Here is a 43,206-nt window from a genome sequence, read left to right as displayed (position 1 = left end):
CAAGCCGAATTTCGAACGAGCAGCAAGACGACTGGAGATTGCCCTGAAGGATCACGCGCTGGGCTTCCCAGAACGCATGGTGATCCTGGCACTCGGTACGCCCACCGTTATGCAGGTCCTCATCGAAAGAACAGATGCCGTCGCCGAGTTTCGTCGTGCCAAGGACGTGCCGACCTTCTTTCTTGGGATGGAAGCGCGCAAGGCCGCGGACTGGGTCGATGATCTGGAAGGGCGGATGCAAACCGCGCCAGAAGAAGCCACTGCAGTTTGCATTCTGGACAGCGGCGCAACGCGTGGGCACCCGCTTCTCAGAGCGAGCTTGGCCGCCGCGGATCAGCATGTCTACGATCCGACCTGGTCCTCTGCCGAGCACCGGAGGTGGAATGGGCATGGGACCGGCATGGCTGGCATTGCCTTACTTGGCGACATTGAGGAGGCCCTCGCCCGAACCGGGCCGGTAGTGATCGGCCATCGACTGGAGACCGTAAAAATCCTGCCGGATCGGGGGGCAACGGACCCGAAGCTATACGGTGCCGTTACAGCGGTCAGCATTGAGCACGCGGAGCAGCAGGCTCCCAACCGGCGACGCGTCATTTGCATGGCCGTCAGCAGCCAGATCGGCGTTTCGCGTGGTCGACCATCCTCTTGGTCAGCTGCGGTTGATCAGCTCTGCTACAACATCGGCGCTCCGCGCCTGATGATCCTCTCGACCGGCAATCTGAGTGGGGACGTCCTTCACACAACCTATCCCGACGCCAACGACCTACAAGAGGTCGAAAACCCAGGGCAGGCTTGGAACCCCTTGGTCGTGGGGGCCTACACCGACAAGATCACAATCACCGATCCCACTCTGGCAGGTTGGTCTGCGTTGGCTCCAGCCGGCGAGCTCGCACCAGTCAGCCGGACATCCACGATCTGGGATCGTCAGTGGCCGATCCGGCCGGACGTCGTGTTCGAGGGCGGAAACCTCGCGCACGATGGCACTAATCCTGGTAATCCAGTCGACGACCTGCAGCTCATAACGACCCACTATCAGCCGCAGAACAGACTGTTCCAGTCCTTCGGCGATACTAGCGGAGCGTCCGCGCTTGCAGCCAACATGGCTGCGCGCATCATGACCTCCGAGCCGGCCCTGTGGCCTGAGACAGTGCGTGCCCTAATGGTTCATTCGGCGGAGTGGACGCCGCCTATGCGCCAGCGCTTCGACACAGCTTCGTCGCGCGCCGAGAAGTTCTCTTTGCTGCGTAGGTATGGGTGGGGTGTGCCCAGCCTTGACCGAGCTCTCGCGAGTGCGGCCAACGATGCGACGCTCCTCGTACAGGATGCCCTCCTGCCGTTCTTTAGGGAGCAGTCCCGCATCAAGACTCGGCACATGAACATGCACCGGCTTCCGTGGCCGCGGGCCGAATTACGGGCGCTCGGCGAACTGGAGGTCGAGCTGCGGGTCACGCTGTCCTATTTCATCGAGCCGAACCCCGGCGAGCGAGGGTGGACCCGACGTCACCGCTACGCGTCCCATGGGTTACGGTTTGCGGTGAAGCGCGCACTCGAAACCCGACGTCAGTTCGAAGGCCGGATTAATAAGGCGGCGGAAATCGAGGAGCAGGGAGAGGCCCATGTTTCCGACACAGGCGGTGACAACTGGTTCCTAGGCTTCCCCCGCGACAGGGGATCGGTTCACTCCGACATCTGGCGTGGCACCGCGGCGGAACTGGCGGCTCGCGATGCTATCGCGGTGTACCCGGTGAGTGGCTGGTGGAAGGAGAAGCCCAACCTCCAACGCTGGGAGCGATCCGTTCGATACGCCCTACTGGTCTCAATCCGTGCGCCGGAGGCGGACGTCGACATCTATACGCCGATCGTCACCCAAATCGGCGTGCCGATCCCAGCGGCCTAAGACCGGATTTCGCGACAAGAAGGACCTCGATCATTCAGCCTACCGGCTTACCGCGATAGTGAACCGGCAGGCTCAGCCTTCGTCCTTGACCCGACGGCCGAAACGCATCAAACGGCCAGCGTCGCGAGGCGTGCGGGCAAGTAGCCGCCGTCCAGACACATGCTGAAAGCCTGAGACTGCCAGCCTGCAACCGCAGGCCGAGCCTGTGCGCCTTCATCACCTTGCTGGCGCGCTCGGCGCTGGCATCACGGCCTGATTGACCCGTCCTCCCCCGGAGCGCGGGTTTTTTCATGCCCGGAGACAATCCATGCCCTCGTTCGAAGACACGATCATCGCCGTGGTCGGCGGTGCGGCCCGCGGCCTCGTCCAAGCTGTCGCTGGCAAGACTCTCGATTGGCTGCGCGAGCGACGCGCCGGTCGCAAGCCCAACCTCCTGCCGCCGCCACAGCGCAACGCGCCTCGCGTGCGTCGTACCCGCGCCCGGCCGCAGGTTCGGTCCGCCCTCATCCTGCGAAGCCGCGACCGGACACCACCCCGCAACTGAATGCCGACGAGGCGCATGCCGGGCGGCCGCATCATCGCAGCTCGCCCGGCCCCACATCCGAACGGCATCTAAGGAAGGTCCATCGGAAATCCCTGAGATATCCTGCGGGCATCGAAAGATGGTCTACCCGGCATCTCGTGCGCCCTGCCTCCATCTCCGGCTGGTGTGGCCCATGCGCTCTCGTGGTGTCCTGTTCCGTCCGGTTAAACGAGCGTTTCAGCGCACGTCACAGCTCGGATCGTATGACCGCCTTCGTCTCCTACCTGCGCGTCTCGACCGAGCGACAGGGCCGATCCGGGCTCGGACTGGAAGCGCAGCGCCGGGCGGTGGCCGACTTTCTCGCCGGCGGCTCCTGGCGGCATGTGGCCGAGTTGGTCGAGGTTGAGAGCGGTTCCCGAGACAATCGCCCTCGCCTCTCAGAGGCCATGGCGCTGTGTCGGCTGCACGGGGCGACGCTGGTGATCGCGAAGCTGGATCGCCTGTCCCGCGACGCCGCCTTCCTGCTGAACCTGCAGAAGGCCGGTGTGCGCTTCGTAGCGGCCGACATGCCCGAGGCCAACGAACTCGTGGTTGGGATCATGGCCGTGGTCGCCCAGGCCGAGCGCAAGATGATCAGCGCCCGGACCAAGGCGGCCTTGGCGGCGGCGAAGGCCCGAGGCGCACGACTCGGCAACCCGGGCAATCTCTCGAACTGTGAGGCTGGGCAGGTGCGCGGTAGGGCCCGACAGACACAGAGGGCGCAGGAGAGGGCGCAGGATCTCGCTCCGGTGATCGCAGCGGTGCGGGCGAGCGGAGCCACCTCGCTACGTCAGATCGCGACGGCGCTCGACGCTCGCGGTATCCCAGCGGCCCGCGGCGGTGCGTGGTCGGCTGGCCAGGTTCGACGCGTGCTCCAGTCCACCGAGGAGATACTCGATCGATCCAAACCACATCCTCCGGGTATGAGTCCAATACCCAAAGGATATCCTCGATATCTCCCATAGAGTTTCACAGGAGATGGCGAGCAGCTACGACGCCTAAATCGGCGACAGGATCGCAAACGGGTTGGCGTACAGGAACACGCCCCAAGCTGCGACGACGCCAGCAGCCATGAAGCATTCCATCACGCTTGAACGGAATGGGCGAGGCGGCCTAACACCATGATAGTTCTCGAATTGCTGCTTCCTGATATTGTACCAAGCGGTTAGATTTCCAAATATCCGACACAACGTTATGATTGTTAAAAGAGTTACTATTGCGTCTGACAGCAAAATAAATTCACGAGTATGCGCGGTATCGATCTTTTTTTCGAGAACCAGATAAAAGCACCCGCCAATGATAACCGTTATTGTTTGTATAAAAAAGGTAAATGCTTCTGTTAATTTGTCGTTATAGTGCCTCGCGAGTTCGAATAAGCTTTTGAAATGTTCAAGCTTAAAATCTTCCGCTAGAGGGCTCGCATCGGTCTCGGTCAATTGTCAGTCCCCCGGAAACGGCCGCCCGTACCATCGTCGGGCCGATCTAAGCGCCAGCAAGGAGAAATGCGCCACCGGCAAGCGTGCGCTTAGTCGCCGTCGCGCACCAGCTTCTCGGCGATGGCCTGGAGGATCCAGGTGTTACGCGGCAGACGGACGACGCTGCCCTTCCGCGCCCGCTCCAGCCGCTCGAACAGGTCGCTGTCGGCCGGGAACTTGAGGGGATGCTGCGCCCCCTTCGCCGCGGGCTCGACCGCGGCGACAGCCGGCGTCTCGGCCTGCTGAGGCACACTCCCGCCCTTGGCGATGAACGCCTCGATCGGATCGGCAGCCTCCGCGGCCTTTGGGGCAGGGCGGGCTGGTTTCGCGCTCAGAGCCATCTATCAGATCTCCTCAGGATTGCCACTGGATATCTTCAAGGTATCGAACAGATGGCTGAACAGGGCGCTGATCTCCTCGCTCGCCTTTGGGTCCTGAGGCCGTAGCTCGGTCACGGACATGCCTGCGGCTGCCGCGTGAGCGAATGCCTTCCGAGCGCCGAGCGCCGTCGGCAGGAACTCCAGTCCGGGCTTCGAGCGGATCAGCTCGGACGCCTCGGCGTTCTCGGACCCGCGCGCCTCGGCGCGGTTGATGAAGGCGAGCGCCCGCAGATTTGGGTTCACCGCGCGCGTCTCCTCGATAAGCTCGGCCACCTTGTCGAGGGTCCACACATCGAAGGACCGGGGCGCGAACGGCACGAGGTACGTGTGGCAGATCGAGAGTGCCGCGCGTTGGCTGACCGTGTCGCGCCCACCGGTGTCGATGATGACGTGAGCGTGCTTCGGGGCCAGGCGCTGGACGCCGGAACGCACCGCCGCGCCGGTGAGGGCGACGCAGGTGTACCCCGCGCCGTCAGGTCGGCTTGCCTCGCGGAGGTTCGTGAAGTCGGTGGCGGTCTCCTGATCGTCCGCGTCGACCAGAAGCACGTCGGCACCGCCGGCCGCCAGCATGATCGCGAGGTTCGTGGCGACGGTCGACTTCCCCGACCCGCCCTTGGTGCCTCCGACGACAGTGATCATGCCAAGCGCTCCGGTATCTTCATCATACGGGCTGGATATCCTCTGGATCTTAATGCGCCATCCTCCAGAGGCCCAACGGCGATCCGGAACAGATGAATTCAATGCCGGTGTGGCGGAGGCGTCGCAGCGGGATACCGGGGTTCAACCCGCGCTCGCGCCGTTGCCAGGAGGCGCAGCTTCACCCAGGATCTAAGCCGTAAGTTGCAGAGCAGGGGGTGTCGTGGCGCGTGATATGGACTTCATCCGCGAGCTGCTTCTGAAGGTCGATCGCGGCGAACGGACCTTCGAAACGGCTTCCGACGATGTAGCGAGCGCACTCGGCATCTCATCGGAGGGCCTCCCGAGCCACGAGGAGGCTGAGAAGCTGCAGCAGCACATCCACCTGCTTGAGCGCGCCGGCTTCCTGGAGGTTGAGTTCCGGTCGGCCGGCGGCTACGTGCAGATCCGCGACCTGACGTATGAGGGCTACGATCTCCTCGACAGCATCCGCGACCCGGACGTGTGGAAGGAGACCAAGAGCCGGGCGTCCCAGATCGGCGGCTGGACCGTCGACATCATCAAGGAGCTCGCCAAGAGCTACCTGAAGCAAAAGGCGCAGCAGCTCGGGTTCGGCTGATGGGTGACGACGCACAGCCCCGGGCGGAGCGGCCGCCGCACGAGATGGCCGTCGGTTACATCCGCGACGCGGACGCCTACCGGCGTGCAGCGCTGCTCGTGCATCCGCGGGAGGAGCCCGGGAGCGATCCCAACATGCTGTCCCCGGCGCTGTTCCTGCTGTCCCACGCAGTCGAGTTGGCATTGAAGGCGTACTTGCTCAGCCAAGGCGTGCCGGATGGCTGGGGCGAGGGGGAGCTGAAGCACCCGGCGGTCCGCCACGACCTCGTGCGCCTCCACGACCTGGCGCTCGCCCATGGGTTCGTGGCGAACGGCCCGCATTTCGATGGGGTCGTGGACTGGCTCGGCCTGTTCCATCGCGGGCACGCCTTTCGGTACCGGCAGACGGGCATGGTGGAGCTGCCGACGCCTTCGCGGGTCGCCGCCCTGCTGGCTCCAGTGATCGCCGGCATCAGCCGGTCTGTCGCGTCGAGGGCCATCGCCCTCGGTCAGGAGCGGAGGCAGCAGGCGCTGGCCAACACTGGCATCACGCTCGCAGTCCCTGAATAGGATGGGCCGGAGCCCGTGACGACGTTGTTCGGCCCTGTGCCGTTCGGCCCGCGGCCGGAGCGACAGATGCGATGTAGCGCAAGCCTGCGACGATGCTGATGCGATGAGTGCTGAGGCGCTCTCTACCCCGACACGGTCAAGGGTCATTCCGGGGGTGATGTCCTATTTCAGGCCCATCTCCGACGACCACGGACCAATGCTATGCCGATGTACTACTACGCGCTGGATAGCCTGATCGCCGACATCCGGCGGCTGACACCAGGCCGTTCCACAGGACTATCCTACGACGAAGTGCGGCGCTGCGTCGGCGGCGCGGGCTGGGCAGATCCCCACATCCGGAACGAGTTCCGCCGCCTCGCGCGGATCCACGACTGCCGCCTACGCGATAGCCCGGCGAGGCAGCTGATCCGTTTTCGAAGTATACTCCCCACGGCCGGCAACCGGTGGGCTCAGACCGGCGCTTCGTTTCGTCGCCGCCGTGGCCGGGTCGCAAAATAGCAACCCATCATCTGAGCATCCACCTTGACCGGACTTAGACGGATGGGGGCGAGTAGAGGCGCTCCCGTGCCGCTCCGTCGAAGCAAAGCACGCGATCATGGTTGGCCAGCCGGCTTTGCGTTGCCCACCGTCCATGGCTTAGCCTTCGATCGTTCAGATGCAATCGACTGCCGACAGTGCGGTTCTCCGCCTCGGGCACCTGTGAAGCAGTCTCAAATAGAAACCACTGGGCTTATATTAACTATAACTTCCATCACTGTATCACTTCCGGTATCGGATTGATCTAATATGGGATTGCCTGCATCACGAGATCGTCCGTCAAAAACAACGAGGTATCCAGTATGGATGCCTCTATTTTGCATATAGTGACGAACCTGACCTTCGCCACTCCTAGCGTATGTAGTTGTATAGCCAGCTCCGCACATTTTTAGCTCAACAATGACGGATAAACCGCCCTCAAATCGTAGAAGGACATCTAGACGGCCGGCACCGGCGTCAATTTCTTCAAAGACCTCAGTCCTCGTTCCGAATTTTGCTTGCATATAAGTGTGGAACAAAGTTTGTCCGCGTGACTCAGGTCTCGTTATCCATTCATGTTTATTAGTTTCCTTTGATTTTTGCCAGAATTCCATTCGCTTGGCCGAAGATACGAAGGCAGAGAACTCTTGTATAGCCGATGTAACTTCTGATAATCCTACCGGACCAGTCTTCGGCGGAAGAGGAGCCGCGGGCGCAACCGTACCGCCAAGATCATAAGCCTTGTCGCGCATATCTCGTGCAAGTGTCTTGACCCCGTCCTCTGCTTCTGGGGACGCTATGCATTTTGTCAGCGCTCCAATTGCGCCATTCATATTTCCCGCTTCGAAAAGCGAACGGCCATAAGCATACAATCGGTTGGGAGCTGCCCCAAATTTATTGATACTATCGTGCAAATGATTAGCCGCCAAACCCCATTCGTCGCATTTCCAGAGCGTATCAATCAACGTATCAAAAGCTAGCATATCGAGTGGATTTGCCTCCACCAGCTGTTCGTACCAAGGATAGGCACGACGATACTCTCCGAGATCACGCAGGCACTGTCCGATGGCGAGCTTGACGGGAAACATCACCTCCTCTTTAGCGTCAACTTTTCTGAGTTTTTGAAGAACTGCCTCAAAGCCACGCAGCTTAGCCTTCGGGGGTAGATCCGGATTGGAGATAATTGCGGTAGCACCCGCCCATACGATCCATTCGGGATCACCGGATCTATCTGCTTCAGCTACCAAAGCTGCGGCATCTGCAGCATTGAAATTTCTCATCAAAGCCGAGACACGTTCGGCAAAATCAAAATGAACAGATTTTATACTTTTTGCTAGGTCCGCCGCCTCATTCCGTAATTCTATTGCAAGATCTTCTTCGTCAAAGTTCGTTGCTGCTATAGATGCAAGGTGCAAGGATGCTATCATATGCTCCTCTGCTCCAGCTATGCCTCTTCGCAGTTCAACCGCCTCTTGCGCGATCGGCAGAGCTTCGCGCGACATCGTCATATCAATAAGCTTTCGAGCTTTCCTATGCAGAACGTTTGCTTTAATTTCGTCGACAAACGCTCCTCTCTGCGAAATAATCTCCATCATTCTATCGTACTGGTTGATCGCATCCCGGGGAGAACTGCGTTCCTGTAAATCTGATAATCTTGCAATGCTCTGCAAGGCGTCATTCTTGTGGCCGGCTTCAAGGAAAGCATCGATTGAATTCTCGGCAGCTTGTATAGCGAAAACGCTTCCTTCGTCATGCGCCATAGATAAATTTCGCCATATCCAGCCACGCTCGCCCGCTTCCAAACCTGTTGGATCGGCAAGCAGCTCTTTCCAGACTGAAATCGCATATTCTTTTTCACCCTTATGCAGGGCAGCTACCGCAGCACCGTTTTTGAGGCTTTTCCGAATTTCTGGTTCCAGCTCAAAATCGCCGTCTAACAAATCTTCTGAAACGGGGCCGGCAATATCATAACGGCTTTCTTTAGATGCCAAAGCTGCTAAGAAAAGAAGTAGATCCTTTTTAAGCGCTGGATCTACAGCTTCAACATCAATGGCTACTAAAGCGTCAAGAATATCCTTTGAATGCCCAAACATGATTGCGTGATGAGCCTCATTGCTCAAGCCGAGGCGAGCTGCTTCTGTATGGTTACCTGCCGCCGCCTGCTCCGTTATGGTGTCCTTGATCTTGCCGTGCTTTGAAAGCACCTCAAGGAAATTCGTTCGGAAATTAGAAGCCAAGTTGATGGCTTCAGGAGGCGGTTTTGTAAAACTGTGTAATTCTTTGTGCCTTGCGAATATCTGTCCCGTCGAAAAATCGATAGTTGCTTCAATAGTAAAATCTGCGTTGGCGATCTGCTCTGCTACCAAGCCCCGTTGCTGAAGTGCTACGATCATCCGGTCTGAGAGTAATTTCAGCCTCTCGTCGATGGGTGAAGCGTTGTCGGCTGGTGCCGATTTGGCTGCTTCTGCGGCGCTTTGCTCGATTGCATCACCAATCGAAAGATCCGGTGGAAACTCGACTACGACGCCGGTTTGATCCGAGTTTGCCTTAATCCGCACGAAAACCGGCGCATCGTCCTTTTCGTCCCGGCGAACCACTATCCGAACGGACAGTTCTTCCTCGTTGGCGTCGCCGTCGACCGTTTGCTCGTCGCGATCCTCGGTCTTCGCCATCGTGGAGGCCTCACTGCTGCAGATAGATCCGTTGCCGGCTAGGGCGCACTATGTCTCGCAAGCTTCTACTACGCCCTGTGCAGGCCACGCTGAAGCCGAGTCTTACAATGCTGATCTGACTTCAACGCTTCGCCAGATATGTTTTGGCCTCTCACGTTCGGCCCTTGCCCGCGACACGATACTCAGCAGGTCGTGGCTGACGGTAGCGTCGTCCTCCAGGGCACAGGCGCACATCGTTTGGCACTCATCGGCGTCCACACCTTCTCGGTTGTCACTCCCACGGCGCTGGAGCACCCTTCAGCATCGCGTCGTAGTCCGCGGCGATCTGATGAGGCGTCACCGTCGCCCAGTACGCTGCGGCCCGAGGATCTGGATCCATCGGCTCAGATAAGTACGCCTCGTATTGGTGGGCGGCCTCCGCCGTCTCCTCGGGCGTGAGCCGAACTGGAGCGGCGGTGCGGGTCGCCTCCAAGGCGGCGAGGCGCTTGCTCAGGGTCGGGGTCATAGGCTCACCCACTCGGTTGCGAGGCGAATAGCTCGGTCGACGTCAGCGATGCCGAGGCGCGTCAGGAAGTCCGCTGGCATCTCCGACACCAGAGAACGAATGGCCGCCTCGTTGCTGTCCATACCCGCCGCCGCCCCACCGCCCCGTTCAACGAGGAGCAGCGTGATCGCGACGCTGTGCCGGGCATTCCAGTCGGCGTGGGCGCTCCCGTCGGCCTGCATCGCGGATCGCATCTCACCGGCACGTTCGTAGCCCAGCGCCCGCGCCGTACCCTCGGCGATGGCCTCGTGGGGCTGGAGGTCGCCGGCGTGCACGGCCAGGAGCAGCCACAGCAGCCGGATGCCCGGGGTGAACTCACTCGCCAGAGCGGCCGGCGGTGGCTGCTGCCCTTCGAGCCGCGCGAGGCGGGCGATCAGGTTCGGGGTCATGCCGACGTTCTCTCCGCGTTCGCGTCCGACATCCCGAAGAAGGTGAGGGCCCGGCGGATGCTGGCGTCGGCCCAGTCGAACTTCGGGCACTCGGACGGCCAGTGGTGAGGCGTGCCCGGTGACCGTGCCGCTTTGGCGTGCCTGATCTCGTCCAGGGTGCCGACCATCATTTGAAACATGGGATCTCTGCCAAGCCCCAGCGCCGATGGGTTCTGGACGTACCTCTCGATCAGGGCCGCGTGGGCTGCCTCGATCCGCGCCTGCCAATCGTCAGGATCGATGGCGCAGCGGGCCTCCATGTCATCGCGGTCGATGTAGCCGAGGCCGCGGGCGAACCCGTCGCTGATGCTGTCTTGCCGGCAGGAGGACGCGGGCTCCGGGGCGCGAGGGTAGCCGCCAAGCGCGATGGCGACCGCGTACAGGTTCGTCTCCACCAACTCAGGCGGCATAGACACTGAAGCGATGGCCATCGCCCGCGCGGCTTCCAGCCGGGCGAGGCGTTCTGAAAGCTTCGGGGTCATTGCAGCGCCCTGGGGTTGTCGAGCTTGAAGGTGAAGGACGAACCCGGCGGCATCGGCCACTCCCCGCCCGCCGGAGCTGCCGCCCGCGCCTGCTCCGTCAGCAGCTCGGGTGACAGGTCGCGGATCGGCTCGCTCGTGGCCAGCGCGTAGGCCCCGACATTCATCACGAAGACCTCGTCCTCGTCGCGGATGGCATGGCCGCGCTCCCTCAGGAATGCGACGATCGCAGCGGCCGGCGTCCCGTGCGGAGCCTCGATCCGGAACACGAGGTGCTTGCCCGCGGCGGGCGGGGCAGCCTGCATCTCCAGCCTGGAGAGCCTGTCTGTCAGCCTGTTCATCATCGCCTCCCTCCTGCGCCCTGCTCCAGCGCGGCCAGTCGGCCGGCGAAGTCCACCGCCTCGATCGCCCTGACGTGTGCATCGACGAGCTTCGACAGCTCGGCCGCCTCGCTCGGGGTGATCTCGCCGTCGGCCACACCCTGGAGCAGGGCCTGCGTCGCCTTGGTGAGGTCCGCCGTAGTCTCGATCTTGGGCAGGGTGAACGTGATCGGCCTGTCCTTCCGGACGGGCATCAGGCGATCCAGACACATGCGCAGGGCCACCGTGTCACCGTTCTGAGCAAGTTCAATCGCCTTGCGGGTGATGGTCTCCGCCTCGCCCTGCAGGATCTCCTCAAGGGCGATGGTGGTACGGTTGCGGGTGCCTTTGGCCTTGCCCGCGGGGTTGCCGGACCGGCCCGGCTTGAACTGGCCTCCGTCGCTCATGGCCTATCCTACCACATCTCGCCCATAGATCGCGCCTATGGTCTCGTCGGTGCCGTGTGACCCTGCAAATGCAGGGGGGATACAGGGGAGGGCTGCCATCACTGGTCCCCGCCTGGCCCTTGAGACCGCAGACGCATCGCCATGCGCTCGATGTCGGCACGGAGCGTGACGAGCCGCACGCGCTGCTCGCGCTGGCTGGTGGCATCGATCTCGTTCAACTCGTCGAGCCACGACAGGCGGGCGCGCAGATCCGCGAGTGACCGGGCCGGGTAGGTGTCCAGCACCTCCTCGACCAGGCCGCGCCTGGCCTCCGTGAAGGCGTGCGGTGACCAGTCGGGGAACAGCGCGTAGCGTTCGCCCTCGCGCCGGTCGCGAGCCTGATACTCGGCCCAGGCCGCGGCGACGGTCTCCGGCATCCGCCATGCCTCGGCCGCAGCGGCGCGCAAGGCGGCCGGCATCCTGTCGCGGCCTTGCAGCCAGCTCCAGCCGGCGAGTTCGTAGACGCCGTCCCAGGTATGACCGGGACCGAGCAGCGGCTCGCACGCCGTGCGCAGCGCCGCCTCAATCGGCGTGTCGGCGAACACCGCCTCCTCACTGCCGTGCTCGGCCACCGCCGCAGCCGCGCGTTCGGCACGCTCGCGCTCGCTCTCGGCACGCGCGGCCACAATCTCGGGCCGGGCCATGTATTCGGCGAAGGACCCGGCGAGCGTCACAGCCGCGCCCTCGTCAGACCGCGCCACGCGACGTCGAGGATCGCGGCATGCACCTGGGCGCGGCCAGGCGCGCCGCCGGCGAGGCGATCCACGAGGTAGTCCAGGGTCTCGCGGCCGCCAATGGCCAGCGCCTCTCGTCCACGGGCCCGCATCTCCTCGCGGTAGGCCACCGCCGGTTCGGCATCGGGCTCGTAGGGCTCGGATGCTGTCAGCAGCGACGACAGGCTGCGCTCGATCCGGGCAAGGGCCCCGCCGGGGCTCGGCGGGAAGGTCTGACGCTCCATCCGGGCGGCGTCGCTGAGCTGCGCGAAGATCGGCCCAAGCTCCGCGTCAGTGTCGTCGAGCGCGGCATAGGCGGGCAGGGTGTAGCGCCGGATCGCGCCGTCGGACCGGCGGGTGATGATCCAGCCGTACCGGTTCGGAGCCGGCGGCTTGCGCCAGAATGCGGCTTCAGCGCGCGGCACGGCGCGGTTCCGGTAGGCCCGGTTGGGATGGTCGTCGAACCACAAGCGGTCGTCGGTGGTGAGCATCGGGCCTCCTGTCAGTGGGTACGACGACGGGGACCGGATCGAACCGATAGCCCAGGGCGGTGGACCTGGGCGTAGCTCGCGAGCACGCGCCGGTAGTCGAGCGGTTCGAGCCGGGCGAGCGCCGCGGCGGCGGCCTCTAGGGTGTCGGGATCGGTCTCGGCCAGACGGAGCAGGGCGCAGAGCGTATCGCTTCGAGGACCACAGGATAGGCGTGCGATCGCCTGCATGGCGCGCAGTCGGGCGGTGCGCTCACTCGGCGTGATGTTGGCGGCCCACGGGCCGAAGGCGTCGGCCGGGCGGATCATCGGCCGGCTCCGTGAGGGGTAGGGGCTACGGCCCGCTTTGAGGCCGAACCTTGCTGCCGGGCCGATGGTGCTTGACGCATCGTCGGTTCAACCATCGGTGGCCGATCATCGAAATCCTCACCTCGAATGGCTGGCCGCAGCGCGCACAGCCGGACCGGTAGACGCGAAGCATGGTCTCGGTACCATCTTGGCGGCGGTGCGGCTCGGTCCAGACGAACGAGTAAATCTGGCCGCCCTGACTGAATTCGGGCTCTGGTTGGCTCGTTAAGCTTGTCACGCTCGAATCCTCCTCTCTCGAAAATCAGCCCCGCGTGACAGGCGTGACATCGGGGGGACCCCCTAAAGGGGTCTCCCCCTGTGTCACGGCCCCTGTCACGGCCTCGGGGGGCGTGACATCCGTGACATTTGCCGTTTGTCACGCCTGTCACAGGTGTCACGCTCAGGCTCGCCACAGCCACTCCTCCCCATTCCATGCCGCGGTCCGGAACCCATGCTTGGGGCAGGCATCGAGGGCTCGCTTCAGCGCCTGTCGCACCCTGGCCCTGACCTTCTCGTCCTCCTCCTCGCCGGTCGCGTACCGGCGTCTGAACTCGTCGCGGATCTCGTCCACGGTGACCGCCCGCACGGTCTCGCCGTCGCCGCGGACCTTCACCTCCCGGCCGTGGGTGACCAGCACCTCGTCGAATGCGCCCCGCAGGGCGACGATCGGCAGGGAGTCTTTGGGCGGCTGGCGGATCAGTGACGGCGGCGGCTGATCCAGGGCCGCATCGATCACGCAGGCCCCGAACGGCTCGCCATCCTCGTCGACGCCGAGCTGGATGAACCTGAGCGAGAACCCGGCGATGGGCCCCTCCTCGCCGTGGCGGGTCTTGGCGAGGTTCAGCGATCGCGCTCCTACCTCGCCGGTGACCTGCTTCCGGTCGGCCAGAACGCTCAACACCGCGTCCGCGCCGCCGCGGTAGGCCGAGGAGCCGCGCAGGCCGGTATCCTCGGTCTTCCCGTAGTGGTGGACCGGCAGCACCAAGGCACCCAGCGGCTCGCCCAGCATGCGCATGTGCCGGAGCGCCTGCTGCGCCTCCGCGGCGTCGTTCTCGTCCTTCAGGGCGAAGGCTGCCGCCAGCGTATCGATCACGATCAGCCCGAGCCGGACACCGAAGGACTCGCGCATCTGGGCATCGACGGCGCGGATCTTCGGGAGGAGCGTCTTCACCTCCTCTACGTCGGCGAGGTTCGGGACCGCGCCCATCCAGGCGATCGGCAACGGCTTGCCCTCGGCCTTGGTCTTCCGAGCCGCCTCGATCCGGCCGGCCAGCGTCCCGGCGCCTTCCGCCGCCAGGATCAGCGTCCCGACTCGCTCGACGACGCGGCGCCCGAAGAACGGCTCGCCGGTCCCGAGGCAGGCGGCGAGGTCCACGGCGGTGAACGTCTTCCCGGCCCCGGACTGACCGCCCAGGATCGCGACACCCTCCGCTGGCAGCAGATGCTTCACGAGGTACCGGGGCGGCTCCGGTGGCGCGTCGCCGTCGAAGCTGAAGCCCAGCAGTAACGCGTCGTTGCTGGGTTCGGCATCCACGGGACGAGGACCGCGGAAGTGCTGCCGGTCGTAGATCGTCGACTCGGGCTGATCCGGCCTCACGCGCATGCGCCGACCTCCGCCATCAGGGCATCGTTCATGTCCTTGCCGGCCCGGGGCATGACGATGTCGACCGCGTGCCCGGCGGCATCCCACCGGAGCGCGACCCGCTCGAAGGCTGTCGCGCTGGGCCGGTTCGGGGCCGTGTCGACCTCACCGAGCACGGTCAGCGCCTCGATGCCGGGCAGCACGGGTAGCGCACCGATATTGCCGGCCGAGATGAGCGACCACACTGGCTTGAGGCCGATCTGGCGGGCGGCGAGGCAGGTCTCGATGCCCTCGCCAACGGTGAGGCCAGTGCTGACTTCGGCCTGGTCGTCCAGCATGATAGCGGCAGCCGTGGCCGAACCGAACACCTTGCGACCGAGCTTCCTGGCGTCAGCGTCGAGGGCTGTCCGGTGGACGCCGACGAGTTCGCCCGTGTTCAGGGACCGGATTGCCGAGACCATGGCGGGAGCCGTGCCCTCGCCCCAGGGGCACGCCGGGTGAAACCGCAGGACCGCCCCGGCGATCTCGTCCGGTAGGTCGAGGCAGCGCGAGCGCAGGTAGGCCTCGACAACGGTCCCAGAGGGATGCTGGGCCTCCTGCCACATCGCGACGGCACGCCGGAGCCGCCACGCCGCGTCCGCGCGCTCCTGGGCCTCAGCCCGGCGGCGGAGTGCCGCCCGTCGCTCGGCTTCAGCTGGATCCTGCTCGCGGGTCTCGCGCCAGCGATCCAGCGGCAGGCCAAGCGCGGCGGCGACATGGTCGCGGCAGAGCCGGAAGTCGTCGCCCGCATGGCTGTGAACGATGAACCCGTCCGGCGAGGCATCGGACAGGCGCACGGACAGCGATCGATCGCGGTGGCTATGGCCTGGGCCCGGAGCGAGAACCTGTCGTCCGGCAACTTGGCCACGCAGGGCCGATGCGATCTGGGCAAGGCTCGGTGTCATGCCCGGCGCGGCTCCCACTCCAGCCGGTCGGTCAGCGCAGCGAGGCGGTCGCCTTGGCGGATCGACAGGTTGCCGTGCAGCCTCGCGATGCTGCCGATGAAGCCGCGTTCCCAGGGCGTGAGCCGCCATAGGCAACTCTGGCAGAACGCTATGCGAGCGCGATGCTGCGCCTCCTGGCGGGGCGTGTAGGCCCGACGCCACCGGTACAGGCAAAACTCGGGTACGAGTGGCGTCGGGGCCATCATCGCGCGGCCCTCCAGGTGTCGGGGACGCCGTAGGCCAGTGCAGCGGTAGCGGCGGCTACGGCAGGGGATAAGCCGAAGCGCCTCGCGAGTGCAGCGGCTTGAAAATCCGGGGTGGCTGGGGCAGATACTTCGGTGCGTGCTGCCAAGAACGCATTTCCGAGACCCGCCGATGTTGCCACCCGCGACGTCGCGCGGGTCTTTCGCATTTCAGGGTTCCTGCTGCTGATTGCGCCGGCCGGCTCGGCGCGGGTGGATCCGGCCAGCGGGGGAGCGCCCCGCCGAAGCGGGCTCAGGCGGCGCAGGCCGCGTCGGACGACTGGTCAGCAGCCTTGCGACGCGAGCGGCGTGAATTGGGAGGCATCTCGGTTCGGCGGCTCTGGACGAGCCACGCCAGCAGATCCCAGACGAGGTACTTAGCCCCCCACGCCTCGTCCTCACGGCGCACGAATACGGGTCCGGTCCCGTTGAGCCGACGCTTGCGTAGGCGGTCCACCGGCTCACGAAGGAACCGGGCGGCTTCGTCCTCATTGAGGACTATATTCTCCGGCATCCGCATGCCGGCCGGCAGTCCGTAGTTTGGGATCTCGGGCGGCAGAAGCTCGAACAGCTGCATCGCGGCGGTCTCTCGGTGTCCGATGGCCACCATGACGACCGCCCTCCGGACATTCGACCGGACCAAAAAAGAGAGTTGCCGACAGTTGGGTGGGGCAATTGTCCGAGACTGTCTTTTTTGCCCCGGTCGAATGTCGGAAATCCTGCATCTAGCGTCGGCGGCGCGGGGACTTGGGCTCGCGCAGAGGGACGGTTCTGATGCACTCCACCAGCGGCCAGGCGCTATCTGCCGACGATGCGGCCTGGTTCGCCGAGCGACCGCACCGTGAATTTCGCTGCCGGCACCTCACGGATGCCGAGCGCGCGGCTGATGCCGACCCCTACGCCCATCGGGGCCGGCCCGGTCTCACCCGCCTCTGCTACGTGCGGCGCTCCGATGGAGCGACCGTGAACCTTTGGACCCCGATGCCCGACTTCCTGATCAAGGAGGAAGACGAGGGTCGTGCCCGGTTCGCCGCGCAGTGCCTTCCGGAGCCGCCGCCACTCGACGTGCCGGTGAAGCACATCGACCTCGATGCACTTGCGGCTCCGGCTAGAGCCAGCGTTCAGGCGCTCGCTGATGATGCGTTGGCTCAGCGCGTCATCACGGCCGAGCGCCACGCCGAGATCGTGTCTGATCTCAGCCAGCACGTCCGCCCCAGCCTCGTGCTTCAGACGGCCGACAGCGGCGCGCAGCTCTGCGCCACGGTCCCGATTGATCCCGCCCTGCTGGCTGAGCTCCGGCTGACGGGCGAACAGTAGTCCTCTGGCGGTACGAAAGGACACGGCGGATGATCGCCAGCGAACAGGCCCAGGTCGACCAAAACGGATCCCGTGCTCGGCGGGCCGTGCGGGTGGTCCCCATCACCGTCCTGAACCGGACCTACACCCTTGGGCGCGTCCCGCCGCTGGAGGTGATCGGCATCGGCCGCCGCCTCGCCCCGTTCATGCGACCGCTCATCGCCTTCGGCTTGTCCATCGAGAAGCTGCGCAAGCCCGAGGGCGAGGACGCCCCTGCAGTCGAGGGGATGTCACGACTGGAGATGTATAACCATCTCGCGGATGCCGGCGGTCCCATCCTCGACGCCCTCGCTCAGATGTCGGAGCCAGACCAAAACTACGTCATCGCGGCGTGCCTGCGGGTCACCTACGACCCGACGAACAAGATCAGCCCCGAGATGTGGGACGCGACCACCGACAGGCCGGTCAGCCAAGCGACCGCGGGCGAGGTTCTGGCCCTTACCGTCGAACAGCTCAAACTGATCCTGCCGGAGCTCTGGAGCGAACTCGGTGAGGTGCGCAACTCGTTCGCGGGGATGCTCACTGCGGCGACCGGCGGGGCGCGAGCAGCCTGATGCCCGGTCGAGCCCCCCGCCCCTTCGTGTTCGCCGGCGCGACCTACCGCGCGCCGCGGCTGTGCGCGTGGGACCAATTCGCGGCGCTCGGGCTCGTCGACATCTCGCTTGAGGATCTGCGGGAATACGCGTCTCGCGGTCGCCGCCGGGGCGCGATGCCGCCGGATGTGCCGAGTCTGCTGCGGAGCGCGATCGACGCGCTCGGGCCGGACAAGCTCGCCGAGCTGTTCGACCTGATGCTGGCGGGTGCGGAGCGCCTGGACGACGGGGCCTGGGTTCCGGTGTGGGACCCCGAGGCCGCCGACACGACCTTCCCGGATCTCGGGGCCGCGCGGACCGCCGCGCTCGTCATGCAGATGCTGATCGCGAGCCTCGGCCGCTACTTCAGCCACCGCCCATTCCGCTTCGAGCCATCGACCGATGGCATCACCTACGAAGCCCTGCAGCTCCCCAACGGCTACTCGTGGCTCCTGCGGCCCGTCGAGCGCAACATGTGCTTGTTCGAGAGCCTGCTGAATGGCGCGATCGATCTCGCAGACATCGCGCTGATGAACGACGCGATCTCGGTGGCGGCCGAGAACCAGAGCCGGGCCCAGGCGGCGCTCGACGCACATCTCAAGATGAACGCGGGGGTCTGAGCGATGGCAGCCGGCACCCTGACCAACGTGCTGATCCAGTACGCGAGCCGCCGGATCGGGCCGATCATCCCCGACGTGGTGATTGAGGAGGCGCACCAGGATCGTCTCGTCGTCACGCCCCATCCGGTCGAGGGCGGCGGGTTCGTCAGCGACCACGCCTACAAATTAAACCCGGTCGTCGAGCTGCGGGTCGGTTTCTCGGACTCGACGTTCGGGATCCCGGGGTATGGCCGGGCGCGGTACGACGCCCTGCAAAAGCTGCAGAACGACAAGCAGCCGATCACGATCTTCACCGGCAAGCGCATGTACAACAACATGCTGCCGGTTGGCCTGTCCGTCGTCACAGATGCCCGATCCGAGAACGCCCTGATCGCCATCCTGGCGCTCGAACAGATCACCATCGTCTCGACTCAGACGAGCAACGATCAGACGACGGCGAAGGTCGGCGACACCGCCCCGCCCGGCAATCAGCCGGTCGTGAACGGGGGCAACGTCGAGACGCGGGATGTCACCGCTCAGAACTTCGCTGGGGCCTACAACCCCGGAAGCGGGACGCCGGTCGGCCCCGGCGCGTACAACCTCGACGGGACGCCGGCGACCGGTCAGGGCTTCGGCCTCAACACGCCCGGGGCGGACATCCCGCTGTCCCAGAACCCCAACCTGAGCGGCCTCAGCCCGCCGACCGAGATCACGCTGCCTCAGCTCAGCGTCACCTCGCCCGAGCCGATCGGTGGTCTACAGGGCGCGGGCCCCGATCAATACAACATGTTCGGAGGCGGCCCGTGAGCGGTACACCCCAGGAAATCCCGATGCAGCCGGGCAACCGGACGTTCGGCGTCACGCTCGCCGGCAAGCCGTACCTCATGCGGCAGCTGTGGAATGATGTCGCCGATCCGCCCTTCTACGCGATCGACATCACCCCTGCGAACGGCGACACCTTCGCCGACGGCTCGACGCTGCTGGCCGGACTGCCGCTCCTGACCGGCGTCGATCTGTTCGGTCAGTTTGGATACCTCGGCATCGGCGGCAAGCTGGTCGTGACAAGCGACCGGGACACCGGCGAGGACCCGACGCAGGACGGTCTCGGTGTGACCTCCCGCCTCTACTTCATCCCGGACTGAGCCGATGGATCAGAGGACACGCTCCGACGATCTGACCGAGCTGATGGCGACCTGGGCCGACAATGTGCTCTCGCGCGTCCGGATCGCTGTGCCGGTGAAGCTCGTGAAGGACAGCGACGGGCAAACCGTCGAGGCTCAGCCGCAGATCCAGGGCCTCGCCCTCCAGCCGGACGGGACGACGAAGTTCATCGACCTGCCGTCCTTCGCGGACATGCCAATCAACAGCCACGGCGGTGGCGGCATCACCACGACCCACGCCCACAAGGAGGGGGACGAGGGTCTCGCGCTGATGACGCAGCAGGCCTTCGAGGTGTGGTTCCAGCGCGGCGGCATCCAGCAGCCGGGCGATGTCCGGATGCACGCCCTCTCCGACGCCTTCTACGTCCCGGGCGTCCGAAACCAGACACGGGCGCTGAAGGGGGTCTCCACCACCTCGACGCAGACCCGGACCGACGACAAGCAGACCGTCCTCGACGTGTCGCACATGGCGCTGACCTCCGTCCGGAAAGACACCGCGCACCAGGTCAACGACAACGCGGTGCAGTCGCAGAAGGGCAGCTCCAGCCACGTGGTCGACGCGCAGGGCATCCAGTCCACCGGCGGCAAGTTTTTCTGGAATTGCTGATGGCTGGCGGCATCTCCCTTCCCGCGGCCCTGCAACTCCTCGATGGGCAACCGCACCGCAAGGTGGTCAGCGCGTTCTTCGAGCGCCTGCCGCTCGCCAAGGTGCTGTCCGGCGGCGACGTCTCCGGCCTCTTGAAGAAGGTGATGGCGGACGGCAACCTGTCGAGCGTCCTGTCGAACCCAATGGGCGTGCTCACGGGGGCCCTACAGGCCCAGGTCGGTCAGGCGGCTGCCCAGCTTCAGGCTGCTGGCTTCTCGGCCGCCAGCGGGCTGATTTCGAGCCTGACGAGTGCATCCGGCCTGGCCGGCGCCGTCGCGGCATTTCAGGCGGCCGGCGACAACCTCTCCGGATTGACGAACGGGCAGGCCGGCCTGTTCGCCTTGGCCGGGCACGATAGCCTCCTCGGGATGCTCGGGGATGCCGCGCCGGCCGTGCTGGCCGCAGCGCGCGTCTTGGGGCCGACCGCCTCGCCCGATCTCTTGAATGCCATCACGGGTGGCATTCCCGGCATGGTCTCGGCGGTGATCGGCGGCACCATGACGGCCGACGCCGCAACCGCGTGGGTGCAGCAGCAGACGATCGCGCTCCAGGGCGTGGTGATGGCCTCAGCTGATGCGCTTGCGCAGGGGCAGGCGATGCAGATGCTTGCCTCGACTGTCGCCACGGTCTCGGGCCTCATGGCGCTGCCACCGGGTGCGACGGCCTCACCGATCCAGGCCGCGATCGCGGGGTTCGTCCTCCCCGCGGCCCGCGCCGCGATGGATGTCGCGAACGCCGCCCAGCGGCCGGAGCAAACCCACGACCCCGTGGACACCGCCGGCATGACTTCGCTCGGAGGCTAAGCGGCCATGGCGCAGCAGTACCTCAGGCAGGTGAAGGCCGAGATCAGCGGGGGACCGACGTTCCAATACGACGGCACCGTGCCCGAGCCCAGCAATGGCGAGGGTGGGCCCGGCCTGCGCATCCGGTTCGAGGTGACCCAGAAGGATCTGAGCACGCCGAACGTCCTGAACCTGTTCATCACCAACCCCGCGCCGAGCCGGGTGCAGCCGGCCCTGTACGAGAACAAGAGCGTCACGCTGAACGCGGGCTTCGCCGGCAACTTTGGTCTGCTGTTCAAGGGCCAGATCCGGCAGGCCCGGGTCATCATGGAGAACGTGACGGATCGGGTCCTGCACATCCTCGCCACCGACATGGGCCGGCCGCGGAACTATGCGGTGCTGTCCAGTTCACTCTCGTCCGGGCACACCCTGCGTGACCGCGCCAACCTCGCCATCAAGGCCTTTGAGGCGATGGGGGTGAAGACCGGCTACATCTGCCCACTGGCACCGGACGTGAAATTCTCTCGGAGCTTCGCCTTCTCAGGGCCGGCGCACGAGCTGATGCGCCAGGTGTGTCAGGCAGCCAAGGCGAGCTGGTCCATCCAGAACGGCACCCAGCAGATCGTCCCGAACGACACGCCGCATCCGGGCAAGGGCATTATCACCTTGAACCGCAACACCGGCCTGATCGGGCTGGCCGAGCAGACCATCCAGGGCATCGAGGGACGCGCCCTGCTCAACCCGCAGATCGTGCCGACGAGCGTGGTCAAGATCGACGATGCCGCTATTCAGCGAGCTGCGATCAGCCCTGGATACACGGCCGCCCCAGCAAACGCGCAGATCCAGAAGCTCGACGCCGACGGTAACTACAAAATTTACTATGTCGGGCACAGCGGCGACACGCGTGGGGGCGACTTCCTCACGTCGTTCATCGGCACTCGACTGAGCCAGAACCGCATCTCCGCGGCGATGGCTGCCCGGGGCATCACGCCCAACTACCCCAATGCTCCGGCGAACTAGGATCGGCCATGGCTGACGATATCCTCAAATCGCTCTTCGTGTCCCTCGGCTGGAAGAACGACGAGGCAGGACAAAAGAAGGTCGAGCGGAGCGTTGCGGACTACGAGAAGACGGTCCGCGAGGCGGAGAAGCGCGTCGAGGCGGCCCGGCGCGCCGCGGCGGCGACCACGCAGCAGACCGACGAGCAGATGGCTCGGGACGATCTGCGGGCGGCGCGCGAGGCCCTCAGGGCGGCCAAGGAGACCGAGGAAGCGGCCCGGAAGGTCGCTGCGGCCAAGCAGAAGGAGGCTAAGGAGAGCGCCGAGGCCATCGCCCTTGCGATCACGAAACTCAACCTGTTCGTGGATGCGACCATCGCGGCCGGTCAGAAGATCGGTAGCGCCATCGGTGGTGCGATCACGGGACTGGCGCAGCTCAACTACGTCGCGGGCCGCACCGGCGCGTCGGTCCAGAGCATCAAGGGCTTGGGCTACGCCTTCTCGCAGGTCGGCGGCAGCGTCGGCCAAGCCATGTCGGCACTCGAGAGCTTCGCCCGCAGCACGCGGACTAACGAGGGCTTGGCTGGCTTCGTGAAGGACCTCGGCGTCGACACCACCAAGGACAAGGCGCTACAGCTCCTCGATGTCATCGATACCCTGAAGAAGGAGGGGTATCAGGTCGGCTCGCAGCAGGCCGAGATGCTCGGCATCCCCGAGGAGACGTTCAATCTCCTCGCGCGGTACGGGGATCAGGTCCGGCACTTCTACGCGGAGCGCGCCAAGGCGGCGAAGGACTTCCACCTTGACGAGGAGGAGGCAGCCAAGGCCAGCGCCCGCCTGATGCAGGGCCTTGGGTCCTTGTCGGCCACGGTCGAGGTGGCGTTCACGAAGCTCCTGACCTCGGCAGCGCCGCGCCTGTCAAAGTGGATCGACGACCTGCGGGACTGGATCCAATCGCATCAGAAGGAAATCGGCGAGTTCCTGGAATGGATCGCTCAGAAGGTCGAGTGGGTCGGTCAGAAGATCACCGAGTTCGTGGAGGGCATGGCTGGGACCCTTCAGGACAAGGAGAAGCAGAAGGCCTTCGACGAGTGGAAGCAGGGCTTCACCGACATCGGCAACGCTGCCCAACGTCTGCTGGATCTGTCCGAGAAGCTGGCAAACTCGAACCTATGGAAGGTGCTCAAGCTCCTGACGATCGACAATCCGCTCGCGAACTGGCCCCTGCGCCTGCTCTCTTCGGCGGTCGGCACGGCAGAGGCCAGCACGGGGGGCGGTGGGCTCAATGCGCAGGCATCGTCTGTCGGAGCTGTGCCGCCGGATGAGCGCTCCATGTTGCAGAAGATCTTGCCGAAGGCTTTGGGAGGGAGGGATGCGCCGGCGGCCGGTGACGGCTCACGGTCGTGGCGCAACAACAATCCCGGCAACTTGAAAGACGGACCCTTCGCCCGCGCACACGGCGCGGTAGGTGTCGATGACAAGGGGTTTGCGCGCTTCCCGTCTTACGATGCTGGACGCAAGGCGCAGGAGAGCCTGTTGTTCGATGACCCACGGTATAAGCGCCTGTCGATCAAGGATGCGATCGCCAAGTATGCGCCGGCCGGTGATGGGAACGACCCCACGGGATATGCTGCGCAGGTTGCGCGAGCCGCTGGCGTCGGCGTGGATGCGCCACTGTCGAGCCTAACTCCGGAGCAGCGCGGGCGCTTCCTCGACGCACAGCAGCGCAAGGAGGGCTGGATCCCCGGCTTCAGCGCCACGTCGAGCGACGCGCCCGCGCCGGCCGGCACACCGCGGCTGCGGACCGGCCTCGCGACCGTGCGCGCCAGCAGCGGGCGGACGTTCCAAGTCGCCGCAGAGTTCGCGGCGAACTTCCAGGGCTTTATTGACGACTACGAGAAGGCCGGCGGCGTCATCGGGCCGCACAGCGGCGGCAACAACGAGCGGCCCGGCAACGCGAGCTACCACCCGGTCGGGCGGGCGATCGACGTGAACCAAGTCGGCCGTGGTGTCCGAGCGGGCGGCCGCACCCTCCCGCTCGACGTGGAGGATGCGCTTGCGGCGAAGTGGGGCCTGCGCTCCGGCAACAGCTTCCGCAGCAACGACAACGGTCATTTCGAGGTGCATCGTGCCGAGATGGCGCGCGCTGCCATAGAGCGAATGAAAGCCCAGACCGACTCTGATAGGACGATCACTAGGGCGCTAACGGCACCGACCCCGCGGCCGGTGCTCCGGATGGATCCCGGCGGCTTCGACGTAAACGCATTGACGCGTCCGGCTTCGCCTTTAGCGACTGGATCAGTCACGAATAGCTCTAGCAGCACCTCGAAAGTGCTCAATCAAACAAACAACTATAACGTTGATATTAAAGACAGCCGAGGCCCGGAGGCTCACGCTAAAGCCTTCAAGGATACTGGAACGCAAATGGGTCAGTTGCACCTTGAGAATGCGCAGAGGGCATTCGCGTGATCATTATCAATCGGGCGCGCTATCGATGAAACTTTGGAGGCGGGAGCGTGGCCCCTTCATCCTGTAACTGCAATTGAAGCTGCGAGGTCACAAATTTAGCGAGATAGCTGTAATATGCGTGATCTTCTGACCCCTGATTTCTGGCAAACTCAACGCAATCTTTCTGCCGCAACGCCGAAAGCCGACCCCAAACTATCTTGATATAATCATACCGATGTTGCTCGTCGCGCACGCAAGCTGCGGCGAGCGCTCGGTCTCCGAGACCTGCACAGGCACGATCAACATCATGCGACGGGATCGGCACATCGTCAGCCGCCTGAGCTGTCCCTATCGCGGTAACGACAATCACGGCGGCGAGGGCGGAGCGCATGGCGACCAGAATAGGCGAACACGCGCCAGTCGGCGAGAGCGAGCGACAGCGTCAGTTCGGTTTGTTGGCCGTGCGCGTGTCTGCCGGTGCTGCCAGCGTCTCCGAGAACGACTGCACGATCAGCCGTGCAAGGTCGTCCCCGAAGCGCAAACGAAGGGGTCGCAAGTTTCCGAACTCAGCCTCAATCAGGTTGTTACCGTCTCCATCTACGCCGGTCGCCAATGTCTCAACCATATAGTCAAGCAACATTTCTGGGCGACCTGACTGCTCAGGATGAGGCGAGCCGTGTTTCTCCAGTAGTGAGATACAGGCAACGCAGAACCGTTCGACAGACGGCTGGTCAAGCCGTAGGCGAGCTTGTGCGCCCTGAGGGCCTTGGATCAGCAGGACGAAATGCCCGTCCTCAAACCGAAGATCGAGCATCGCCCTACACTGCCTCCGATCCAGCACTACCGGTCGCCGTAATCATCACGGGGCGCATTCGATGTGATCAGGCAGCCACCGGCTCGGCTGCTCTTCGAAGTACCTCCTCGCCCCACTGATTGAGGCTCTTCCCCGACAGTTCCGCCGCGATGGCCACGTTGGCGTGCAGTTCCGGAGTGACCCGAAATTGCAAGCTCCCAGAAAACGGACGCTGCGGATCTTTGCCGACCTTGGCGCAGGTATCGACATAATCGTCCACGGCCTCTCTGAACGCAGCTTCCAGATCGCTCACCGTGTCAGCGTGGAACCCGACCTTGTCCCCAATGCCGGCGATTGAGCCGAAGAAGATGTGATCCTCGGCATCGAACTCGACGCGCGCGGCGTACCCTCTGTGCCTCAATACGTTGCTCATCGAACCGTCTCCTCGCTCGTGCCTGCTTCCTTGTCGGTGTCGTCCTCTGCCTCATCGGAAGCCTCAGCAGGGGCCAATCCGATCTGCGTCAGAAAATCTCGCGCATCCTTGATCTGATACCGCTTTGCCTCCTTTGCCGGATGCGGGCGGTGAAACGTGGCGATGCGGTCTTCCTCTCCTTCCGCGACATAGGAAAACCGCACCCGCGACCCTTCGCCTTCAATTACTACGCAGCCCGCAGCGACCAGCATCGCCTCGACGGCCGCCCATTCGATCGTTCCCGACACCGGATCGGTGAACACCTTCTTCAGCGTCTTACGGTGTCGGTTGTTCATGCAAGCATAATGCGCTTGCTCCGAAATAGTTGCAAGCAAAAATTGCTTGCGGCAGTGTGCTGAGGGTCACTCATGTCCGCCAATCTCAACGCCCTCCTCGAACGCCTGAAGGCGCACCAGCGCGATCTGATCCTCGCGATGGCCGAGCACGACGGAATGCCGGCTAGCAGCGCCCTCCGTCAGGTCGCGGAGCTGGAGAACGTGATTGCCGCCGTCGAGGCCGTGGCGGGGGAAGAGGTCAACCGGGCACGGAAAGCTCGCTGAGGAACTACGATGGCGGATGGCACCTGGACCGAGGCGGTCAAGTTCTGGGGCGGCCTCGCCGGAATTGGCACCGCCGCGTTCACCCTATGGGATCGCGCCGTCCGCTCGCGCCCGTGGGTCGAGCCGCACATCACCCTGAGCGCTGGCTTCCCGCTCGGTATGGCGGAGATCGATACGCCTCCGCATCTGCGCGTTCACAACCCCAGCAGGCGCACGATCGGGATCCGAACTGTCGTGTTCCACGGCCGTGGCATCCCCCGGCTCGCGCTCACCGAGGATGTCGGCCGGGACGTTCATCCCAAACGGTTGTTGCCGATCGGGGCCGGAAAGAGCCGGTTGTTCGAGGTTATGTGGGTGGTCGAGCCCGGCCAAGACGCCGAGGCGACGGTCTGGATCGTGATCTGGTGGCGTCCGCTGGCGGCGGTACTTCCGCGGGTGCCGATCCTCCTGCGAACCTCGGTCGGAACCTTGATCCGCCTCCAGGACGCCGAGGCCCAGCGGGCGCGGGACGAAGAGGAGGCACGTCGGCTCGGCACGGCACCTGTGCTCATGGAAGCGGGGCAGGGGTAAGTGCGGCATCCGCAATTGGCCAGCCGCTACGCCTCGGCGGCCTTCTCCGGAGGATCGGTCAGCTCATGGAATGTGGCCTCCAGCACGCCCATCGTGTGTTCAATGGCGTTCCTCAGATTGATGGCGCTGAACTGGTCCCAGAGGACCGTGACACCGCCGACCTCGTCGCCGAGGTAGCTCGCATCGCATTCCAGTTCGCCGACGAAGCCCGGCGCAACGATCTCATAATCCTTCGATCCGAAGCCGGGGTTGAGCTTCGCCCGTGTCAGCCGCGCGTGCTTGGAGGCATTGGCGAAGGCTTGAACGGTGGCATAGCCAAATGTGCCTGTACCGGGAACGCCACCCTGCCCGAGGTGGCTCTTGGTGTCGTTGAACCGGGTGATCTCCCGCTCGGCCTTCTTTCCGTCCGCGATCCGGTTCTGAAACACGTGATCGACTGTGTGCAGCAGTGCCATGCAGGCCAACATGCCGCGACGCGGGTCATCGTGCTGGGCGAAAAATTCCTCAACCGTCGGGCGGACGATGAGATCATAGTACTCGCGCGCTCGATACACAGCGCCCCCCCTATCTATGCCGCATCATGCCGGCTGGGTTCACCCTGCACCAGACTGCCGAGCCAGAGATCCTGAGGGGTACGACGGCATTTCGGGGAGATACCACCACCCTCGTCAGTAGGCCTTCAGGGTCCCACGACCGATGTGATCGCCGTAGCGCAGTCGCGCCTTCACGCGGATGTCCTCGAATGGCAGGCCGCCTTGCGCCGCCGACATCTGCTTGAGGCACTTGTGCATGCCCTCAGCGAAGCCGTTGGTCCGCTTGTCCCTGTAGAAATTGAGGATGTAGCGCCGGTGGCGCGCTAGCATCTTCACAACGTTGGCGAAGTCGCCCCTGAGCCGCTCATCCTTGATGACCTCCTTGAGAAGGGCGTGCATGCCTGAGCGTGCAAGCTTCTCGCTGTCGTACTCGTAGAGCTCTTGGAGGTCCTCCTTGAACCGATAGGCCTCACGGAGGTACTCGCCGTCGAAGACATGCGTCGGGACCGACCTTCGAGGCGTCAGCAGGTCTCCTGTCAGCCTGATCGCCCAGATCCGCTTGAGTTTCTCCTCCTTTCTCAGGTCCGGCAGGGGTCCCCGCCGCTGCATGAGGAGATCGTCCACGTCCCGGATCTTCATGACCTCCGGCTGTCCGCCCTTCTCTCTGCGTAGGGCGGAGATCACCCGTCCCCGGGCCTGGCTCATGGCGCGGTTGATCGGCTTCACGATGTGGAAGCGGTCTACGACGATGATCGTCTTGTCCCGGTCGAACAGTTCTTCGACGAGCCTGATGTACGACGAGTGCATGTCGCAGACCACCGTCCGCACCTCGTGCCGGTTGGTAATGCCCTTGAAAAAGGTTTCGACCGTCGGCTTGAGGTGATCCTCCAGGACGTCGATGACAGCTCCTGCCACCGGGTCGTAGCAGATGAACCGGAGCTTGCCGTCGAGCCTCGTCTCGTCGATGCAGATGACCTCCGGCAGCCGGGTAGTTCGGAAGGGCAACGTCACGGCTGCCGACGCATCGAACACCTTCGTGAGTTTCTTGCGATCCAGCCCCAGCATGTTGGCGGCCTGCACGTTGGAGTGCTTCGTGGCCGTGTGGAGGATGTCGCGGCGCAGACGCTTCGTGACCGCGAGATCCTCATCGACGCTCGGCACCGCCTGGACGATCATCGCCTTGCAGTCCGGGCAGCGCTTTTTGATCCGCATGATCCTCAGGCGGGTCGGCTCGCGCTCGTAGGGCTTATCGGCGACGTACAGCGGCACCGCCCCGTGCTTGATGAACCTGTGGTTCGGGCAGGTCAGCGGATCCGAGCCCTGATCCAGGCCGCGCCACTCGATCTCGTCGTCCGGCAGGGTGATCTTGCAGTCGATGACGTAGCCGTTGCGCCGCTTGTTCGGATCGACCGGCTTGGTGGGCTGCGGCCCCCGCCGCGGGATGATTTCCCGCTTCGGCACCCCGATCGGCTGAAGGCCGTACATGTCTTCGCCGAACCACCAATTCCGTTTCACGCGCGGCTCCAAGGACTTGCTGCGCGAAAACCCTCTCAATTAGCTGGTTGGTGAGGCCTTACCGCGGGGCCAATTCCCTGAGAGCCGGGGGCGTTGCCAACCACTTTTGCCCAACAGCCATCCGGGATGGGTAACGAGAGTCGAGATCATTCGAAGCATTCACCCTGACACGCCGGGTACGACGGGAGAGATGTTCGATCAGGGCGAGTGACGGGCAGGAGATCGGATCAGGGGCATCGCGCGGCCCGACGGCCGCACCGACAGGGACAGCAGGCAGACGAGTACCGGGCACAGGAAAACCCCGGGAAGGACGTGAGGACGGCGACGACGAGCCCGAACGGCTCGGCCGGCAGCCCCAAACAGAACCAGCCTCACAGCTCCACAGCCTCGTAACGAACCCTCCTCGAACCCCTGAAGCACCGAGACCTCCGATGAGACACCACGTGTTCCAGCCCTACGCACCGCTGTGGCGCGAAGGGCGTTCCAGCCCGGCAGCCGCGCCGCCGGGGCGACCACCTCCACGGCCGGAGGCGGCCGGAGGTGAGGAGCGGGTGGACGACCTGCAAGGGCTGTTCGCATCCCTGCGGGCGGCTACGCGCCTGGAGCGCGTGATCCGCGCCTGCGTGGTCGGCATGGAGCCGGGTGAGCGCGGCGACGCCTTCCTGACCCTCGGGGACCCGCACGCCACGGCGGGCGATCCGCTCCGGCTGAAGGTACGCCTCCGGACCGGGACCGCGACGTCGGCCGACGCCCTTCTCAACCGGGACGTGGTGCTCCGGATCCGGACTGGCCTGCGCTACGGCTTCGGCCGCGGCCCACGGATCCAGGCCGACGTGATCGAGGTCCTGGACGTCGCAGCCGAGCCAATCACCGCGATCCTCCAGCGCGAGGACACGCTCCGGCAGATGCGGCTCGAAGGCCTACGGCACGGGCCCACGACCTGGCGAGAACCGCAGGACCTGCGCCGCGTGATGCTGATCGCTTCGGACCGCGGCGAGGCGTTCGGTGATGTCCAACGCGCGCTCTCGCCGTTCGTTAACACCGGCGCGTTGATCATCACGTTCGTGCCGGCGATCTTCGAGGGACCGTCCGCGGAACGCTCCCTGATCGAGGCTTTCGCCGGGGCCGAAGCGGCGAGCGCTGTATACGACGCTCATTCGATCACCCTTGTGGTGCGTGGAGGAGGGCCGCCAGCGGCTTTCGCACCCCTCGACGCAGTGGGGGTCGCCCGAGCAGCCACGCGCCTCACGAACCTCGTGACGGGCCTCGGGCACGCGGGGACGCCGGAAACCGCCCTGGACGCCATCGCGTGCCGCTCGGCCGCCACGCCCACCGCCGCCGCGGTTCTGGTGCGCGACCTCTTGGAGGCGTCCGCGACAAGAGCCGAGGCCGCGCTCGCGGAACTCGACGCCGCGATCGAGGAGCAGGTCGAGGTCCCGGCCCGATGTGCGCTCGCCCGGGCGGCCCGCGAGTTCGACGCCGCGGTGGATCTCTGCCTCCTCGAGGCCGAGAGCCGCCTCGCCGAGATCGGACGTGGCGTGGAAACCGGCCTGATGGGCACGGTCGCCGCGCTCTCGCCGGTCGGACGGGCGCCAGAGGCGCCCGCGGTGCCAAGCCCGGTACCCCTCCAAGCCGATCCGGCCACAGCCACTGAAGCCTGCCCGGTGATGTTCGAGGCTACCCCAGATGGGCCAGCCTTCGTCACCGCCGCCGCATCGCTGCGGCCGGGCACCCGCCTCACGATCCTGCTCCCGGACGGGGCTGCAACCGTCCAGGTCGAACACGTCACCCTCGCAACCCAGAACTGAAGGACACCACCATCATGACCTCCGACACACAGCCGATCCCGTTCCTCGACGCCCTGCGGCGGATCGAGGAGCTGACAAGGCGCATCCGCCAGGGTGGCCTCGCGCACTTCGATAGCCTCGAAGCTGACATGGCCGAGGTGCGGGAGATCCGGAGCGTCCTGGCGCAGCGCATTGCCGGGATACGACGGGCGCGCGGCTGACGCCGCCCACCTCAATTGTGGCCCGCTGCCGGGTGCTTGCGGTTGAAGCAGCGGCTTTCGCGGATCGACCCAGGCCCAGTAGCTTCCTCGATCCGGCCACTTCATCAACCTCAGTCGAGCTGACTGAGTTCAGCCCTAAGGCCAGCTCGGCCGCTGTATGCAAACCGGCGATGTGCATACAGCGGCCATTCGCGTGAGCACGCGGACAAACCCCAAGAGCAAGAACGGATTTGTTGGCCGTGGGCCAGCGCACCGCGGTCTCCAGTCCCGCCGCACCGCGCCAACCCTCACGCAACAGCCCGGCCGAGGCTTCACGGGCGAGCCCCGGGGAACTGGCCCGGATGCGCCTGTCATCGCGTGCTTACCCGCCGCGCGCCGTGTGGTGTCGTGAACGCCTCGGGCGCGCTGACGGGAAGAGCCGACGCTGTAGCAGCTGCAGACCGGCGTGTCGCCGTATCAGCCTGTCCGTAGGTTCCGAGCGCCCAGACGTTCGGCCTCGGCTCGCCACGCATCTCGCTCGTCCTGCACCACCTCGATACGAGCGTGCAGCTGCCCGGCGTCGATCGCGGTCTCCATCAGCATGTCTTGGGCGGTGGCGAGTTGCTGCCGCAGCTCGGCATTCTCGGTGGCCAGGGCGAGGAGCAGTGCCGCCACATCGTCACCCATGCCAGCTCCAGCCTCTCGCGTCCGGGACGCGGCAGGTAGGGTCAGCGTGGTTACCGCGTCGACAAGGATGTCAGCTTGGCGTCCGTCATGTACGCCCTCGTCCACAGCAAGATTGCAGACGAGCGCGCCGCGGCTTCTGCACCGCCGCGCGGTTCATCCGGCCGGCTGAACACCTCCACCCGCAGGCGACCGCCCACACCAGGCCGGAGCTGCCCAAGCCACACCCCTTGAGAAGCCAGCCAGCTTTCGTGTGCCCAATCGCGACACGGCGCGCCGGGCTCGCTCGCATTAGGGGCTGCCAGCACGACGCCGAGATCCACGTCGCTGTCCGGGTGCGACGTGCCGTCCGCTCGGCTGCCGAACAGCCACACCTCGGCGAGTTCAATCCTGCCACCAGCCCACGTGGAGATGTTGAGCAGCCACTCCAGCCGCATATCGAGGCCCAGGACCGGCAGTCCGGGATCCATGAACGCCAGCGCGATTCCGCCGAGGTGCTGCGGGTAGGCGCACATGAACGCGGCGAGCACCTGCTGCACGCACGCATCCAGCAGCGCCCGCTTATCGTCGATACGGACGGCGAGACCAGGGGTCCCGATACGACCCAAGCCAAAGCCTGGCCCCGCTATACCGAACGAGAATGGCGGCACCCGTACTTCGCAGCCTGGCAGCAGCGGCAGTCGGGCTGGATGCTTGGTCCCGTTGGCCATGTCCTGCACCAACGTGAAGGTCGATCCACATCGCTCCAGCGCTACGCTCTGCGCGGTTTTGGTCGCAGCATCGGTTTTCCGCTTGCGCGCGCTCGTCGATAGTTCCGCGAATCCTGGCTCGCGCGCAGCCTCGGCCAATCCGAGGGAATCGGCGACGTGGCAGACCACGAGGCACGCGAGGTAAGCGCGCCGACGATCGTCACGGGCGCACAAGAACTCGTGCAGCGTCGGCAGCACGAGCTGCTCGACGTACTCCCGGGGCGTCATCGGCGCGTTCGGTTTGTCGTCCGGCGGCATGCCCTCACCTCATAGCTCGGTCCGCACCACGACCCGCACGGATTCCGGCGCGAGCGCTTTGGCTGAAGTCGCCCGCTGCCCCTCGGCAGCCTTTCTTCGGTGCCGTTTTCCCCGATTCTGACAGAACTAGAACTTTAGTAGGCGTGCTGGTTACGCTTTTGACCCCTCCCTCCTGAGACAGGGAGGGTGCAGCCTGCGCTCTCCGGTTAGGAACCGGGTCGCCGCGCCGCGCCAGCCGGATCCAGGCCAGCCATTCGGCTGAGATGATCCGGAGCACGTTCGTGTCGTTGCGAAAGCCGGTGATCTGGCGCTCCTCGACGGTCAGGAGCCCGAGCTGGCGCGCCTCGCGGATCGCGTTCTTCACGGTCGAGCGGCACACACCCGCCACCGCGGCCATATTCTCGATCGACAGCCGGCAGTCCTTCCTGCCGGCCGTCTCGGCCGCCACCAGGGCAAGCACCGCCTGCTCGGCCAGCGTGAACCGGGCGGCCAGTCCCGGCGGGAGTCGCCCCGATGCAGCCCAGCGGCGTCGGCGTTCCATCGAGGCATCGGTGCGCGGACGCGAGCCGACAGTCGGCCTGCTGGCGCGGCTCCGGGTGTCCTGAGGGGTAGGCCGCTCGGTATGGGCCTCGGCACCAGAAGCCGGTGTCGGTGCGCATGCACCGTGCGGCATCCGACGCAGGGCAGGCGCATCCGTGCGCGCCTCGATCAGCCCTGACAGCACCTCGGCTTCGGCTTCCGAGACCCGCCCTTCCCCAAAGGCGCGCCACAGCAGCGCCGTCACGGATGGCAGGGTGATTCGGTCGGCCGCCTCGATCGCGCGGCGGATTTCATCTGCGAACACGTGTCTCGGCCCTTTCCAAAGGGCCACAGGGGGACAATCGGCGGCGCAGGCTGTGCGCTCCGTTCAAGACAAGCCGATATCGTTGCGGGAATTGGCGTTCCCGCTTGACGCCCGGGGGCGTCTCATGGCTTGTGAGGGGTGGATAGGGGCCTCACAGGCCTTCTCGATTTCGACGGGCTCCTCGTTTGGCGACGGGGGGCCCGTTGGCTTTTCAGGGTCCTACTGCGGCGGTCGGTGCTCCTGGTGGTATCCCGGCCAGCGACTCGCGCGAGGCGATGAGTAGCCGGACATGGCATGTCGGCCGGAGCGCACGGCTAAGTCAACGGCGGGAGATGATCAGCGCGACATGCTAGCCGGACCTTCGACCCTCGCGGACCTGCGTAAGGCGGGCATCGTCACCAGCCAGGAGATCGTCGCTGCGATCGATCTCTATCTGCGGGATCCGGAGGCCGGTCCCTATCGCTTCGCCAGCGGATACAGCATCGACATCCCGGCGCTCGTGAACGCTACGCCCGCGTTCGGGGCAGTCGATCGCTCAGGGCCGCAGGAGAAGGCGTTCCGGACCGTGCTGGCTGCCGCCGCCATGTCGGCCTATCCAACCGCGCCGTAGCCTGCCGGCCTTAACCGTCCGAAACCTTTTCCGGCCCGGTCAGGTAGAATGCGCCGCGGTCGTGCTCGTCGATCCCCGCGAGCTTCCCATGCACGAGCCGCGCGAGCATCCGGTAGCTGTCGGCGACAATATCGCTCGCCCGCACGAAGCCAGGACCTGGATCGGTCTCGATAACCACGACATTCATGCCGAGCCGATCGCCGCACTGCATGAGGCCGAACCCGTTAAGGCGCGTCTGGAAGGCCGCGGCGCGCCGTACCAGACGCGCCTTCTTGTGCTTGAGCGCGCCGTGCTTGAGCGAGGCTGCCGCGTCGCGCAGAACCCGGTAGCTGTCCGAGACGCCTGCCAGCATGTCCCGGAACACGTCGTCGGTGGCGAGGCCCGCCATGCGATGGTCGCCCGCGTCGGCCCCGGCGGCGTGGAGGATACCAGCCAACGTGTCGAGGCTCAGGATCGCGTTGACGATCGCCCGCATATCGTCGGGGTCGGTCAGCGCCGCGACCATGTTCGGATGCGCGACCTCGTCGAGGAATGCTGCAGGCGTCACAAGGTACGATCCTCGACGGTCTGACCGATCGGCGGACGCATCATCGCCCTCAGTTCCCCGACCTCCGGCAACTCCGGCGTTCTGAGCAACGCGCCCATTGCCTCATGGGCATCAAGCCAACGCCTCGCCGTCAGCAGCAGGGCAGGGCCGGCGTCGTCGAGGCCGTAGCGCTCGACGCGAGCGTGCGCCACCTCCAGGCGCCGGTTGAGCCATCGTACCCGTACCAGCAGGATCAGAAACCGAGCGGTGTCTGGCCAGGACAGGTGCTCGACGGCAGCAGCATGCTGCGATCGGATCGGAAGAGCGGTCGGCATCAGAGCGCCTGAATATGGGGGGTCGCAGCGGCTCGCCTGCAGCTCACGAGGGCAACCTCTTTGCGCCTGCGGTCTGAGCAGCAGGTATCGCGGATATCGTGCGCTGGCTCGGGAGCGCCGGGACCCGCGGGGGGCGCGGTCGCATCAGGACGGCACTCCCGTCGGAGGCATGTCGGACCATGCCGAGCTGCTTGATGGTCGTCGCTGCCGCACGATCAAGAGGGTTTTCCCTCGAATTGAGCGCCATCTCGGCCCAAGCGAGAATGCCCTCAGTGCTGAGATCTCCGGCCCAGGACATCATTGCCCGGTAATCCGCGATATCATCCGCGTACTCGGGTTCGATCTCCTTACGAGAAAGGGCCTTCGCGAGCGCCTCCTCGCTCTGCTGTATGTGCTTGTTGATGCCGGGTCGGCCCTTGAGCAGCCGGATCGCCGCCGCGGGCCTCATCTCCTGCTGAGCGCCGGCGGCCACCAGCGCGCCGATGGCTGCAAACAGGATGCAGTCTCGTCCCATCTCACGTGACGTCGGCTGACGGGGCTGGAGGCGCTGGCCGGCACCGCGGAAGAACTTGTGTACCGGGTGCCGCCGCGGACGGGCGACGTCGCGCAGCATGATGAAGGCTTCCATGGCGACCCGCATGCGTTCCTGTTCGGCCCCCACGGTCTCGGGATAGTTCCGAACCTGCCGCATATACTCAAGCGTCAGCGTTCGCAGGAAAGTGAACACGGCGGCCAAGCGCTCTGCCTCTGAAGCCGAATGCCCCTGCACCGCCTCATGCGCCGCCATCTCATTCAGGGCCGAGAAGACCTCGTTGGCGAACTCGCGTGCATCGCGGTCGCTGACCTTACCGGCCTCCTCGCGCTCCTTCCGGACCTGGGTTTCGATCTTCTTCTCCGTGCGCATCGCTGAGCTTCCCGTTCGGGCGGGCCTGAGGCCTCGCTGCGTTGCCAGAATGTTCCGAGTGCGAGATCGCCCGGTCGCCTGGGCCGATCTCGTCTACCGCCGCCTGACGCCCTCGCCCCGGCCGTTGCCCTCGTCTGCCAGCAGGATCACGCCGGCTTGCTCAAGCGCCCGGACCATGCCGGCGAGGTTGTTGTGGCCCGGCATGCGCCGGCCCTTCTCAAAATCGCGGATCGTGGACAGCCCCAGGTGCGAAGCCGCCGCGAACTGGGTCTGTGACCAGTCAAGCAGAGCGCGAGCGGCACGAGCCTGCGCAGCAGTGAGCATTGGAGCAGGCTCGATCTGCCAACAATCGCCGTCAACCCGCAACACTAGTTATTCACCGCAAATGCAAAGCGTTTGGCCGCGCCGCCCGCAAACACGAGCAGGATCAGACGCATGCGTCCGGTTCCTGACTGCCGATCTCCAGATCGCGGTCGGAGCCGCGCAACCAGACGACTTGGCTGCCGTGGTGGTTCTCGGGAGCGCCGAGGCTTGGCTCGGCATCACCCCCGTCCTCGCGGTCGGGATCGCCGTCCCCATCGTCCAGAATGGCGACGATCCGGTCGACGATATCGAGGGCGAGTTCCGCCAGCCGCTCGAACTCCTCGCGCGGGATCGGCTGGGCAGTGGGTATCTCACGAGGGCCCGGGAAGGGGACGATCTTGCTCATGATGGGTCTCGGAACTGGGTTGGACCAATAGTCTCCCGGCAGGATCCGGCCGGGGCGGTACGCACGGCTACGAAGGGGTGATGAGGGAGCGCGATCAGCGCCCCTCGCGCTCGGCGGCGGCGTGGTCGAGCAGCTCGCGGGCGAACGCCTCGATGGCATCGGGGTCGCCATTGTCGATGATCGGCACGGCCCGCATCGACAGGCGCGTCTCGCGGCCGCTTCTGTCGCCCGCTACCCGGCCCGCGACCTCTCGGTCGACTGCGCTCTCGACATCGGTCAGGGCGTCCCCGAGCCAGTGCATCAGCTTGCCGACCTCGTTGTAGTCGGAGGCCCCAAGGGGATGTTCGCGTCGATGGCAGCAGGGTCCCCAGGCATAAGCGTAGGCCACCGCGCCGACGTGCTCCGCTAAGTCCTGAATGGTCTGCAGCTCGTCCATCGTGGCGGACTCGAGGTCCAGTATGCCGACGAGGTCCGGTGTGGCGCGCTGATCAGACCCCGCTGCCACGCCCCCGCTCATCGCGGGCGCAGCGGCGGCGGCCAGAGCGTCCATCCGCATGTCGCGGCGCAGGTCGGCCGCGACTTTCGGCCAGACGGCCGGGTCGTGAAACCCGACGTAGGCCTCACGGCGTCGCTCGAACTCGGCTTCAGCCAGGGCCAGAAGCCGGGCAGCCTCCTGCGGTATGGCGTATTCAAGCGCCATCAGAGCCGCTGGCTGATGCTGCGGCACCGGAAGAAACCCAGGGTGGTAGGCTGCGGTCGCCGCCCAGTCCCGATCCATGCCAGGGTAGCGGGCCGCGTGCAGGCCGAGGCAGGCTTGGATCAGACCCGCGAAGGCATGCTCTTTGTCCGAGAAGCTATGCTCCGGCGGCTCGCCGTTGCCGGTTAGGTAGGTCTGCATGTGGCGGGCGAGGGCTAGAAGGCCGGCGACCGTGGTTGGGCGGGTACCCTCGACCGCGTCGAGCGCGGCGATGCGCCGGTCGTGCGCGGCTTCGTAACCCTCCTTGTCCCTACCATCGTCGAGGCCGAGGCAGGCGGCCCGGGCCGCGAGATGCCGCTCGATGGCAGGGAAGATCGGATCCGGCAGAGGGGGCGCGATCGGATCACCGCGCCAATCCACACCGGCCAGCGTGCAGCACGCCTCAATCAGGCGGCGCGCGGACTTCTCAGTCAGCGTCTCCTCGTCGCCGTCCGCGGCAGCGGCCTCGAAGTCGCCGCGCGGCCAGACATGGGCCAGAGCTGCCCTGGCCTTCACGGCGAGCCCCGCGGGCGTGCTGGCCGGCAGCCGCCAGATCGCCTCGCAGATCGGGTCCAGATCGCCGAACGCGCGCTCCTCGTTCGTGTGCGCCTCCTCCACACCGGGCAGGTTCCAGGCGGCCTCAAGCTGGCCAGGGGTCGGCCCGCCCCGGGCCCGCGCTGCCTCCAGGGCCTGCTTTAGGCGCGCCTCTGGCTCCCGATACTGCCAGACCGCGACGCGCCACCGGGCATGAGCCCGATCCAGCTGTTCGCCGAGCCGCAGCAGTTCGGCGTCCTCGTGGTTGTCGGCCGGACGGGACCGCTCGCGACACAGCCGGTCCATGTCGGCCCGGATCGCTTCGAGGTGCTGGATGTGGGTCCGGTCCAGCATGTCGGGTGCGATGATGGGCAGGAGGTACGTCAGCTTCGCGCGCAGGTCGGCGAGCGACCGCACCGGCGCATGGGCCACCGCGCGCTCGGCCGCGTTCTGCATCGCGGCTTCACGGTCGAACTCCTCATCATTCTCGGAGGGGTCGGCCGTCGTCACCATGATGTCCCGGTGATCTTCGATCGCCGCGAACACGTCCTCCGAGATCTCGCTGGTGAGGCCGACGTCGGCGAGCGCCACGCGGGATGGTTCGAGGCCGCGGAGCGCTGCCGCGATCGTGCCGAGCGCCCGCTCGCCGTTTCCAGGATGGGCGTCGATGCGGGTGCGTTCGACGATCTCGACGAGGTACGATGCCAGTGCCGTCGCACCTGCTAAGGAGGTTGGCCGCGCGGAGAACAGGGCATCGAACGCGACAGCCTCTCGCTTGCCCGGCTCGTTCGAGGCGGCCATGGCTTCAGCGTAGCCCGGGTCACTCGGCACCATCTCGTTCCAGACAGCCGACAGCCGATCCCATTCGGCGAAGGCGGCTCGGTGTTCCGCGATCAGGCCGTGCACAGGATCATCGCCAGGGGCCACTGCACCAAAGGTCGTGTCCTGCAGCAGCGGTCGTCCGAGGATGGTACCCGCCAGCAGTTCATCAGCGAACGGCGCAGCGTTCTCGAAGGTCTCGTGTCGGCCCATGTCGTGCTCCCGGTGAGGCGCACGCCCGCAGGCCGCATCAGCGCGGCCGGGATCGGCGGATTGGCCTCGTCCGGCATCGTGCGAGGCCGTGCCGCCGGCCGGAAAGGCAGGCTCACGGCGATCCGCAGCAGAACCTTCCGGTAGGGATGCGCGGTGAGGTTGATCGGTAACCTGACCGGCCGCCGGCTTGATGAAGCGATCGGCGGCGTCGCGGGATTGAGCGGCACGCTGCTTGAGGCTCTGCTTCTGCGGACGATGGTTCGGGACGGACGAAGACTTGCGAGAAGACACGGGCGGCCTCCGGGGATCAGGGGATCGCAGGATCAGGGGACAGAGGCGCGACGGGGTGGCCCGCCGCGTCGGCGGGTCAGAGCAGGGTCGCGAGGCCCGTGAGGACGGCACCGCCGCCGATGATGGCGATGGTCGCGAAGATCTCGCCGGCGAGGCCGGAGGCGCGGAGCACCCGGCGCAGGATGGGATCACCCTGCGGTGCGGTCAGGGCAGGCGGCAGACCGGGTACGACAGGCGGGGCGAAGCGACCGAGCGGCGACGCGACCGGCAGCAGGTCGGGTGGCAGATCCGACCCGGCAAACCGGGACAGGTCGGCCTCGCGGACCAGGACGAGGCGGCCCAGCACATCGTCGGCGTCCGCGGTGATCGCCTCCTCGCGGATGAGCCAGCGCAGGTGTCGGATTAGCGCTAGCGCGCCGAAGTGCGAGCTGCACGGGGTGGCGAGCAGATCCTCGAGCGCGACGCTCATGGCGTCCTCCGTGGCCTCTGAGGGTCGGCCGGCGTCGGCGATCTGGAACACGGCCCAGGCCTCGGCGTGCGCGTCGATCGCCTCCAGGACCGGATCGCTCGATAGGATGCGTGTCGAGACCGCCAGGGTGGCAGGCAGGATGCTGAAATCGGGGATGCGGGCGTGCGTCATCGTTCGGGCTCCGGTGAGGGCTCGTGGCGGCGGGTCGGCGGTGGCGAAGGGGTGCGCCGTGGCGGCGCGTGTCAGATCAGTGTGAGAGGGCGAGGCGGGCGGCGCGGGCAGCCTGCCAGGCGGCGGTCAGGCCGACCGACATGCTGGCGGCCCAGGCGGCGCCGGTGCGCTCCTGGTGAGCCTTTGCTGCCTCGATGGCGGCGGCCATGATGGCAGCCCGGTCGAACGCACCGGTCGGAGCGACGAAACGGGTGCGACGGTGACGAGCCAGTGCCTGGATCAGCGACCGAGCCGAGACGAGGCCCGGGACGACGGAGGCGCGGTCGCTCCGCATATCGCGAAGGGCAGCGTTCCAGGAGATGCGGCGCTGAATTGTCATGGCTGAACCATCAACCTATGGAATAACCATAGGATGAGGCTAGCTAGCGGGTCTGTCAATAGCCCTATGGCTCAGCCATTGAAATTCTTGCGGCGCTTGGGTACCCTGCGGGTTGGAGATCCCAACCTGATGCCTGAACAACCGATCCGCCTAACGCCCAGGTTGTGTCGAGCTGCACGAGCCATGCTTGGGTGGCGTCAAACGGACCTGTTCGAGGCATCGCGGGTCCCCGCTCCAACGATCGAGGCCTTCGAAGCTAAGCCCGAGACGGCCCGGATGATGGGCGCAAACATGCGCGCTCTGATCACGGCCTTCGAAGCCGCGGGCCTTGAGTTCATCCCTGAGAACGGCGGCGGGGCTGGGATCCGGTTCCGAGTGCGTAGCGGCTCAGAAGGATGAGCGGCGATGTCGCTTTGCCGGACCCGTCCCGAGAGCCGATGCGCGCCGGGCCGCAGTTGCTACAGAAGGTCGGGGTGCTGAGCGCTAAGGCGGCGTTGAGCAGCATCCCGTGGGCCGCCCTCGTGTTCGATCTCGGTCAGCTCGGCATCGACTTCGCCAATGCGCGCCTGACCGATCGCCTGCTGGACGGCATCGGCGAGCGTATCGACCGCCTGGAGGCCGGAACACGCGAGCGGCTCGCGGCCGACGAAATCTACCAACTCTCGGCGCACGCCGCGATCCGACGCATGCTGACGGAGACAAACCCGCGCATGGCCGACGCCCTGGCTCGTGCCGTCGTAGAACTCGGGTCATCCGATTTGCCATCAGCTGAGCGGCTCGAGATCGCCCGGGCCCTCGACGTCCTTACCGAGCCGAGCCTGCATCTGCTCCAGACCGTGTACCGGCTGGAAAAGGACCTCCTGACCGCGGCAGAGATCGAGGCATCAGGCGATCAACTCGCCCACCCTCTCAGGCTCACAACACTGGTTTATGCGTCAATGCAGCTCTCATCCTGGCTTGCGCCAGCGAACGATCTACACCGGGCGGGTATGGCGGCTACTGTCCCAGGAAGCACTTGGTTTGCCGAGGCTCTGGAGAGTGAATGGGCGGATGCCGGCCATACCGTCCCGCTGTTCAAAGTCTACACAATCGGCGAGCGGGTGGTCCGAATGTGCTTCGACGACCCCGCCATCCCAGCCTTCGGTGCCTTCGCGCCTGAGACGCCATCGGAGAACCATGGCTCGGCCGGTGACGCCTAAAATCTTCCTCACCGAGGTCGCTCAGCCCAACATGGCCGCGGCGCTGACACTACGAAAACGGCAGCAGGGTTAAGCGACGACTCACCAGTTCGCTCGAATTTGCCGGAGCGGTGTTCCGTAGCACTGGTGACGATAGGCCGCTCGTGTGAACCTGGGGTTGCTGCACCACATAAGAATTTGTGGCATAAGGTTTTTTGCTCGCGAACGATGACATGAGCACCGCACGCCATATCGTTGCGCTCCTGCGCAGCAATCTGGACGGAGATCAGGAGCACTTCCTCTCCGTGGCGACGCAACTGGCAGCCCATGAGGCTCGTCAGGGGCACGGCAAACTCGCGCTTGAGTTGCGAGAAATCATTGATGCCACGCGCAGCAAAGGGCTGAAGGTCGCCCGGCGCGGGGCCGGGCCTGTGCCCATGGCTCAGCCAAAGGGTGAACTCGCGGACCTGCTGCATGCCCGCTACTCAGACATCCTGCTTTCCAGCATGGTGCTGACCCCAGATCTCCGGGCCCGTCTGAAGCGGGTCGTCCAAGAGCAACGGCAGCAGGAGAAGCTGAGAAGCCGAGGCCTCGCGCCGCGACGCAAGCTCCTCCTGGTAGGACCTCCGGGCTCAGGTAAGACTATGACCGCGGCGGCTCTGGCCGGCGAACTCAAGCTGCCCCTCTTCACGGTTCGGTACGACGGGCTCATCGGCAAGCTGATGGGCGAAACAGCATCTCGCCTGCGCCTTGTGTTCGATGCGATCGCCAGCCAGCGCGGCGTCTACTTCTTCGACGAATTCGACGCGATTGGCACCCAACGCGCTGGTCCGAACGATGTGGGCGAGATCCGTCGAGTACTAAACTCCTTCCTACAGTTCATCGAGAACGACGACGGCCAGAGCCTTATTATTGCTGCGACGAACCATCCAGAGCTTCTTGACAAAGCTCTGTCGCGACGGTTCGATGATGTGATTATTTACGACGCACCAAGCAGCGACATCGCATACGGTATACTTAGGAACCGGCTTGCAACTTTCGATACGTCTAAAGTCGATTGGGATCGCGTCCTGGGAGAAGCACACGGGCTCGGACAGGCCGAGCTCACGCGTGTTGCAGATGAGACCGCGAAGGTGGCTGTCCTAGACAACCTAGAGGGTGTAACGACGGCTGCCTTCCTCGCAGCGATTGCAGAGAGGAAGGCGTCCTCCCTCTGACCCTGCAACTCCATGCCCGATCAGAATAGAGACCGTCCCCACATCTATTTGGAGGGCGGAGGGCGGCAACGGGATTTCACCTCGCCGAGGCAACCGCATACGGGCAAGCCGCCTGCCCGTGCCAGGGCCGCCCATGCCGCGAGGCTGGGATGCGCGATCGGGGAAGCGATAGCCGCAGCTCGACAGCAGCGTGCAGATCAGGAAGGCGTTCGTCGTTACGGAGAGCCGGGCTTCTACCTCCAGTTCGACATACCCGTTGATCACCGGGATGCCTTGGATGGACTTGAGAACCGCCCCAAGGGCATCGAGATTGTCGCTGTCGCACCCATCACGCAGGATACTGAGGTGGTGCAGACGACAGTGTTCGTTCCAGAGCGAGCCGCTGATCACTTCGTTCAGAAGGTTACGCAATACCGGAACGAAGACACCAAAGGCGGTCGACCAAAAAACGAAAAGCTCGTTGCTTCGCTTCAAGACGTCCGGCTCGCTGGTGTCCGTGCCTTATTCACGGACGCCCTGGGCACCTTTCCCGCGGATGACGAGGAAATCTGGTGGGAGGTATGGATCCGAGGGGACCGCAAGCCGAATTTCGAACGAGCAGCAAGACGACTGGAGATTGCCCTGAAGGATCACGCGCTGGGCTTCCCAGAACGCATGGTGATCCTGGCACTCG

At 65.3% G+C, this 43,206-nt stretch carries 53 protein-coding genes and 1 pseudogene; 22 read left to right on the top strand and 32 right to left on the bottom strand.

All coding sequences use genetic code 11. The annotated features are described in order from the left end of the window. From BLQ49_RS27045 to BLQ49_RS27035, 3 genes are all read left to right on the top strand, one after another. On the top strand, positions 1-1,897 hold a 1,897-nt coding region (locus tag BLQ49_RS27045; protein ID WP_091722282.1), incomplete at its 5' end, for a S8 family peptidase. 307 nt (positions 1,898-2,204) lie between these two features. Next, the gene (locus BLQ49_RS27040) at positions 2,205-2,441 is read left to right on the top strand and encodes a hypothetical protein (protein ID WP_091722280.1); all 237 of its coding nucleotides are present in this window, start codon (positions 2,205-2,207) and stop codon (positions 2,439-2,441) included. A gap of 242 nt (positions 2,442-2,683) precedes the next feature. Then, on the top strand, positions 2,684-3,424 hold the full coding sequence (locus BLQ49_RS27035; RefSeq protein ID WP_091722277.1) for a recombinase family protein: 741 nt from the start codon (positions 2,684-2,686) through the stop codon (positions 3,422-3,424). A 33-nt stretch (positions 3,425-3,457) separates the two neighbouring features. Here the strand turns inward: BLQ49_RS27035 and BLQ49_RS29320 are convergent, their stop codons facing one another. From BLQ49_RS29320 to BLQ49_RS27025, 3 genes are all read right to left on the bottom strand, one after another. Next, positions 3,458-3,895, bottom strand: a complete 438-nt coding sequence (locus BLQ49_RS29320; RefSeq protein WP_143012346.1) for a hypothetical protein — start codon at positions 3,893-3,895, stop codon at positions 3,458-3,460. Positions 3,896-3,984: 89 nt separating this feature from the next. Beyond that, positions 3,985-4,275, bottom strand: a complete 291-nt coding sequence (locus tag BLQ49_RS27030) for a hypothetical protein (protein WP_091722275.1) — start codon at positions 4,273-4,275, stop codon at positions 3,985-3,987. 3 nt (positions 4,276-4,278) lie between these two features. Further along, positions 4,279-4,953 (bottom strand): nucleotide-binding protein, encoded by a 675-nt coding sequence (locus tag BLQ49_RS27025; RefSeq protein ID WP_091722272.1) that lies wholly within the window; start codon positions 4,951-4,953, stop codon positions 4,279-4,281. Between the two features lie 220 nt (positions 4,954-5,173). Between BLQ49_RS27025 and BLQ49_RS27020 the strand changes: the two genes are divergently transcribed. Next, a complete protein-coding gene (locus tag BLQ49_RS27020; RefSeq protein ID WP_091722269.1) occupies positions 5,174-5,569 on the top strand; it encodes a DUF2513 domain-containing protein in 396 nt (131 codons plus the stop codon). Next, positions 5,569-6,117: a HEPN domain-containing protein gene (locus BLQ49_RS27015; protein ID WP_091722266.1), complete on the top strand. Its 549-nt coding sequence runs from the start codon at positions 5,569-5,571 to the stop codon at positions 6,115-6,117. Before BLQ49_RS27020 ends, BLQ49_RS27015 begins: the two co-directional genes overlap by 1 nt. Positions 6,118-6,827: 710 nt before the next feature. Here the strand turns inward: BLQ49_RS27015 and BLQ49_RS29315 are convergent. From BLQ49_RS29315 to BLQ49_RS26960, 13 genes are all read right to left on the bottom strand, one after another. Continuing rightward, a complete protein-coding gene (locus BLQ49_RS29315) occupies positions 6,828-9,305 on the bottom strand; it encodes a tetratricopeptide repeat protein (protein ID WP_143012345.1) in 2,478 nt (825 codons plus the stop codon). 271 nt (positions 9,306-9,576) lie between these two features. After that, a complete protein-coding gene (locus tag BLQ49_RS27010; protein WP_091722263.1) occupies positions 9,577-9,810 on the bottom strand; it encodes a hypothetical protein in 234 nt (77 codons plus the stop codon). After that, positions 9,807-10,238 carry a hypothetical protein gene (locus tag BLQ49_RS27005; protein WP_091722260.1) on the bottom strand — a complete coding sequence of 144 codons (432 nt, stop codon included), beginning with the start codon at positions 10,236-10,238 and terminating at the stop codon, positions 9,807-9,809. The genes BLQ49_RS27010 and BLQ49_RS27005 overlap by 4 nt, the downstream gene beginning before the upstream one ends. Continuing rightward, on the bottom strand, positions 10,235-10,759 hold the full coding sequence (locus BLQ49_RS27000) for a hypothetical protein (protein WP_143012344.1): 525 nt from the start codon (positions 10,757-10,759) through the stop codon (positions 10,235-10,237). Before BLQ49_RS27000 ends, BLQ49_RS27005 begins: the two co-directional genes overlap by 4 nt. Next, on the bottom strand, positions 10,756-11,097 hold the full coding sequence (locus BLQ49_RS26995) for a hypothetical protein (RefSeq protein WP_143012343.1): 342 nt from the start codon (positions 11,095-11,097) through the stop codon (positions 10,756-10,758). The genes BLQ49_RS27000 and BLQ49_RS26995 overlap by 4 nt, the downstream gene beginning before the upstream one ends. Next, entirely contained in the window at positions 11,097-11,522 is a 426-nt protein-coding gene (locus BLQ49_RS26990; RefSeq protein ID WP_091722251.1) for a DUF5681 domain-containing protein, read from the bottom strand. Before BLQ49_RS26990 ends, BLQ49_RS26995 begins: the two co-directional genes overlap by 1 nt. Before the next feature lie 98 nt (positions 11,523-11,620). Further along, a complete protein-coding gene (locus tag BLQ49_RS26985; RefSeq protein ID WP_143012342.1) occupies positions 11,621-12,262 on the bottom strand; it encodes a hypothetical protein in 642 nt (213 codons plus the stop codon). Next, the gene (locus tag BLQ49_RS26980; RefSeq protein WP_091722246.1) at positions 12,232-12,765 is read right to left on the bottom strand and encodes a hypothetical protein; all 534 of its coding nucleotides are present in this window, start codon (positions 12,763-12,765) and stop codon (positions 12,232-12,234) included. The genes BLQ49_RS26985 and BLQ49_RS26980 overlap by 31 nt, the downstream gene beginning before the upstream one ends. Before the next feature lie 11 nt (positions 12,766-12,776). After that, positions 12,777-13,070, bottom strand: coding sequence for a hypothetical protein (locus BLQ49_RS26975; protein ID WP_091722243.1), 294 nt, complete (start codon positions 13,068-13,070; stop codon positions 12,777-12,779). A gap of 439 nt (positions 13,071-13,509) precedes the next feature. Further along, the gene (locus BLQ49_RS26970; RefSeq protein WP_091722240.1) at positions 13,510-14,712 is read right to left on the bottom strand and encodes an ATP-binding protein; all 1,203 of its coding nucleotides are present in this window, start codon (positions 14,710-14,712) and stop codon (positions 13,510-13,512) included. Continuing rightward, positions 14,703-15,527, bottom strand: coding sequence for a DUF7146 domain-containing protein (locus BLQ49_RS26965; RefSeq protein ID WP_143012341.1), 825 nt, complete (start codon positions 15,525-15,527; stop codon positions 14,703-14,705). The genes BLQ49_RS26970 and BLQ49_RS26965 overlap by 10 nt, the downstream gene beginning before the upstream one ends. Before the next feature lie 104 nt (positions 15,528-15,631). Further along, the gene (locus BLQ49_RS29310) at positions 15,632-15,877 is read right to left on the bottom strand and encodes a hypothetical protein (RefSeq protein ID WP_143012340.1); all 246 of its coding nucleotides are present in this window, start codon (positions 15,875-15,877) and stop codon (positions 15,632-15,634) included. 292 nt (positions 15,878-16,169) lie between these two features. Next, a complete protein-coding gene (locus tag BLQ49_RS26960; protein WP_091722234.1) occupies positions 16,170-16,526 on the bottom strand; it encodes a hypothetical protein in 357 nt (118 codons plus the stop codon). 164 nt (positions 16,527-16,690) lie between these two features. Here BLQ49_RS26960 and BLQ49_RS26955 point away from each other — a divergent pair, with 164 nt between their 5' ends. Genes BLQ49_RS26955 through BLQ49_RS26915 form a run of 9 tightly spaced genes read left to right on the top strand, consistent with a single transcriptional unit; the run spans position 16,691 to position 24,498 of the window. Continuing rightward, positions 16,691-17,233, top strand: a complete 543-nt coding sequence (locus tag BLQ49_RS26955; RefSeq protein ID WP_091722231.1) for a hypothetical protein — start codon at positions 16,691-16,693, stop codon at positions 17,231-17,233. A gap of 29 nt (positions 17,234-17,262) precedes the next feature. Next, a complete protein-coding gene (locus tag BLQ49_RS26950) occupies positions 17,263-17,826 on the top strand; it encodes a phage tail assembly chaperone (protein WP_091722227.1) in 564 nt (187 codons plus the stop codon). After that, on the top strand, positions 17,826-18,464 hold the full coding sequence (locus BLQ49_RS26945; RefSeq protein ID WP_091722224.1) for a DUF6889 family protein: 639 nt from the start codon (positions 17,826-17,828) through the stop codon (positions 18,462-18,464). Before BLQ49_RS26950 ends, BLQ49_RS26945 begins: the two co-directional genes overlap by 1 nt. A gap of 3 nt (positions 18,465-18,467) precedes the next feature. Next, the gene (locus BLQ49_RS26940) at positions 18,468-19,250 is read left to right on the top strand and encodes a phage baseplate protein (RefSeq protein WP_091722222.1); all 783 of its coding nucleotides are present in this window, start codon (positions 18,468-18,470) and stop codon (positions 19,248-19,250) included. After that, on the top strand, positions 19,247-19,585 hold the full coding sequence (locus tag BLQ49_RS26935; protein WP_143012339.1) for a phage baseplate plug family protein: 339 nt from the start codon (positions 19,247-19,249) through the stop codon (positions 19,583-19,585). Before BLQ49_RS26940 ends, BLQ49_RS26935 begins: the two co-directional genes overlap by 4 nt. 4 nt (positions 19,586-19,589) lie before the next feature. Beyond that, positions 19,590-20,210: a Gp138 family membrane-puncturing spike protein gene (locus BLQ49_RS26930; protein ID WP_091722217.1), complete on the top strand. Its 621-nt coding sequence runs from the start codon at positions 19,590-19,592 to the stop codon at positions 20,208-20,210. Then, entirely contained in the window at positions 20,210-21,052 is an 843-nt protein-coding gene (locus BLQ49_RS26925; protein ID WP_091722214.1) for a hypothetical protein, read from the top strand. The genes BLQ49_RS26930 and BLQ49_RS26925 overlap by 1 nt, the downstream gene beginning before the upstream one ends. A 30-nt stretch (positions 21,053-21,082) precedes the next feature. After that, a complete protein-coding gene (locus BLQ49_RS26920; protein WP_143012338.1) occupies positions 21,083-22,051 on the top strand; it encodes a hypothetical protein in 969 nt (322 codons plus the stop codon). An 8-nt stretch (positions 22,052-22,059) separates the two neighbouring features. After that, on the top strand, positions 22,060-24,498 hold the full coding sequence (locus tag BLQ49_RS26915) for a hypothetical protein (RefSeq protein WP_091722208.1): 2,439 nt from the start codon (positions 22,060-22,062) through the stop codon (positions 24,496-24,498). A gap of 421 nt (positions 24,499-24,919) precedes the next feature. On the opposite strand, the gene BLQ49_RS29305 is transcribed toward BLQ49_RS26915, so the two are convergent. From BLQ49_RS29305 to BLQ49_RS26905, 3 genes are all read right to left on the bottom strand, one after another. Then, a complete protein-coding gene (locus BLQ49_RS29305) occupies positions 24,920-25,291 on the bottom strand; it encodes a hypothetical protein (protein WP_143012337.1) in 372 nt (123 codons plus the stop codon). Positions 25,292-25,358: 67 nt separating this feature from the next. Next, positions 25,359-25,703: a type II toxin-antitoxin system HicB family antitoxin gene (locus tag BLQ49_RS26910; protein WP_091722206.1), complete on the bottom strand. Its 345-nt coding sequence runs from the start codon at positions 25,701-25,703 to the stop codon at positions 25,359-25,361. Continuing rightward, on the bottom strand, positions 25,700-26,038 hold the full coding sequence (locus BLQ49_RS26905) for a type II toxin-antitoxin system HicA family toxin (protein WP_091722203.1): 339 nt from the start codon (positions 26,036-26,038) through the stop codon (positions 25,700-25,702). The genes BLQ49_RS26910 and BLQ49_RS26905 overlap by 4 nt, the downstream gene beginning before the upstream one ends. A gap of 72 nt (positions 26,039-26,110) precedes the next feature. Here BLQ49_RS26905 and BLQ49_RS26900 point away from each other — a divergent pair, with 72 nt between their 5' ends. Next, positions 26,111-26,302 carry a hypothetical protein gene (locus BLQ49_RS26900; RefSeq protein WP_091722201.1) on the top strand — a complete coding sequence of 64 codons (192 nt, stop codon included), beginning with the start codon at positions 26,111-26,113 and terminating at the stop codon, positions 26,300-26,302. 9 nt (positions 26,303-26,311) lie between these two features. Then, positions 26,312-26,872: a hypothetical protein gene (locus tag BLQ49_RS26895; RefSeq protein WP_091722199.1), complete on the top strand. Its 561-nt coding sequence runs from the start codon at positions 26,312-26,314 to the stop codon at positions 26,870-26,872. A 26-nt stretch (positions 26,873-26,898) separates the two neighbouring features. Here BLQ49_RS26895 and BLQ49_RS26890 read toward each other — a convergent pair whose 3' ends face one another. Next, positions 26,899-27,426, bottom strand: a complete 528-nt coding sequence (locus tag BLQ49_RS26890) for a hypothetical protein (protein ID WP_091722196.1) — start codon at positions 27,424-27,426, stop codon at positions 26,899-26,901. Between the two features lie 114 nt (positions 27,427-27,540). Next, complete coding sequence (locus BLQ49_RS26885; protein WP_143012336.1) at positions 27,541-28,920, bottom strand: transposase; 1,380 nt, start codon at positions 28,918-28,920, stop codon at positions 27,541-27,543. Between the two features lie 431 nt (positions 28,921-29,351). Here BLQ49_RS26885 and BLQ49_RS26880 point away from each other — a divergent pair, with 431 nt between their 5' ends. Both BLQ49_RS26880 and BLQ49_RS26875 read left to right on the top strand, forming a co-directional pair. Continuing rightward, positions 29,352-30,728: an exodeoxyribonuclease VII large subunit gene (locus BLQ49_RS26880; protein WP_091722191.1), complete on the top strand. Its 1,377-nt coding sequence runs from the start codon at positions 29,352-29,354 to the stop codon at positions 30,726-30,728. Between the two features lie 14 nt (positions 30,729-30,742). Further along, on the top strand, positions 30,743-30,928 hold the full coding sequence (locus tag BLQ49_RS26875) for a hypothetical protein (RefSeq protein WP_091722188.1): 186 nt from the start codon (positions 30,743-30,745) through the stop codon (positions 30,926-30,928). A 456-nt stretch (positions 30,929-31,384) separates the two neighbouring features. On the opposite strand, the gene BLQ49_RS26870 is transcribed toward BLQ49_RS26875, so the two are convergent. The 3 genes from BLQ49_RS26870 to BLQ49_RS26860 are packed head-to-tail and all read right to left on the bottom strand — an operon-like array spanning position 31,385 to position 33,442. Next, entirely contained in the window at positions 31,385-31,594 is a 210-nt protein-coding gene (locus BLQ49_RS26870) for a hypothetical protein (protein WP_091722185.1), read from the bottom strand. Between the two features lie 50 nt (positions 31,595-31,644). Further along, entirely contained in the window at positions 31,645-32,598 is a 954-nt protein-coding gene (locus tag BLQ49_RS26865) for a nucleotidyltransferase domain-containing protein (protein WP_091722183.1), read from the bottom strand. A gap of 4 nt (positions 32,599-32,602) precedes the next feature. Continuing rightward, a complete protein-coding gene (locus BLQ49_RS26860) occupies positions 32,603-33,442 on the bottom strand; it encodes a helix-turn-helix domain-containing protein (RefSeq protein WP_091722180.1) in 840 nt (279 codons plus the stop codon). A gap of 346 nt (positions 33,443-33,788) precedes the next feature. On the opposite strand from BLQ49_RS26860, the gene BLQ49_RS26855 reads away from it, so the two are divergent. Next, positions 33,789-34,052 (top strand): hypothetical protein, encoded by a 264-nt coding sequence (locus BLQ49_RS26855; protein ID WP_091722178.1) that lies wholly within the window; start codon positions 33,789-33,791, stop codon positions 34,050-34,052. A 10-nt stretch (positions 34,053-34,062) separates the two neighbouring features. Here BLQ49_RS26855 and BLQ49_RS26850 read toward each other — a convergent pair whose 3' ends face one another. The 8 genes from BLQ49_RS26850 to BLQ49_RS26815 all read right to left on the bottom strand — a co-directional run bounded on the left by BLQ49_RS26850 (position 34,063) and on the right by BLQ49_RS26815 (position 40,138). Further along, positions 34,063-34,599 (bottom strand): hypothetical protein, encoded by a 537-nt coding sequence (locus tag BLQ49_RS26850; RefSeq protein ID WP_091722176.1) that lies wholly within the window; start codon positions 34,597-34,599, stop codon positions 34,063-34,065. Further along, positions 34,596-34,913, bottom strand: a complete 318-nt coding sequence (locus BLQ49_RS26845) for a hypothetical protein (protein WP_091722174.1) — start codon at positions 34,911-34,913, stop codon at positions 34,596-34,598. The genes BLQ49_RS26850 and BLQ49_RS26845 overlap by 4 nt, the downstream gene beginning before the upstream one ends. A gap of 43 nt (positions 34,914-34,956) precedes the next feature. Next, positions 34,957-35,817 (bottom strand): hypothetical protein, encoded by an 861-nt coding sequence (locus BLQ49_RS26840; protein WP_091722171.1) that lies wholly within the window; start codon positions 35,815-35,817, stop codon positions 34,957-34,959. Positions 35,818-35,910: 93 nt separating this feature from the next. After that, complete coding sequence (locus BLQ49_RS26835) at positions 35,911-36,141, bottom strand: helix-turn-helix domain-containing protein (protein ID WP_091722168.1); 231 nt, start codon at positions 36,139-36,141, stop codon at positions 35,911-35,913. Positions 36,142-36,244: 103 nt separating this feature from the next. After that, positions 36,245-36,526 carry a hypothetical protein gene (locus BLQ49_RS26830; RefSeq protein ID WP_091722166.1) on the bottom strand — a complete coding sequence of 94 codons (282 nt, stop codon included), beginning with the start codon at positions 36,524-36,526 and terminating at the stop codon, positions 36,245-36,247. Positions 36,527-36,620: 94 nt separating this feature from the next. Then, a complete protein-coding gene (locus BLQ49_RS26825) occupies positions 36,621-38,828 on the bottom strand; it encodes a hypothetical protein (protein WP_091722163.1) in 2,208 nt (735 codons plus the stop codon). Between the two features lie 367 nt (positions 38,829-39,195). Beyond that, a complete protein-coding gene (locus BLQ49_RS26820; RefSeq protein ID WP_091722160.1) occupies positions 39,196-39,759 on the bottom strand; it encodes a hypothetical protein in 564 nt (187 codons plus the stop codon). Positions 39,760-39,835: 76 nt separating this feature from the next. Further along, the gene (locus tag BLQ49_RS26815) at positions 39,836-40,138 is read right to left on the bottom strand and encodes a hypothetical protein (protein WP_091722158.1); all 303 of its coding nucleotides are present in this window, start codon (positions 40,136-40,138) and stop codon (positions 39,836-39,838) included. A gap of 395 nt (positions 40,139-40,533) precedes the next feature. Between BLQ49_RS26815 and BLQ49_RS26805 the strand changes: the two genes are divergently transcribed. The 3 genes and pseudogenes from BLQ49_RS26805 to BLQ49_RS29300 form a co-directional block, all read left to right on the top strand. Then, entirely contained in the window at positions 40,534-41,337 is an 804-nt protein-coding gene (locus tag BLQ49_RS26805; RefSeq protein WP_091722153.1) for a hypothetical protein, read from the top strand. 212 nt (positions 41,338-41,549) lie between these two features. Further along, complete coding sequence (locus BLQ49_RS26800; protein WP_091722151.1) at positions 41,550-42,533, top strand: AAA family ATPase; 984 nt, start codon at positions 41,550-41,552, stop codon at positions 42,531-42,533. Between the two features lie 12 nt (positions 42,534-42,545). Beyond that, positions 42,546-43,206 (top strand): annotated as a pseudogene (locus BLQ49_RS29300) (S8 family peptidase); the annotation flags it as partial.

Origin of the sequence: Methylobacterium phyllostachyos (assembly GCF_900103445.1) — a bacterium.
Classification (GTDB): domain Bacteria; phylum Pseudomonadota; class Alphaproteobacteria; order Rhizobiales; family Beijerinckiaceae; genus Methylobacterium; species Methylobacterium phyllostachyos.
Note: the sequence above shows the minus strand (reverse complement) of the source record. Positions and strands in the feature narration are given on the sequence as shown.

Excerpts from the sequence above, each read along its gene's own strand:
- BLQ49_RS27040 (WP_091722280.1), top strand. The coding sequence starts at position 2,205 with ATGCCCTCGTTCGAAGACACGATCATCGCCGTGGTCGGCGGTGCGGCC.
- BLQ49_RS27035 (WP_091722277.1), top strand. The coding sequence starts at position 2,684 with ATGACCGCCTTCGTCTCCTACCTGCGCGTCTCGACCGAGCGACAGGGC.
- BLQ49_RS27030 (WP_091722275.1), bottom strand. The coding sequence starts at position 4,275 with ATGGCTCTGAGCGCGAAACCAGCCCGCCCTGCCCCAAAGGCCGCGGAG.
- BLQ49_RS27025 (WP_091722272.1), bottom strand. The coding sequence starts at position 4,953 with ATGATCACTGTCGTCGGAGGCACCAAGGGCGGGTCGGGGAAGTCGACC.
- BLQ49_RS27015 (WP_091722266.1), top strand. The coding sequence starts at position 5,569 with ATGGGTGACGACGCACAGCCCCGGGCGGAGCGGCCGCCGCACGAGATG.
- BLQ49_RS29315 (WP_143012345.1), bottom strand. The coding sequence starts at position 9,305 with ATGGCGAAGACCGAGGATCGCGACGAGCAAACGGTCGACGGCGACGCC.
- BLQ49_RS27010 (WP_091722263.1), bottom strand. The coding sequence starts at position 9,810 with ATGACCCCGACCCTGAGCAAGCGCCTCGCCGCCTTGGAGGCGACCCGC.
- BLQ49_RS27005 (WP_091722260.1), bottom strand. The coding sequence starts at position 10,238 with ATGACCCCGAACCTGATCGCCCGCCTCGCGCGGCTCGAAGGGCAGCAG.
- BLQ49_RS27000 (WP_143012344.1), bottom strand. The coding sequence starts at position 10,759 with ATGACCCCGAAGCTTTCAGAACGCCTCGCCCGGCTGGAAGCCGCGCGG.
- BLQ49_RS26995 (WP_143012343.1), bottom strand. The coding sequence starts at position 11,097 with ATGAACAGGCTGACAGACAGGCTCTCCAGGCTGGAGATGCAGGCTGCC.
- BLQ49_RS26990 (WP_091722251.1), bottom strand. The coding sequence starts at position 11,522 with ATGAGCGACGGAGGCCAGTTCAAGCCGGGCCGGTCCGGCAACCCCGCG.
- BLQ49_RS26980 (WP_091722246.1), bottom strand. The coding sequence starts at position 12,765 with ATGCTCACCACCGACGACCGCTTGTGGTTCGACGACCATCCCAACCGG.
- BLQ49_RS26975 (WP_091722243.1), bottom strand. The coding sequence starts at position 13,070 with ATGATCCGCCCGGCCGACGCCTTCGGCCCGTGGGCCGCCAACATCACG.
- BLQ49_RS26970 (WP_091722240.1), bottom strand. The coding sequence starts at position 14,712 with ATGCGCGTGAGGCCGGATCAGCCCGAGTCGACGATCTACGACCGGCAG.
- BLQ49_RS29310 (WP_143012340.1), bottom strand. The coding sequence starts at position 15,877 with ATGGCCCCGACGCCACTCGTACCCGAGTTTTGCCTGTACCGGTGGCGT.
- BLQ49_RS26960 (WP_091722234.1), bottom strand. The coding sequence starts at position 16,526 with ATGGTGGCCATCGGACACCGAGAGACCGCCGCGATGCAGCTGTTCGAG.
- BLQ49_RS26955 (WP_091722231.1), top strand. The coding sequence starts at position 16,691 with ATGCACTCCACCAGCGGCCAGGCGCTATCTGCCGACGATGCGGCCTGG.
- BLQ49_RS26950 (WP_091722227.1), top strand. The coding sequence starts at position 17,263 with ATGATCGCCAGCGAACAGGCCCAGGTCGACCAAAACGGATCCCGTGCT.
- BLQ49_RS26945 (WP_091722224.1), top strand. The coding sequence starts at position 17,826 with ATGCCCGGTCGAGCCCCCCGCCCCTTCGTGTTCGCCGGCGCGACCTAC.
- BLQ49_RS26940 (WP_091722222.1), top strand. The coding sequence starts at position 18,468 with ATGGCAGCCGGCACCCTGACCAACGTGCTGATCCAGTACGCGAGCCGC.
- BLQ49_RS26930 (WP_091722217.1), top strand. The coding sequence starts at position 19,590 with ATGGATCAGAGGACACGCTCCGACGATCTGACCGAGCTGATGGCGACC.
- BLQ49_RS26925 (WP_091722214.1), top strand. The coding sequence starts at position 20,210 with ATGGCTGGCGGCATCTCCCTTCCCGCGGCCCTGCAACTCCTCGATGGG.
- BLQ49_RS26915 (WP_091722208.1), top strand. The coding sequence starts at position 22,060 with ATGGCTGACGATATCCTCAAATCGCTCTTCGTGTCCCTCGGCTGGAAG.
- BLQ49_RS29305 (WP_143012337.1), bottom strand. The coding sequence starts at position 25,291 with ATGCTCGATCTTCGGTTTGAGGACGGGCATTTCGTCCTGCTGATCCAA.
- BLQ49_RS26910 (WP_091722206.1), bottom strand. The coding sequence starts at position 25,703 with ATGAGCAACGTATTGAGGCACAGAGGGTACGCCGCGCGCGTCGAGTTC.
- BLQ49_RS26905 (WP_091722203.1), bottom strand. The coding sequence starts at position 26,038 with ATGAACAACCGACACCGTAAGACGCTGAAGAAGGTGTTCACCGATCCG.
- BLQ49_RS26900 (WP_091722201.1), top strand. The coding sequence starts at position 26,111 with ATGTCCGCCAATCTCAACGCCCTCCTCGAACGCCTGAAGGCGCACCAG.
- BLQ49_RS26895 (WP_091722199.1), top strand. The coding sequence starts at position 26,312 with ATGGCGGATGGCACCTGGACCGAGGCGGTCAAGTTCTGGGGCGGCCTC.
- BLQ49_RS26880 (WP_091722191.1), top strand. The coding sequence starts at position 29,352 with ATGAGACACCACGTGTTCCAGCCCTACGCACCGCTGTGGCGCGAAGGG.
- BLQ49_RS26875 (WP_091722188.1), top strand. The coding sequence starts at position 30,743 with ATGACCTCCGACACACAGCCGATCCCGTTCCTCGACGCCCTGCGGCGG.
- BLQ49_RS26870 (WP_091722185.1), bottom strand. The coding sequence starts at position 31,594 with ATGGGTGACGATGTGGCGGCACTGCTCCTCGCCCTGGCCACCGAGAAT.
- BLQ49_RS26865 (WP_091722183.1), bottom strand. The coding sequence starts at position 32,598 with ATGCCGCCGGACGACAAACCGAACGCGCCGATGACGCCCCGGGAGTAC.
- BLQ49_RS26855 (WP_091722178.1), top strand. The coding sequence starts at position 33,789 with ATGCTAGCCGGACCTTCGACCCTCGCGGACCTGCGTAAGGCGGGCATC.
- BLQ49_RS26845 (WP_091722174.1), bottom strand. The coding sequence starts at position 34,913 with ATGCCGACCGCTCTTCCGATCCGATCGCAGCATGCTGCTGCCGTCGAG.
- BLQ49_RS26840 (WP_091722171.1), bottom strand. The coding sequence starts at position 35,817 with ATGCGCACGGAGAAGAAGATCGAAACCCAGGTCCGGAAGGAGCGCGAG.
- BLQ49_RS26835 (WP_091722168.1), bottom strand. The coding sequence starts at position 36,141 with ATGCTCACTGCTGCGCAGGCTCGTGCCGCTCGCGCTCTGCTTGACTGG.
- BLQ49_RS26830 (WP_091722166.1), bottom strand. The coding sequence starts at position 36,526 with ATGAGCAAGATCGTCCCCTTCCCGGGCCCTCGTGAGATACCCACTGCC.
- BLQ49_RS26825 (WP_091722163.1), bottom strand. The coding sequence starts at position 38,828 with ATGGGCCGACACGAGACCTTCGAGAACGCTGCGCCGTTCGCTGATGAA.
- BLQ49_RS26820 (WP_091722160.1), bottom strand. The coding sequence starts at position 39,759 with ATGACGCACGCCCGCATCCCCGATTTCAGCATCCTGCCTGCCACCCTG.
- BLQ49_RS26815 (WP_091722158.1), bottom strand. The coding sequence starts at position 40,138 with ATGACAATTCAGCGCCGCATCTCCTGGAACGCTGCCCTTCGCGATATG.
- BLQ49_RS26805 (WP_091722153.1), top strand. The coding sequence starts at position 40,534 with ATGAGCGGCGATGTCGCTTTGCCGGACCCGTCCCGAGAGCCGATGCGC.
- BLQ49_RS26800 (WP_091722151.1), top strand. The coding sequence starts at position 41,550 with ATGAGCACCGCACGCCATATCGTTGCGCTCCTGCGCAGCAATCTGGAC.